This window comes from Magnetococcales bacterium, from assembly GCA_015232395.1.
GTDB lineage: Bacteria > Pseudomonadota > Magnetococcia > Magnetococcales > JADFZT01 > JADFZT01.
Map to the genome: position 1 here is coordinate 1 of JADFZT010000040.1, position 40,895 is coordinate 40,895.

Genomic DNA, 40,895 nt, shown 5'->3' on the forward strand with positions numbered 1-40,895 from the left:
GTCACCACCACCTGAAGTGCCAGATCGGGGGCTTGGGCGATCTCCTTCATCACCCAATAGAGGTGGCCATATTCGGCGCGAGTACCGGTGACGACGCAGATTTTAGGGGGGGGAGTGCTCATAATAGGAGGATTGTGGCATCCTGCCCGGAAAATTTATAGAGCCCGAATGGCTTTTAGAAGAGTTGGCAGTTGGGTGGAGGGATTTTTTGGTTGAATGAGGTTGCTGGAAACTCCTACTTGTAAAGCACGTTCTTCAGCCTTTTCCCAACCATCGGAACAGGACTCAAGAAGATCAAAGATTTGCTTGTTTCCCTTTCCATAATCATCCATCTTGGACTTCATGCGAAGTTCATTATCAATCAATCCATCACAATCGTTATACGGCGGTTCAAAAAAACCAAAATGCAGTAAAAACCAATACTCTAGACAGGGTGTCGTAACGATGGAACTACATGAAATTTTTTCACCAAACAGGTTACCCTGGAGTCGACTGATCGCTTTTTGAAAAGACTCCTTTCGAGAAAAACTTATGGCCGAATCTCCATCAAAAAGACAATAGACTGCTTCATATGGTGTCCCGCCTTTCTTTTCAGATCTTTGCTCTGCATTAAAAATCGCCACCGCACTATTTACCACATTATTTGGGTCAGTTCCAAAATGGCTTTTAACAACATTTATCTGATGTTGCTTTTTAAAGAATTTGTCTCGAATCAAATCAGTCAGATAATTTACTGCACTTTCACTATCCTCACAGACGACAAGAATCCGCTTGGGAGTGGCACGTTTTTTCCGATGACTCCTTCCGAGGCGGACTTCTTTACGTTTGGTGTGTTCCCGTGCCGAACTTTTGCCAGTACCCGGAACTGTCTTTCCCCGGCTCATTCCTCTGGACCTTTCCGTTTTTTCCGGCCCGAGTCAAGCCCACTTTTTCCCACCAGGCGGGGCAAAATCGGCAGAGCACCATATCGACCGTTTAAATAGCGTTTTTGAAAGGCATACTCTTCTCTGACATCAAAATCAGAGATGGGATAGAGTTCACTTCCCAGATCATTCCCCTTTTCAATCATCCATATTTGATCCCGCCGAAGCAGGTCACTATCGAGTAAAGCAACATCGTGGGTGGTGGCGATCAACTGGGCACCCTGAGGATTGGTCCTTGTATCGTGGACCAAATCGAACAGGGCGCGGACCAGTTTGTGGTGGAGACTGTTGTCCAGCTCATCGATAAATAACACCAACCCCTGGTTTAGCAACTCCAACCAGTACCCTGCCAACAAAAACATTTTGTGTGTTCCGACCGACTCTGCATCCCAGGGCCGTTTTATCAGAGAGGATGTCTCTCCTTCTACGATTTTGGACGATGCGGCCATATAACTCCCGATCGTAGCGCCATCCAAAACTTTTTGATTCATCATCACCCTACCGCCCTCAAACCGACCAAGAAGCTCTTTCATAGACGGTGCCCCCCAATTGGTCCTTGGAATAATTTCCACATCAATGTCCAAATGAGAAATACTGGCATCGGCAAGCTTTAAAAAGACCAATGCCCACTCACGCCCTCTTTCCTCGCGGCAAGCCTCCCATGTTTTAACGGGCAATACGCTCTCTTCTTCACCTGGAGTATCAATTCGAATCCTCAATTTATCCCGAAACCACCCAAACACTGGCTCCATGGAGGGGCTGTTGAGCTGAATGGCGGTAGAAAGAAACAAAGCATTATTGCGGGTTTTTTCCTGATAAAGCGTGAGATTCCGTTTACCTTCCATCTTTTGTATGGCAGGACAGTTCCAAATTTCCTCACCACTTTCAACATCCCGGCCACGCTCGATCCAAGTGCGTTTAGCCTCTCGCTCCCCTGCCTTCCCGAAGCTATAGAGCCACTCTTCCTCCACTCGCTCCTTGGTGGCGGTAAAACCATACTGATAGCGCACCTTATTCGAGATAAACACCACCTCAAAGAGACTCGGCTCCCCTTCATCCTCTGGATCAAACAAAAAAGGATCCACTGGAATAGGATCCCCGGATTGCCATTTGGCCGACTCCACCACGATCTTTTTCATCACCCCCATCGCCTGGATCCAGTTGCTCTTGCCAGCAGCGTTGGGGCCGTAGATGACTGATGATTTGAGAAGCTTGGGGGCATCCCGACGCCCGGTTTCAATACAGTGCTCCGGATGCTCTTTGAAGGGAGTCACGGCCACCATGTCCAAGGTCTGGGGTTCCTGGAAGGAGCGAAAGTGGCCAACGGTCAACTGGATCAGCATGTCAGATTCCAAACAAGAGGTGAATTTCACCTTATAATGGAAATTTTGCAGAAAATTTGCAAAATTTTTCCTCCTAGGAAAAAATCAATCCACTGAAAGCAATGAAGGAAATTTATTCTCCCCTTTTAATACCCCTTTTTTTCATAGCCAGCACTACCGCCAAAAATAACCAGAGAAGCTAAAAAAACAATCATGTTATCATGGCAGCTCCAATCAAACAGGAGCCAAGTGATGGAAGATATCGACCGGCTTAAATCACGCAAACTGCTCTGCCAGGCACTGAATAATCCTGAGGCTAATTTTCGGGAGGGGCAGTGGCAGGCGATCACTCAGCTGGTGCATCAAAAATCCCGGCTGCTCATGGTGCAACGCACCGGCTGGGGCAAGAGCCTGGTTTACTTCCTTGCTACCAAGCTCCTACGGGATCGCGGGGCAGGCCCTACCCTGTTGATCTCTCCCCTGCTGGCACTCATGCGCAATCAGCTGGAAGCTGCCAAACGCCTCGGTGTAATGGCGGCTACCCTCAATTCAGCCAACAAGGATGAGTGGGAGCCCATTCAACAAGCTCTCTTGAACGATTCGTTGGATCTCCTGCTCATCTCCCCGGAGCGACTGGCCAATGAATCGTTCCGGGAAAATATTCTCATGGAAATCGCCCAAACCATCGGCCTTTTCGTGGTAGATGAGGCCCACTGTATCTCCGACTGGGGCCACGATTTTCGACCGGACTATCGACGCATCACCCGTATCCTTCAAGCACTTCCCTCCAACCTCCCGATGCTGGCCACTACCGCCACTGCCAATGACCGGGTCGTGGGAGATGTGACCGAACAGTTGGGGCCAAACCTGCAACTGATCCGTGGTCCCCTGCGCCGAAACTCTCTCTATCTACAAAACATTGATATGCCAGAAGCGGCTGATCGGTTGGCCCTTCTGGCTGAAAAAATCCCCAAAATCCCTGGCTGTGGCATCGTCTACACCCTCACCGTCCAGGATGCCCGGCAAGTAGCCGACTGGCTGCAACAAAACCAAATTGACGCCGAAGCCTATTGGGGGGGATTGGATACCCCTATCCGATTGGAACTGGAAGAGCGCCTGCTGAAAAATCAGATCAAGGTTTTAGTGGCGACCAGTGCATTGGGCATGGGATTCGACAAACCGGATCTGGGGTTTGTCATCCACTATCAACGCCCCCAATCAGTCATCCACTACTATCAGCAGGTGGGGCGTGCCGGACGTGCCATGGAGCAGGCCTTTGGGTTTTTGTTGAGTGGTGACGATGACGATGAAATCATCGACTATTTCATCCATAACGCCTACCCCAAAAAACGACTCATACAGGAAATTCTCGCAGCCCTGGAAGAGTCTCCAGAGGGACTCAACATACGAGAGCTTGAAAGATGCACCAATTATTCCTTCGGTGAAATCAATAAAACCATCAAAATTTTAGCCACCGAATCCCCCGCCCTGATCGCACCACATAAACACAGCTGGTATAGAACAACAGCTCCCTATCAACCAGATATGGCCAAAACAAACACGTTGATCTCTCTGCGCATGCAGGAAAAGCAGCGCATGATCGACTATCTTCACCATGACAAATGCCTGGCGGTTTTTCTCGCCGCTGAACTGGATGATCCCGATACAACCCCCTGTGGCAAATGTGCTCCCTGTCGCGGCAAACCCCTCATGAGGGAAAATCAATCAGAAGCCAAGGTGATCGAAGCCCAGCAATTTTTGGAACTGACGGCCCTTCCCATTCAGCCGATCAAGCAGTGGCCAAAGAGTGCCTTTCCCAAGTATGGCTGGCAGGGAAATATTGCCAAGGAACTACACATGGAGGAAGGGCGAGCATTGTGCCGCTGGGGAGATCCCGGGTGGGGCAGAATGGTCCGGGATGGCAAACAAAAACAGGGACGCTTTGATGATCAGCTGGTGGTGGCTATGGCCGAGATGATCCGGGAGCGCTGGCAGCCAGAACCCATGCCCACCTGGATCTGCCCCATTCCCTCCACCAACCACCCCCGGCTGGTATTGGAGTTTTCCGAAAGGTTAGGCCAAGCTCTGGCGCTGCCAGTGATCGCCTGTGTGGAAAAAACCAAACCCACCCAGCCCCAAAAGGAGATGCAAAACCGCTATCAGCAAGCCCACAATCTGGATGGTGCATTTCATATTGAGGCGCTGGTGATGCGTGATGAGCCGGTTTTGTTGGTAGATGACATGGTCCATTCCCGTTGGACCTTGACGGTGGTGGCTGCATTGTTGCGCAATAGAGGTTCGGGGCCGGTTTTTCCGGTCACCCTGGCCCAGGTCATATCCCGTTGAATGGATCCCTCAGGAGTGGAATTCAGTGGCAATCCCATCCCATATATTGAGCCCGGACGCCCAGGTAACCCTGCTGTTGTGTGGGGTGTTCGGTGCCAAAAATGAAGCTGTCAAACCCCTCCCCCCCAAAGGATTCAACGAAGTAGCCGCCTGGTTGCGGGAGGAAAAACTCCGGCCCGGGGATCTCCTGACAAAAAAAGGGGAAAAGCGGCTCTCCAAAGCAGCTGGGGATTCAGTAATTCTGGAAACCGCTCTGAAACTCCTCAAGCGGGGGGCGGCCCTGGCGTTGGCTGTGGAAGCGTGGAGCCAGCAGGGGGTGTGGGTGCTCTGCCGGGGCGACAAAGCCTATCCCAAACGCCTGCGGGAGCGCCTGGCTGCTGCGGCCCCTCCCCTCCTCTATGGCGCTGGTAATCCTGAAAATCTCTCCAAAGGGGGCATCTCCGTGGTGGGCTCCAGGGCAGCCTCTGCCCAATCCTTGGCCTTCACCCGACAACTCGCCATGCGGGCTGCCGGAGAACGTGTTCAGATTATTTCCGGGGGGGCCAAGGGGGTGGACCAGGAAGCGATGCTCACCGCGCTCAACCAGGGGGGGAGCTGCGTGGGGATTCTCGCCGACAGCCTCACCCGGGAAGCCCTCTCCAAAAAATATCGCACAGGCCTTCAGGAAGGTCGCCTCACCCTCATCTCCCCAGTCAATCCCGAAGCGGGTTTCAATACCGGGGTGGCCATGGGGCGCAATCGTTTTATCTATTGCCTGGGGGATGCCGGGGTGGTGATCCATGCCACCCCCAAAAAGGGGGGTACCTGGCAAGGAGCCCAGGACAACCTGAAAAAAAGCTGGGTGCCCCTGTTGGTGTGGGACGGCTATGCCCTTCCCGATGGCAACCGGGCGTTGATCAAGCAAGGGGGAACGCCCCTGGGTGAAAAAATATTTGATCCCGATTTTAAGCTCCATCAGCTCTATAAACCCAACGATGATAAGGAAGAATCCAGCCAACCAGCCGCTGACGCCATCCCTGAACCTGCCACCCAAAACAAAACAATCGAATCAAACCCCCAAGCCGCCCCTCCCGATGCACCGCCCCCCACTCAGGAGAGCACCAAAACATCCCCCCCGGATTTTTGGCATGATCACGTCTGGCCCACCCTGGAGCCTCTACTCACCACGCCACTCACCAGCGCTGAAGTGGCTGGAAATCTGGATGTGGCCATCGGTCAGGTGAACAAATGGCTCAAGCGGGGAGTGGATGAAGGCAAACTCCACAAGATCAACAGCCCCGTTCGCTACCACCTGGCCTCCCTGGCCGGGAAGCAGGGGACATTGGGTTTTGATGAGCCATAGCCTTGGCTTATGGAGCGATTTTTGTGGTTTCAGATGGAGCGACCGGATAAGGTACTGTTATTCGACTCATCCGAGGAGTTCCCTGTGGCCCAAGATGATATCCACACAGCCAAAAACCTTATAAAAGGACGCCCATTCGGCATTTTGAAAAGAAATAGTCGCGTGGATAAGGTTTTTCCTGCTCCCCTTCTCGAAAAGGAGCCTTCTGCCTGGGGAAGCAGCTGATTAGGGCTATTTTTTCCAAATACCCATGCCCTGTTTTGAATACAGCAAAACCATTTTTCCATCTCATTGTCCAAAAATTCATTCAACCCTGCACACCATAAAAAAATTTTGCACTTTGGCAGCTACCCTGCAGGTCAAACAGCCGCTGCCTGGATGAAGCAAAAGTCCTGAGTGAGAGCCATCCCACCAGGATCACCCTGAAACAACGCCACCCCTATCGGGAAACCACCTATGGATACCATCTTGGACTATTCCGGCCCCATCGAGCTTGCCCCCGGGGTCTATTGGGTGGGCTATTCAGATACCTTTGCCGGACTCAACTGCAACCCCTATCTGATTGTAGATAACGGGGAGGCGGTGCTGATTGATGGGGGAAGCCGACCCGACTTCAGCACGGTGATGCGCAAAATTTTGCAAACCGGCATCTCTCCGGAAAACATCCACACCCTCATCTATCAACATTTTGATCCGGATCTGTGTGGCTCCATCCCCAATTTTGTCGATATTATCGGGCGTGACGATCTGAAGATCATCTCCAAGAAGGAAAACAACCCCTTCATCCGCCACTATTCGGACGCGACCACTCCTCTGTGCATCGACACCCTGGGTAGGGAGCTGGTTTTTGGTTCGGGCCGCAAGCTGCGTTTTATTCCCACCCCTTACGCCCACTCTCCTGGCAGCTTCATGACCCTGGATGAGCGTTCCGGCACTCTTTTCACCAGCGATCTTTTGGGTTCCATCAACCTGGGAGCCAATTGGCAACTGGTGCAACAAACCCACGAAATGTGCCGCCATTGTGAGGAGCCCTATCCCAGCAATCCCACCGAAAAGTGTGAACGCGCTGAACAGCTCTGCATCTGGTCCGGTCTTTTCTCCTTCCACCGCACGGTGATGCCCTCCAACGCCGCCCTGCGACATGCCATCGCCCAAATCCGCGCGGCTAATCCCACAATGGTCGCTCCACAACATGGCTCCGCCTTCGACCAAAAATCGGATATCGAAAAGATTTTAAATCGCCTGGAGCGGTTGGAGGAGGTGGGCATTGATGGGGTGATTGATCGTGAAAGGAGAGGTTGATTCCATGGCGACCCAAAACCTCCTGCACCAGGCCATGGCGCGACTGGGGCCCGATGATCCCCTCTATATCGATATCGCCGACCTGTGGATTTCCAATAAGGCCGACGCCACCGACAAGGCGATCAATGATCGGCTGCTGCGGGAGCTGGTGGTGGAGTGCGCCCGGGCGGAACGCAAACTCAAGTCACTGCTGGAAGAGAATGAATTCCAACGGGAGCTGATTCGTTACAACGCCGAGCAGCTGAAAGAAACGGTCAAGGAGCGCACCCGGGATCTGGTGTTTTCCCAAAAAAAGCTCAAATCCCTGGTGGAGCTGGGTATTGCCCTCTCCGCTGAGCAGGATATGGATGTGTTGCTGCAAAAAGCGCTTTTCGGGGGCAAGGAGTTAAGCCACGCCGATGCCGCCACCCTCTACATGCGTACGGATGACGACCAATTGCGCTTTGCCATACGCTCCAAATCAGACGATCTTCCCAGCTTCACCGTACCCCTGAAAAACCCCCAAACCGGCCAGCCCAACTATCACCATGTATCCGCTTATGTGGCCCTCACAGGCAAATCGGTGATCATCGACGACATCTATGCCGAAAAACGCTTTGATCTGACCGGCACCCACGCCTTCGATAAAGAGAGCGGCTACCGCTCCATCTCCATGCTTACGGTGCCTCTTCTCCCCCGGGGCGGCAGGCCGATCGGTGTTTTGCAGTTGATCAACGCCATAGACCCTGAAACCGGGGAGGTGATTCCCTTTGATGCCACCATCCTGGGATTTGTCGAAGCGATGGCGGCTCAGGCGGCGGTAGCCCTGGATAATCTCCGTCTGGCCAAGGCCCAGGAAACCCTCCTCACCTCCGTCACAGAGATGGTTGCCAGCGCCATTGACACCAAGAGCCCCTATACCGGGGGCCACTGTGAACGGGTACCGGAAGTGGGGCGCATGCTGGCTGAAGCCGCCTGTAACGCCACCCAAGGCCCCTTTGCTGATTTCAAGATGAACAAATGGGAGTGGCGGGAGTTTCACCTGGCAGGGTGGCTCCACGACTGCGGCAAGGTTTCCACCCCGGAATATGTGGTGGACAAAGCCACCAAGCTCGAAACCATCTACAACCGCATCCACGAGGTACGCACCCGTTTTGAGGTGTTGCTGCGGGATCGAATCATCGACTATCAAAAAGGATTGTTGGCGGGGGGAGATCCCCAACAGCTGAAGGAAAAGTTGGAGCATGAGAGCGCTGCACTCAAGGATGACTTTGACTTTTTGGCGGAGTGCAACGTGGGGGGGGAATATATGGCTCCAGCCAAAATCGAACGACTCAAGCAGATCGCCACCACCCCCTGGCAGCGTCATTTCAGTGATCGCATCGGGCTTTCCGACATCGAATCCCGGCGTCTGCGAAACACCCCTGTTCCGGAGCTGCCGGTTACTGAAAACCTACTGGCCGACCACCCCCATCACATCGTCTCCCGGGAGGAAATCCCCCTCTCCTTCGATACGGAAAAATTGGGATTAAAGCTCACCATACCCAAACATCTCTATAACTATGGGGAGCTTTACAACATGGCCATCCCCAAAGGAACCTTGACCCCGGAAGAGCGTTTCAAGATCAACGAACATGTCATCCTCTCCCTGAAGATGCTCAATCAGCTCCCCTTCCCGGAAGAGATGTCCCGGGTGGCTGACATTGCCGCTTCCCATCATGAAACCATGAACGGTACCGGCTATCCCCGAAAGCTCTCCAAAGCGGAGATGCCCCTCCAGTCCCGCATCATGGCTATTGCCGATATTTTTGAAGCCCTGACCGCTCGGGACCGCCCCTACAAAAAGCCCAAAAAGATGAGTGAGGCGCTCAAAATTCTCAACATCATGTGTCGGGAGCAACATATCGACGAAGAGCTGTTCGATCTATTTATCGAAAGCGGCGTGTGGCAGGAGTATGGGGAGACTTTCCTCCATTCGGAACAGCTGGATGTAGCGGATGCCAGCGCCTTTCTCAGCCGCTAACGGGGGCTGGCAAATCGGATTCCCATGGAGGCGCTTGGGGTCAGGCTCTTTTTTTTCTACAATGGTGCCTTCCCGTTCCATTCATCCTTCCACCTTCCGGACCCGTACATGACCATCCACAGCCCAGCCCACCCGACCATTTTTTGGCCTTCCCAGCTCCTGCCCCTGATCGAGCAAGCCCCCTCCACGGCTGACCTGGCCACTCCAGAGCAGCTGGCACTGGTGCAACAAATGGCCGATGGGTTGCTGGAGCATCGGCCAGAAGCGTCCGCCATCGAAGCGTTGGAAAAAAAAATGGCCGACCATCGCCCGGACTATCCCCTGGCAGCACATCTGGCCATCAAGCTCGCCCGCTCCAGGCAAGCTTTGGAATCTCTGGAAACGCCCCTGCACCTTTCCGTCATTTTTGCCATCTACAAGGAACACACCCGGATTTTGACCCGGGAGGAGCATCCCCACGGCGAAAATTTTTTGCGCACCAAAATCGATCAGCTCAACTGGCTTTGCCAGGGATTGGCGGGAGTCACCTGGGAGATGGTGCTGGTGGATGATGGCTGCCCGGAAGGAAGCGGCGAGCTGGCGCAAAAAATTCTCTTGGAAAAACAGGATCAGGAGAACGTCCGGGTACTGTTCCTGGCTGAAGCGATCCGGATGGGACTACCGGTCACCGATCCGATGGTCACCACCGACGATAGCCGCAAGGGAGGCTCCATCGCTTATGGTTTGTGGGAAGCGACCCGTGAGCCCAAGCCCAATCAGGTGGTGATCTATACCGATGCCGACCTCTCCACCCATCTGGGGCAGTGTGGGCTGATTGCCGAGGGGATCGTCAAGCAAGGGGCGGATGCGGCGATTGGCTCCAGGCGGGAACCCCTCTCCATTGTGGTGAAGGGGGGCAGTCGCAACGAGCGGGGGAAACTGTTTATCTATCTCTGGAAACGGATGTTGCCGAACTTGGCGGAAATCATCGATACCCAGTGCGGTTTCAAGGGGTTTCGTGCAGACGTCGCCAGAAAAATCGTACAGGGGTTGACCGAAAAAAAATTCGCCTTCGATATCGAGCTACTGCTTAAAGTACAGCTCAACCGCCCAGGTGCCATCGTCAAAATTCCCGTCGCCTGGATCGACAGCGAAGCGGCCTCCACCACCACCGAGTTTCAACCCTATCTGAAAATGCTGAAGAGTATCACCGGCTTCTACCGCACCTATCTCCCCCCCACCCCCCACGCCGAACCCTATGCGGAGTTGATCGAACAGATGGATAGCGAAGGGTGGAAGCGGCTGCTCGATCCAGTACCGGAAGGCATCGTCCAGCGTGAACCCATCGCCTTCAAGGATTACCACGGCGTCTCCGCCCAAATGCTGGCCCGCATCGCTGGGGTCAATCTCTCAGGATAGCCATCCACACTGCCTTCCAACTCTGTCAGCTTAAAAATCGTCTGCCGATTTTTTCCAGGACAGAGACGATCCAGACGTTCAGGGATTGCTGGTTGCGTGCGGCGCTAATCGCTGTGTGGGTTCAGCGGGAAATGGACTGGCCTCCGTTCACTTCCAAGCTCACGATCTTTCGGAGTGCTTTTAATCTCGATCAACCTCACTTGGATTTCATCCTGCTCCTGGGTACTCATGGAACATCCTCTTTTGCTACCTGGATATTTCTGATCGCCTTCATCAACCCAGGCACACGTTTTTCAACAACCTGCCAAATGATCTCCAAATCGATACCAAGGTAATCGTGAGCGAGAACATTCCGGAATCCGGATAAAGTTCGCCAGTCGACTAAAGGGTTGGCCTGCTTAAGATCCGAGGAGAGTTTCTGACTCGATTCTGCCATGATCTGGAGATTTCGAAGCACTGCATCCTGAATGAGGCTTGATCGGAAAAAATCTGCTCTGCCCCCAGCCACATATTCCGAAATCTTCTGAAGGCAGATCACCATATGCTCCAGATAAACGCTATCCTTATTCATAAGGGAATCGCCATGGAGACCACCTCCTCACGGATGGCACGATGCAATCCCTTCTCCGTGACCAGATCGACTTTGCGCTGCAACAGATCCTGCAAATCCATCAACAGCGCCCCCATATCGAAATAATCCCGCCCTTCCCCCAAAGCCACGAGAAAATCCACATCGCTCCCATCACCAGCATCCCCCCGAGCCATGGAGCCGAACACACGGACATGGTAAACCCCGTGCTTTTCGGCCAGCTCCAGGATGGTTTTCCGATGTTTGGCGATCAGGGGGTGCATTTTATTTCGACTCAGCCTCCCAGCACCCCATAGCGCCCCACCCGGGCCTCCTTGCGGGCGGCTTTGAGGAGGGTGGCGGGGGTATCGCCATTTCGGGGATAGGTGGCAGCACCGATGGCTAGTTGGGGGGTGACCGGGCCTGCGTCAAGAGGCATATCCTCCCCCAACACCTCCCGGAATTTTTTCAGAGTCAGCTCCAGCTCCTCATCACCGGCAAATCCCGGAAAAAGCACCCCAAACTCGGAGCCGGTCAAACGTGCTGCGGTGTCGGTGTTGCGGATCAAGGATTCCAAACGTTTGGCCAGCTCCCGCGCAGCACCTGTCCCCGCCCGGTTGGCGAAGGTGTGGTTGATGAAGGGGAGGTTGTCAAACTTGACCACCAATATCGCCAGGGTCTCCCCACTGCGGCTGTGGCGACCGATTTCCACCTCCAGGCGATCCCGAAACAGCCTCGCCCCCGGCAGCCCGGTTCTAGGATCGGTCAGGTTGGTCGCAGCAGCGGGATGATCGCTGGGCAAGGTTCCCTTCAAACCGGTGAGGGTTTCACACAGACGCAGAAAAAACAGCTCGTTGGGAAACTGCCGGAAGGGAAGCAGCAGCAAATCCTCTTCCCCCTCTGCGGTCACCCCCTCCTTCAACCCCAGCACCAAATCCGGATCTTCATGATAAAAACCCTCGACGCTCTCCCAGGAGACAAACTGGGTCGACTCCTTGGATTTGATGGCGACGCCGTCCATCCCCATGCGCACCTCTCCTCGGCGAGGGAGAGGAAAAATCACCGGCTCCTTTTCTGCCAAAGGAGCGGTGGCCTGTTTCATCAGATAATTACACCAGCTCTCTTCCGCCGCCCGGGCAAAGAGATAGTTGACCATGGGCTCGCTCAAGGAATCCGCATGATAATTCGTCCCACTCATCTCAAACAGAATCCCCCCTCGCTCATCCTTCCAGGTAAAGGTGACATTGTCCTGGTCTACCTTCTGATAGAGAAAGTGCTCCCCCTCCACATGGTTGCGGTGGGTTTTAACCAGTTGCACGGCATTGGCAAAGCGAAAGGAGCGAACCCGAATCGGTCCATCCATATCCGAACGGCTCATAAAAACCATTCCCTCCTCCCCCACATAGGTGCAGGTGGAGCGGGAGTGGGTCTCGGTCCAGCCATAAATCACCGCCACCACTGTCGCCACCACTGCCAGGCTCATCACCAAAGGGGAATAAGGGAGGGACATGGTTTGGATCACCACCCCGGCCAAAACCACCATTCCCACCCCAGCTCCCCCGGCAATCATCTGCCGTTTGGCTCGGGGCATGCCGGGGTCGTTGTCATATTGCAGGGAGCTGTAGGCGCTCAGGATCGGGCCGATATCCGAAGGGGGTTTGCCAAACAGATGGGGATAGCTGGGTTCGGGTTCGATTTCGGTTTCGTCAGCGAGGTTTGCGTCTGGGGTGAGTGGGTTGGAACGATCAGGGGTAGTCATGACTTTTCCTTTGCCATCGCCAATGCCGGGGCTAAAAAAAGCATCTGAAATCAGAACACTTCAAGCCCCACCTATCCAAAACACCAACAGAAGGCCAGAGATCGAACCACGGCGGCAAAAGTGGCGCATCCGCCAGAAGCCCAAGGAAGCCCGCATCAGCCCCCATCCAGGCCTTCAATCTGGCCGTCATTATAGCCTGATTCAAACCCAACCCGTTATCTTTTTCGACGCTTTCTCAGCTGTTTTTTCAAGCTGTTTCAAAAAAAACCCTCCCTTCGATCCCAGCGCTCAGGCCATCAAACATTCCCCACGGACCCAGCCCCGAAAAAACGCCCGGTTTCGAACGCCTGATCCGGCAATCGACGCCCCTGCCAACGCAGGGTACGCTTGAGAACAAAATCGAAGAGCAAGGGGTTGTAAGGGCGTATTTTTCCCAACACGGCACTCTGCTCACCGGTCAACAACCCAAACCTTTCCAGCTTGCCCAGGCTCAACAAAAACGGCACCCCCGGCAGGGGATAGTCAGAGCCGTTGAGCAGGCTTGGAAAATGCGCCTCCCGCTCAAACAGGGATTTCATGAATGCTTCGCTGCGATTGACATTCAAGGTGGCCGCCAGATCCCCAAAAATCCGCCCCCGATAGTCCGGTGTATTGAGCAAACGATAGAAGAGTTCATAGCCGGGACGCTCCGGGCCATGATCCCCCTGATCGACATCCACATATTCCCCCAGGGAACTACAATGAGCCGCAATCACCCGAACCCCCTGATCCAATGCCCGCCTGAGAAGCAACGGATTGGCCCAGGATTGGGGGGCTGGGCCGTGGAGGGCGTGTTCGGCACCGGTATGGCTCAACAAGGGCAGATCCAGGCGCGCCATGGCCCGGTAAAATCGATCACAGAGGGGAGAGGCGGGATTGATCCCCATGGCCTGGGGCAGCCACTTCACCCCCCGAGCCCCCTTGGCTGATACTTCTTCCAGCACCTCCACACAATCCGGACGATAGGGGTGAACCGAGGCCAACCACTGAAAACGATCCGGGTGGGCACTGACCAGCCTTTCAGCATAGGCGTTGGGGGTAAAGATCGGACTCGCCTCAGAATCCCGCTCCCCTTTTTCGCTATATACCGCATCAAAAGCCAGGAGCATCAGCCGAGCCCCCGCTGGAAAATCCGCCATCAGAGCCAGCATGTGATCCACGTAGGCGCGATCTTCTCCCGCACCCGGGGTGACACACGCCCCGTTCAAAAACACCTTGCGCCCCACATATTGAACCGGATGTAAAATGCTCTTCATGTTGGGGTTGACCCAGGCCCCGCTGCCACTGCCGCCGGAACCTGCCAGATGGACATGACAATCCCACACCAACCCGGGATCGAGCCCCTCCCAGGCCTGATGGACGACAGCATGATCCTCCAGTTTTTGTGGCAGCGGCCCCGGCAGGCAGGGATTGATCACCCCGTTCATCAGATCATCCGAAAGACACCCCCCAAGCCCCAAGCCCCCCAAAGCAGCCAGGGATTTTAAAAAAGCCCGCCGTTTCATCTGTTCTCCCCCAAAACCCAGGCATTCACCGCTGGATAGTCGGTCTTGCCGGTTCCAAGCAAGGGCATCTTGTCGATGGGGCGGATATCCCGGGGCACCATCAATTCCGCCGCACCACTGGCCTTGGCGTGGGCCATCAAAGCCCGCCTGGCCGCATCAACCTGAGTAGTGACCAGCACCAGCGCCTCTCCTTTGGCTCCCCCATCCCGGGTTACCACCGCATGCATCGCCTTGGGCCATAATTCAGCGGCCAAGCTCTCCACTGCCGTGAGAGAGACCATCTCCCCGGCAATCTTGGCAAACCGCTTGGCCCGCCCCCGGATCGCCATATACCCCTCTGCATCGATCTCGACGATGTCGCCAGTGTCATACTCTCCCTGCTCCGGCGGCTCCAACACGCCGGGATTGTCCGCCCGAAGATAGCCCAACATGATGTTAGGCCCCTTCACCACCAGCCGCCCCCCGGCATCGATCCCCGGCACCGGATCCAGGCGGTGTTCAATACTGGGAAGCAAGCGACCCACGGTGCCGGGTTTATAGTGCATGGGGGTGTTGAGGGAGAGGGCCGGTCCGGTTTCAGTCGCGCCATACCCTTCCAAAATCCGCAAGCCAAATTTTTCTCCCCACACCTTTCGGGTCTGATCCCGAAGCTTTTCCGCCCCGGCAAAAACATGGCGCAGGGAATAAAAATCGTACGGATGAGCCATGCGGGCATAGCCGGAAAGAAAGGTGTCGGTGCCAAACAGAATGGTCGCGTTGGTGTCATAAACCGCTTCCGGCACGATGCGATAATGGAGCGGTGAGGGATAGAGAAAGGTGCGAATGCCTGAAACAATCGGCAGCAAAGTACCACCCGTCAAACCAAACGAATGAAACACCGGCAAGGCGTTAAAGACAATATCAGTGGCGTTATAATCCACCCGGGAAGAGAGCTGGCAGCAGTTGGCCAGGAGATTTTTGTGGCTCAACACAACCCCTTTGGGCGCCCCTTCCGAGCCGGACGTAAACAGAATCACAGCCCGCTCCTCAGCCCGCCGATAGCCATCCAAACGCAGCCAGCCGGAAAGCCCGCTCTGCACAAGCCCCATTAATTTATCAGCGACCCCAATCTCTTCCTTAAGATCCTCCAGCCACACCAACTCCACCTCTTGGGCCAAGGCCTCGGCCACTTTTTCCAGTTTGGCCATGGTCACAAAACGGCGGGAGGTGATGACCCGTTTGAGTTTTGCCGTGCGGCAGGCCGAAACCAGGTTTTTTTCCCCGGCGGAATAGTTGAGCATGGCGGGCACCAACCCTCGGCTCTGAAGGGCAAAAAAGGTCACCACCACGGCGTTGGAGTTGGGCAACATCACCCCGACAGCCTCCCCCGCCCGGCTGCCTCGGGATAGTTTTTTGCCCAACACCAGGCTGCCGGTGATAAGCCGACCATAACCCATGGGCTCCCGGGCGACATCCTCCAAGATGGGACGTTTGCCACCATGGATCGCCCGGGCGTCCTGAATCGCCTGAAACAGGGTCCGATCCGAGTTGCAGGTATCGCTCATCATTTCCGTGAGCAGGTCATAGAGCCGCTGCCCCAAAAACTGCCTGCGCCGCCGACCTTTCAACTCTTCGGGAATAGCGAATTTACGAGGCGGCAAAATCGTCAGGGTGATCTTGGGAAACCACCGCTGACGCACCTTGCCCTTGAGCCGGGAGAGAGGGGTATATTGCGCCCCTTCGATGCGGATGGGGAGCAGGGGGGCATCGGCCTTGTCAGCGATGAGCCCCGGACCCTCGTAGATTTTCATCAGCGAGCCCGTCACCGTAATCCGCCCCTCGGGAAAGATCACCAACCGCCGCCCCTCTCCCACCTTCCGGGCAAGGGTTCGGGTCGCAAAAGGGTTGCCCGGATCCATGGCGAAGGCTTCCACCACCTTCAAAAATGGCTTCACCCACCAAAGCCCCGCTATCTGGGTATTGATGGCAAAGAGGGGGCGTCCCGGGAGAAAGGCTGCGAGAAGCGCTGCATCCAGAAAGGAGACGTGGTTGACCACAATAACCGCCCGCCCCCCACAAGCGTCCAAATGTTCCTGCCCTCGCACCTCCACCCGATAGAACAAAGCAAAAAAACGTACCAGCAGGGCTTTTAAAATGGCTTCAGGCAGCAGTCCGCAGATATAGATCGCCACCAGCAGGTTAACCAACCCCATGGTGAGAAATATTTCCGGCACCGAAAAGCCCCGGGAGAGCATCTCCACCCCGGCTACGGCAGAAACCACCATAAAAAGGGCATTCATGATGTTGTTGGCAGCAATAATCCGCGCCCGATGGCCTTCTTCCACCCGATCCTGAAGAAGCGCATAGAGGGGCACGATATAAACCCCACCACTGATGGCGATCATGAAAAGATCAAACCCGATCCGCCAGTTGGCCCCATGGGCTAAAAATGCCCCTGCCCCACCCAGCTCTGTACCCGTCACCACCGCCGCGTTGGAAGCAAAATAGAGATCGACCGAAAAGAGGGTGATCCCCAAAGCACCGAAGGGGACGTGGCGCGCATCCACCTTGCCCTGCAACAGGCGATTGCTCAGCAACGAACCCAAACCAATCCCCACCGAAAAGAGGGTCAAAAGCAGGGTCACCACCTGCTGATCCCCATGAAGCACATCCCGGGAAAAGGTGGGAAATTGTGCCAGAAAGGTGGCCCCAACCAACCAAAACCACGAAATACCGAGAATCGCCAGAAAGAGATCCCGCCTGGCAGCGGCATAGGTGATCAGCCGCCAGGACTCCCGCAAAAAATGGGGATCCACCACAAGCCCCGGTTCGGCAGGCGGCTGCACAGGGATCGACCGACTCACCCACCAGCCTGAAACCGCAATGATAAAAACACCTACAGAAACAAGCCCAACCCCACCGTCAGCCAGAATCAACAATCCCCCGGCGATGGTGCCGATCAGAATGGCCAAAAAGGTGCCCGCCTCCACCAGGGCATTCCCCGCCACCAACTCTTCCCGACTGAGCAACTCCGGCAGGATGCCATATTTTAAAGGACCAAAAAGAGCAGACTGGCTTCCCATCAAGAAAAGCACCGTCAGCAAAAAATAGGGATTTCCCAAGGCAAACCCTATTCCCGCCAGAATCATGATGGCGATCTCCCCCAGCTTAACCAGCTGAATGATGCGGGATTTTTCATATTTATCGGATAGTTGACCAGCCAATGCGGAAAAAAGAAAAAAGGGTAGAATGAAAACACCCGCAGCCACCGTCACCAAAACACGCCCATCCACCCCCGACTCCGCCGCCACCCGATAGGTGATGAGGATGACCAGCGCATTTTTAAAAATATTGTCGTTCAATGCCCCTAAAAACTGGGTGACGAAAAGGGGCCAAAAACGGCGTCCTTTGAAAAGCTCCATGATCGATTGACTCATCACACATTCCCCTTATTGAAAGCGGCTGGTTGTTCCGCCTCTTGATGACGCATTCCAGCCAAAAAATAGCGTGTCAACGATTGGGCCAAATCGGCCACAGTATGGTGTGTAACGGCATCAAGCCGCCCACTGCCACCGAGCGCCCATATGCCATGGAGGCCACACCAAAAAACCCGCGCCGCTTCCCGGCATTCGGCCTTTTTTTCCGGGCCAAAGAAGGGATCCAACACCCTTTCCAAAACCGCCATGGTGCGCTCCACCTTATCCCAATACCAATCCGGCAAAACCATCTCATCAGGCCGTTTCTGCTCCAACAGAAGCTGCCACAGGTGACGGTTTTGCGTGGTAAACGTCAGATAAGCCCCCACCAACTCCGGCAACACCTCCTCTGGCAAGCCAGGCCTGGAAGCCTTGATCAACGCCCTGCGCAGTTGATCCAGAGTCACACCGTTGACCCGCAGGATCAGATCGTCCAGATTTTTAAATAAATTATAGAGAGTCCCCGGAGAATAACCGATCTGGGAGGCCACCCGCCGGGCTGACAAAGCCTCTGCTCCCTCCAGGGTGACGATCTCCCTGGCAGCAGCCAAGGCCATAACCAAAATCTCTTCCCGATTGTGATTTCTGCGCCTAGCCATATTATTCTCACATAACCCTTTGAAGTTCCATCAATCATTTCATTTTGAACACTGTTCACTCATATAGTGCCACATTATTGAACAGCGTTCAACACAAAAACAGGCATTTTATTTCCCAATCCTCTCTGGCGTTTTCATACCAAAATTGTTTACATGTCGAAGCGGCATCCCTTTTGGATCCTGAGCCACCCAGCTCTTTCACCAGACTCCAGGCCCCCTTTTCGAAGGATCCACCGCCTCAATCTTTCTGCCAAACCCTCGGGATTTGCTTGTTTATGCGCTTTGATACGACCCTCAAAGAGATTTTTCAAACGCCACCCCAGCGGCTCCTCACCATCCTGGTAGGTCAAGAGGCGACTGAACTTTTGACCGTGGAATATCCTTCCGTCAAAAAACGTCTGCCAGACTTGGTAGCCCGTCTGAAGGATGGCAGCCTCTTCCATCTTGAACTGCAAAGCCACATGGAAGCAGATATGAACTGGCGTATGTTGGAATATTATCTGCTGATCCGCAGACAATATCCCCAAGCCCCACTTCACCAACTGGTTCTTTTTGTCGGCAGAGACAAACCAACCTTTGAGACGAATATTGCAGAAAAAATGCTGCAATTCAGATATGATCTGAAGGACATACGCTATGTGGACTGCCAAATGATGCTGACCAGTCCCCGGATAGAGGAAAACCTGCTGGCTATTCTCTGCCACCTGAAAAATCCTCAGGGGACTGTTCGGGAAATCCTAACCCGTATTGCACGCCTTTCACCAAAAGTGCGAGCTGATCAGCTGGAACGACTGATGATTTTGGCAGGACTCCGTAAGCTTGAAACGGTTGTCCAGAAGGAGGTTAAAGAGATGCCTATTTCGATAGAATTGATGGACAATGACTTTTGGCGGGATGCCTTTTTAAAGGGAGAGGCTGAGGGGAAAATCAAAGGAGTCCAGGAAGGGAGGCAAGAAGGGAGGCAGGAAGGTGCAGCATCTGTGTTTGTACGCCAAGTGGAGTATCGCTTTGGGCCTCTTCCAAATGAAATTCAGGAACTAATCGACCGAGCTGACAAAGCCACCCTGGAGGAGTGGAGCTTACAGGTTTTGGAGGCCAAATCCCTGGCCGACCTTTTTGACCGGGTGGGCATCAAAAAAGAATAACTTCCTCCCCGAAGCAATCGGCCACTCGTTTAAAAACGCTTTTTTTGGTTAGCTTGATCACACCACCCCCTGCACGTTCAAAAAAAGGCCGAACTGCTTGTCTTCGATCATGATGTGTTGATAAAGCCACTCAAACAGAAAAGTCTCTACCTCCTTGGGTAGCTTGGGATCGGAGAGGCTCTCCATCTCTCGCTTGATAATGCTGAGACGCTTGATGAAAAATTGGTGCTCAACGATGTGTTCCTCCACCCTGGGATAGCCCGCTTTTTCCAACAGCTTGCGTTCCCGATTAAAATGGGTTGCAGTGTAAGCGATGAGGGCTGGCAAAAGTTGACGAACCATTGTGGTCTTCATCTGGGCATCTCTCAAACGATTGATAATGCCGATCAATCGTTTGTGATCTTCGTCGATCACTCCAATTCCCACGTTCCAGGCTGGATTCCACTGATCCCGCTTGTCGTCCCAATAGTTGCGTGATTCCAGATCATCCCGGCCCCACCCCTCCTCCTCAGTTCTGATAATGGCGGTGGTACGACCCATGCGGATCAGAGCCAGGTTGCTGATGGCAGCATCTGGATTTTGACTATACTTTTCAAGAATATTCGGGTCAGTGACCGAGCGAATATTTTTTTCCAGACAGAGCCACTGAATAAAACGGTCAGAGGTCTGCTCGAAGGCAATTTTCAGATATTTCCCCCCATAAAGCCCCCTCGCCGCCTCAAACCGATCCGCCAGAGAGTCGCCATTCAATGCGGTCTCCAACAGTTGTTCCTGTTGTGCATCCTCGGGGTTTTGGCTGGCGGCTTCCTCTGGTTCGTTCAACCTCTGTATCAAAAGCTCCCGCTGTTGCGGGTTCAGCCGACTCAAACCGGAAAGCCAGGTTTTAAAATCAGTATCCAGCATGGGTTAATACCCTTTCATGACAGAAAGAACCGGAAGATAAAGCAAGAACTGGCCTCCCTAATGGGTTTGAAAGCACAGATTAACCCAAACCGGCTCTTTTCGGAAACCGACAGTTCGAAAAACCGCCATGAATCAGAACGCTGTTCTCATCCAATGGGAGAAGACCCCCTCTCATCCGGAGCTGTTTTTCAGTACATAGCGCTGGTAAAGGCCGGAAATGGATTCAAAATGGTCCCTCTGCACTTGATGCAGACGGATATCACATTGAAAGGTTTTATCCAGCATGGCAATCAGCTCGACGATTCCCAAAGAGTCCAACACACCCTTGGAAACCAGACGATCCGGATCTGGCTGGGAAATCAGAGGATTGAGTTCCCGAACTCGGGCCAAAACCAGCTCTTTGAAGTGTTGTTCCGTCCCGTCCCAAACCGCTTCAGCCGGTGAGGGATCAGCGGGACGGGTATCGATGTAGCCAAACCCGGATTCAAACTGAAGAAGATAGAGATCCAGATATTTGGGTTGCAAGTGGGCCATATCGACTAAAAGCCGGGGATCCATCAGGCCATCTTTGCCCAATAGCGGTGTGACGACATCCACATAATGGATCATCATGTTTTGACAGAGGGCGTGCATTTTTTGGTAAAAAATTTTCTGGTATCGATAGCGCTCTTCAGGGGTACCCCGAATGGGCCACTGGGGATCCTTGTTGTTGATATTCAAAGGGTGGGTGGGAATGCCGGTGAGGTAGGCCAAGCGCCCCCGCCAAATTTTTCGGATGGCCTGAAAAAAGGCCTGATACTGTTCTACCGCTTGGTTAATGCGTTTTTCAGGCTCTTGGGCAGCCGGAAAAATGGATCGACATTCCGGCTCTCCCGCCTCAATCACCAGCACATCCCGGGGCCCCATTTTTTCAACCAGTGAGAGAAAAAAGGGCAAGGCCCGCTGCCAGTTTTCCCCCCACATCAGCCCCACCCAGTGTGCTTCGATATTTTTAAAGCGATTGCGGTGGCTGGTTTTTCCGGTCCAAAAAATACGTACATGGCTATCCCCCACCACATACAACCGCTGGCCTTTGACCGCTAAAAATCGATCCAGGTTGGCCCGCCGGGTCATTTTGCCGCTGGAAGTTTTTTGCAGCCATTTTCGGGGGACCGCCACCATATGGCTATGGATATCAAAAAGGGTGTTGATCATCTCCTGCAAGGTGTGGCTTACACTGTTTTTTTTGGCCAGTGGCATAAATCGTTTGGGCTCATAAAGAACAAGCACCCGTTCACTGCCCAAATCCTGATCCTCCCAACCCATGGCCATCACGCGCCCCTCATGGACCTCCGGGTGATTTTCCACCGCCCGCTCCAAATCCTGAGGATAGAGATTTTTACCATTATGGATGATGAGATCCTTGATTCGGCCACACAGATAAAGCTCGCCTTCATGAACAAAACCCAAATCCCCCGTGGGAAACCAGCCATCCAGTCGGGGAGGATCCTGGCCGTAATAATTTTCCACCTGAGACTCCCCAGCCAGCATCACCTCCCCCACCTCTTCCCCTGGCTGGCGATCAATACGCACCGAGACCCCATCGATCACCCCGCCACAGCTGACGACCCGAGTGCCAAGATCGGCTTCCTCGGGGGAATGATCTGTGGATTGTCCCAAGGACTCTGCTGACGGCTCTGCGAGTGGCCCTCCTGCAGAATGATCCCCAAAGCCTCCAACCCCCACGCGACCCAAAATACGGACTTGGTGGCGTTGCAAAGCCTTCTGATCCAGCACCAATGCACCAGGCGCTTGGCCGATCTTTGTTTGGGTGGCGGCAAAAACGTTTTCAGCCAGGGCATAACAGACCGAAAGCTGTCCGGCTTCCACACCATGTTGCTTGGAAAAACGCTGGAATCCATCGAGGGAGACCGGTTCCGAACAGTTGATGAAGGAGCGGACAGTTGCCAAATCGAAGTTTTCCTTAACCCGAGCCATAAAGGCAAAAGCGAAATTGGGCAACCAACACAAACTCCCCTTTTGCCTCTCCAGGGTCTGCAATAAAAGCCCGGGATTGGCCGCCCACTCAAATGGATCGATGAAGGTGACCGGGGTGCGCGTGAGAAGGGGCAACAAAAAAGCCGCCACCAGCCCCATGTCGTGATAGAGCGGCAGCCAGGTAACGATGTGGTCCCTCGGTGTCAGCTCAATGGCCTGGGAATAGGCAGCCAACTGGGCTTCCAGGTGGCGGGTGGTGATGGCGACCGCTTTTTGCAATCCCGTGGTGCCGGAGGAGCATTGTAGGAAAAGGGGGGCATCCCTGTCGGGCAAAATGGCGGGGTCGAATTCTCCCTCCACTTGTTGAACACCGTTCAAATCTTCAGGCGTCAACACCTGGGCAGCGACGTTACGGTCGGGCACTTCGCCTACAAATATCCGGTTTTTAAAATGGTGTTGATAATTGGCCAAGCGCACCCCATAGGCTTCTGGGGTGATCTTACGGCTGGGATGGGCGATAAAAGAGGGCAGTTTGCCGGATAGGAGGCAGCCCAGCCAGGCAGCCATCATGGCGGGCGTTTGGCGACCAAAGATGGGTATGATGGGATCTGGATGGCGGGCCAAGAGTTGCGACCAGGCGCTTATCTGGCCCCACAGTTCCCCTGAGGAGACCGCCTGAATCTCCCCATCCACCCCGACCACTGAAAACACCGTGTAGGACGTTTGGGTCAACCCCGGAAAAAAATCCTGCACACGCCGTTTGGAGCCTTTTTTATCAACCATGAGCCCTAGTCCATCATCGTGGCCATCTGCCATCTTGGCCTGATCAAAAGGCAGATGCGAAACTTTTGACATTTTATTTTTTTTATATCTGGAAAATGCAGAATCTCACCAAGTTTCATCTAAAACAGACTACATTTCAAAAACTTGCCAAAACTGGTCTCCATATTGCTTTTTAAGCTTGCTCCACCCATTCATGGAGAACCAAGGCGATGATTTCCTGGCTGGACAGACAGATCAAAACCCAAAAACAAGCCCCAAGCGTGATCACTTGGTTGGACAAACATATCAATGCCCGCAAGCAAGCCCCAAGTGGCCTGGCTCTGCACATTCAGGAGCCCAACTCCGAGGGTTACGACTTTTACTACCGTACTCCGGACAGCTCAGAATATTTTTTGGGCCGCTCCACAGCAGAATGCAGTTTTCAGCAGCTTCAGATTCAACTTCACGATCCCCACGTCTCCCGCCTCCACTGCCGATTTTTCCGGCTGCCCCACGGACTCTGGATGGTTGAGGATCTCAACAGCAGCAACGGTACCTTTCTGGGCCGCCAGGAGAAAGGGTTCATCCCTGCAGGCCGGGTGCGTCGCCCCATGCCCATCCGTCCAGGCGTAACGATTTTCGTGGGCAAAACCATCCTCACCGTCCGCTCCACAGAAGCCGTCCGTACCCCATTCTGGAAATTCCGCGCTGCGTGATAACAGGGTATCTTGCCCCATTTTCCCCAGCGTCATAACATGGGGGTTGTTTCATCCGGAAGCAATCCCCTTCCCCATCCGGACCCAATACCCCGGAAAGGGTCAATCCGATGTCCGACGAAATCATCGTCCACGAATTCCGCCCCCTCTTCCTCACTGTGGAAAACATCGGCCCCTTCCAGGGGAAACCCTACACGGTAGATTTCACCACATCGGACAACGAACCCTGCAATTTTTTTCTCCTCATTTCCGAAAATGGCCGTGGCAAGACCACCCTGCTTGAAACGATGGTAGATTTGGTATCGCTGCTTTCCACTTCTAATGGTCTACCCCTGAAAATGCTCAGAGAAGAACTCAAAAAGGATACTGGCCGCGCCCAAATTGATTTCTTTTTTAAATACAACTTTTCCGGATCATCAACAAAGGCTATGATTTTCAGCATTGAGGCCGGAAAACGGAAACACAATCCTCTCAAAGACTGGGCTGAGGACGAGGTTCAAATTTTTTCTGCCAGAAACCAGGAAACACATATATGGCTCAACAGATCCACAAAACAAGAAAAATGGCATAGAAGGAATAAAGTAAATATAGGCCCTCAATCCGGACGACTAGAAATGTTTGCCGATTTTGCCCAGAAGGCACGGGGACAATCACCTGGTCAAACTGAAAACAATCCACCAACCATCCTCTTTTTTCCAGATAATCGCGGTATCCCACCTGCTGATTCTTTTGGTAACCGCTCTATCAGCCAACCTTCAAATTGGAGATATCAACTCGTTCATCAGTTTGGTCTTGAACGAGGTTGGAACCGCTCCCTGGACAACATGCTGGTCTGGCTCTCCTGGCTGGATGATGGGCGCCTTGAAAAAGCCAAGCAGATGGTCAACGATTGGGCCTTCAAGGATACCAATAAAGTTCTGGAAGGGATCCGCAAGGAACCTCCAGAAGCGGTGGTCAACAATAACGGCGTTAAACACCGGTTGGATCTCTTGAGTGGTGGAGAGAGAAACCTGGTGCAGCTCTGTTTGAGGCTGGGCGCTCACATGACCCAAAACACCATCGTTTTGATTGATGAGCTGGATCTACACCTGCATATCAAATGGCAACACCGACTACTCAACCGGTTGAAAGGAATGGTGAAGGAAAATCCCGGTCTCACGGTGATCGCCACAACCCACTCAAAAGAGATCATCGAAGCCTTTGCCAGCGACCTGAAAGAAGAGGGGCTGCGCAAGGGGGGGCAGATCATCGATCTGGACACAGACCGGTAATTCCTCATTATGGCCACTTTCAAAAGCCTGCCCGATGCTCACACCATTGCCAGCCGCTATGATGGCCGTCTACCGGTCTATCTGGAATCTAAAGAGGATGCTCAGGTTTTTGCAGAACGCTGGTTCAATGGCTCCCGGGATACGCTGAGGTTTATCGCAGCGGATCAAGTTGGTACCGGCGGCTGCCAAGGGGTCATTCAGCAAGTCGCCCAGGATCGGGATGCTGGATTGGCTGCCTACGGTATCGTTGATCGGGATGTACTTTTGGGTATTTCCTGCCCGGACCTCTTTTTTTTCCCGGAAGAAAACACCCCGCACATTCCCTGGCCCCTCCCCCCCGAGATCATCGTTCTCGACTGCTGGGAGATGGAAAACTATCTGCTCGACTCCGAGGCTGTGGAAACCTTTCAAGCTGATGAGCAAGGCCGGAGCAAATGGGATAGTGGGGTCGTCCTGGAAACACTCTCTGATTTCGCTCAAAACCTATTGGGGCTGATGGCGGCCAATCTGGTACTTATGACCTATCGAAAGGAGAGCCTCTCCCCTCTTTTTGAAGCTGCTGTCCTCGAACCATCCCGAGAAAAACTCACCAGCCACCTTTCAACAAAAATTTCCATCCCCGACATCAACACCGAGGGACTATTCGATCAATATGCAGAATTGATTGGGGAAACCGTCCCTACAACCTCAGCTGATTTCCACAATAATTGGGAACAGCTGCGCTGCCGGGTGGATGGAAAAATGTTCCTGACCCGATTTTTCCATAAGCCTGGCCATAAAAACAATCTACCCCGTTTCCACTTGGCGACCCGCATCAAGGAGCAAAACCGGGTAAGCCCTGAACTTACTCGTCATATCGAACGGTTGGTCGATATTGCCAATGGCCGTTCTCCCGCTTCACCCCAAATCAGCCCTCATCAATCCCCATAAATCCGTGCGCCCAACACATCATCCAAAAGCCTTACCTCACGACTACCCCGAACGGCATTGCCCATGACGATTTTTTCAGCCCTTGCCAGGTCACCCAGGGTGAGGCTTTGTTCGATGGCATTCAGTTGTTTCATCTGCTTTTTTCGCCATAAGCTTGGCAACAATCCATCCGTCAGGGGGGGGGCTCGCCAAAGACTATCCAACAACACCAAAATTCCCTGAATCGCTCCTTCCGTCACCTGCCCCAGGTTATTCAGAAACAACGCCTCGTCATAGCCTGCCTCTTGGGCCTCCCGCAATCCCCGATTGAACAGCTCCCGTCGGCTGGTTTTGTGCCCCAGCAAGGGATCCATTCGGTCTACCCGGGTGGGATCGATCCGAACTTTGAGGGGCTGATTATCTTGGGAAACCGACCGCTGAGAGAGGGAAAAAGTGCCATCCGGTGCCAATAGCAGGCGAAGGGCATCCAGAATGGAACCCGCCTCAAGCCACTCTTGCACCTGAGCCAGGACTTCCCGTTCCAACGGATCCCTCTCCCAGGCAAACCCCAATGAGCGGGCGGAATATTCCAGACGATTCAGATGCTCTCTCAACCATGGAATCTCCCCCCGCTCATTCATCCCCATGGTTTCAATCAACTGGAACGGTTCCGGAATTTTTTCCAAAAAACACCCTTTCTCACCAATTTCCAACCACTCCCGGTCGATTCGGGAATCAGCCACCACCCCCCCTCCCAAACCGATTCGGCAAATCCCCTGCCCCTGGCGCTCCCTTCCCCCCCTCCCCTCAGTCTTGCCCCCACTCCGACCACTTGTTTGCCCACTGCCAACGGTCTGGGTCACCGTGCGGATAGCCACGTTGAAGATAAAATCCCCACCGGGCTTGATCACCCCAATGGAACCGGTATAAAGCCCCCGGGGACGCTGTTCCAACTCCCGGATAATCTCCATGGTGCGGTGCTTGGGAGCGCCGGTGATGGAAGCCGCCGGGAAAAGAGCCGAAAATATTTTTTCCAATCCAATCCCAGCCCCAATCCGTCCCTGTACCCGGGTTTCCAGGTGGCGAACAGTGGGATAGATGCGGGGCTCAAACAGATGCGGGGCTCTCACTGAACCGACTTCACACACCCGCCCCAGATCGTTGCGCACCATATCGACAATCATCAAATGTTCTGCCCGCTCCTTTTGGGAAGCCAGCAATTCTTGGGAAAGAAACCGGTCCTGTTCCGGGGTCCCCCCCCGAGGCCGGGTGCCTTTGATGGGCGCAGAGGTGAGATGCTCTCCCTCTCGCAGCAAAAACAGCTCCGGGGAAAAAGAGGCTGCACGCATCTCTCCGGTATCCAGATAAGCGGCAAAGGGGTGACGATGGCGTGGTTGCAGTTTCAAAAAAAGGGCTGCAGGATCAAGCTTTTCCAGGGAGGCCTCCAGGGTATAGTTCACCTGATAGCTATCCCCGGCCTGGATATAGTCGAGAATTTTTTCCAAATCCCCGAGATAGCGGCTGCGGGAAATTTCCGGGGTCGGCGGGTGATGTGCCGAGAGAACAGAAAGCGGCACATCGGCTGGATAAACCGCCTCACAAACCCGGGAAAAAACCCCAAACCAAACCAGGGGAAAAGCCTCATCACCAGGAGAGACAGGCAGATCAAAAGCCGCTGCCGCCTCATAGCGAATTCCACCCCCGACCCAAAAACCCCGCTTGGCAGCCGCTTCGGCCCCAGCCAATACAGCGCTTACTTCAGACGGTTTTCGGGCAATGAGAATTTCGACCGGTGAACCCAGCCAGAGGGGATGCTTGAGGGGAGCAAAGTCGAGGAGGAGTTGGGGAGAACCATCCCCCAGCCCCTCCCAAGTCAGCTTGAGCCGCTTGGGAGAGGTGGGTGACAAGGTCAAATCAGAACGCAGATAGGCGTTTGTGTTAAAGCACGCCGCGAGCGGAAAGAGTGGGTCTGGGGCTGATGTGGAGGCGGTTCAGACCCAGTTTTTTCTCGTCGATTTCCATGGCAGCCCCCAAAAGCTGGGCAAAGTTCATCTCAGGCAGGCCGATAAATTTTCCAACGCTTTTTTCGGCAACACCTTGATAAGCACCCATGGCCATGTCACAGAGGGTACAGGGGGAGATCATCACTTCGGCCCCGGCATTCTTGGCGCTCAGGCAGTTTTTGGCCACCATTCCCTTCATCTCTTCCTGGTCGGAGAGCATGACGTGGAAGCCGCAGCATTTGTCCTGGCCATCGTAGGAGACCGGGTCGCCGCCCAAAGTCGCAATCAAGCGATGGAGATGATCGGCTTTTTCCCCCGCTTCGCCATCGTAGATATGTTCGGGACGCAGGTTGTGGCAGCCATAAAAAGGGGCCACCCGCAGGCCGTTCAAGGGGCGTTTGATCCGACTTTTCAGCATGGTCTGGTCCACCAGATCGGTCATCACCCATAGCAGATGATGGACTTTGATGGTGGCTTCAAAAGGACGCACGCCTGCTTCGGAGAGAACCTTGTTGATCTTTTCCAGAATTTCCGGCTCGGTCTTGAAGCGATAATTGGCATAGGAGAGGGTCTGGAGGCAGGTGTTGCAGATGGTGACCAGATCCCGGCCTTGGGCTTCGGCCTCGGATAGAATCCGGGCAGCCACAGCCAGGGAAAAGGCGGGCTTGGTCTCTCTCAGGCTCACCGCACCACAGCAGGTGGCGTTGGGCATATCAAAGAGACCTATATCCAACTCCTGGCAAACGGCTCGGGCCGCTTCATCGGCCTCTTTTTGAACCTGTTTGGCACCACAGCCGGGATAATAAGCAAATTCCAGGGACATTTCCGACTCCTTATAACCGCTGATTCGATTCGCCGAACCGCTGTTGCTCTTCCTAAAGACCAGATTATAACCGTCCGCAATCAAGGAGGGCTGATCCAGTCCGGGTACCCTATGACTGGTCAGGGATACCCTTGGGTCCGTTCCCAAGCTGCACCCGACGTTCGGACCACAGCCTGTGCATCTTTGAGAGATGCCGCTTTCCCAATTTGGGAACCACCTCTTTACTCGGGAACCACCTCTTTGGCCTTGGTTTCCACGTCCGGCTTGTCCCGTTCGAGAATGTCGTAGATTTTACTCAACTCGTCGAGATTTCCAGATTTGTGTGGAAATGGCGAAGGCACTTTGCCCTTCTTCATGAAGTGCAACATGGTGCCCATTTCCTTCATGGCACCGATAACGCCGATGGTGCGGACCATGAGGGTAAATTCGTTGAGGTCGCCGGTTTTTTTGATATCCTCGTGGAAGGCCAGAGCATGTTTGGGGCCTGGACCATCCTTGAAGCCCTTTTCCAGGCCTCGGGTACGCAGCTTGACGATCGCCTCCATGGGGGCGACATCCTTGGGACACATTTCCACACACATGGCACAGCGGGAACAGGACCACATCATGTGGTTTTCGGAAAGATCCTTCAGCCGGGCGGTCTTCTGCCCCTCCCGGGGATCCGACACAAAGCGAAACGCCTTGGCCAGTGCAGCGGGGCCGATAAATTCCGGGCTCACCTCACTCATGGTGCAGTCGGAATAACAGCAGCCGCACATGATGCACTGGGTGACGTGGTTCACCTGATCGTAGGCGCTCTTGCCCACGTCGGTATTGGCCTCGGGCCCCTCTTCCAGGTAGGGTTTGATTTTGCGGATCCGTTTGAAAAACGGTCCGATATCCACCACCAAATCCTTGAGAATGGGCTGGTTGGCCATTGGGGCCACCTCAACGACGCCATCCCGGGAAACAGCTCCGATGTGGGTTTTGCAGGCGAGTCTTGTGCGACCACTGATTTTCATGGCACAAGAGCCACAGATGGCCGAACGGCAGGATTGACGGAAGGTCAGACCCCCATCCTGATGGCCTTTGATCTCCTCCAAGGCGGTCAGCACCGTGGTGGTTTCTTCCGCCTCCACCCGATATTCCTGCCAGCGGGACTCGATTCGCCCCTCCCGGCTTTTACGGTTACGTTGGATACGAAAGGTGTAAAACTTAACAGGCATCGACGCCTCCCATGGATCCGCTCGTCATCCGATCAGTAGGTACGCTCTTTGGGTTCGTATTTGGGATTGCCCACCGTACGAATATCTTCGTAGGAGAGCACTACCTCGCCCTTGTCGGGATCCCAACGGGTGATCGTGTGCTTGCGCCAGTTGGCGTCATCCCGTTCGGTATAATCGGTGCGTGAGTGCGCCCCTCGGGACTCGGTACGGGCCAGAGCCCCTTTGATGATACACTCCGCCAGGTCGATCAGGTTGCCCAACTCCATCGCCCGCAACAGATCGACATTAAACTCATCGGATTTGTCGTAGACGTTGATGATATTGTAATCCTTGCGCAGCTTGGGAATCTGGCCGGCAGCGGTTTCCAGACCTTCCGGGGTCCGGTAGACGCCGCAGTAGGCATTCATGGCACTGGCCATGCGGGCGTGCAGCTCTACTGGCTTCATACCCCAATCCTGGCGGCTTTTGAGCTCGTGGATTTGATCCCGAACGTGGTGGAGATCGGTCATGGGGAAATCCCGGAGGCTTTGCCCTTGAGCATAACGGGTGGCGGCCTTGCCGGTGATCTTGCCAAAAACAATGGCATCCAACAGGGAGTTACCCCCCAGACGGTTGGCACCATGAACCGAAGCACAGGCGGCTTCTCCTGCTGAAAAGAGCCCGGGCAGTGGCGAGGCCCCTTCCTTGTCGGTTCGGATACCCCCCATGGAATAGTGGGTCGTCGGTCGGATGGGGATGGGCTCCTTGATGGGATCCACCCCTTCCAGATCAATGGCCAACTGGCGCACCTGGGGCAGTCGCTCCAGAATTTTTTCAGCGCCCAGATGGGTCAGGTCCAAAAAGACCGCGCCATCCGTGCCCCGACCTTCGAGAATTTCAGTCTGCTCAGCGCGAGAGACCACATCCCGGGAGGCCAGTTCAAATTTGGTGGGGGCATATTTGCCCATAAACCGCTCGCCGGCGGAATTAATCAGATACCCTCCCTCACCCCGGGCACCCTCGGTGATCAAAATACCGGAGGTACGCAGACCTGTGGGATGGAACTGAACAAATTCCATATCTGCCAACGGCGCTCCCGCCCGCATCGCCAGGGCCATACCGTCACCGGTATTGGTGGTGGCGTTGGTGGAGGAGAGATAGACCCGGCCATAACCGCCCGTGGCCATCAATACCGCCTTGCCCCGGATGGGAAAAATCTTGCCGGTCTTGATGTCATAAGCAACCACACCCGCCACGTGCCCTTCGGCATCGGTGACCAGGCGCATCACCTGACACTCTTCATAGACCGGGACGTTGGCCTGGACCAACTTTTCCCAGAGTGTGTGGAGCAGCACCTGACCGGTGCGGTCAGCGGCATAGCAAGTTCGGTCGAAGCTGGCACCGCCAAAGGGGCGCTGGGCGATATCGCCATCATCAAGACGGGAGAATGGGGTGCCCATTCGGTCCATCTCACGGATTGCTTCGGGGGCCTCCTCACACATCAGCTCGATGGCATCTTCGTCGCCGATATAGTCAGAACCCTTTACCGTATCATAGGAGTGGGATTCAACCGAGTCTTGTGTGTTGATGGCGGCATTAATTCCCCCTTGTGCGGCACAGGAGTGACTCCTGAGGGGATGAATCTTGCTCACAATCGCCACATTGATACTCGCTTTGACCCCTTCCAAGGCAGCGCGCATCCCCGCCAAACCGGCGCCGACTATGATCAGGTCATGGATTTTCATGGCTCCTCCCAACGCTGATGTTCCACCGTAGGCTTCCATACCAAAATCGATACTGACAGATATAAAAAACTCTCAAACAAATTCTTGTGCAACCGCCCGATAATTCTTGTTTCAGCAGCTATTTATATAGTTAAAAAACCACTTCCCCCCTATCGAAGGCGACACTTTAAATGAGATGTTACGAAAAGTCAAAAAAAGCAATCACACCGGTATTAATTTTTTTTTGCGCGTCAAAGGCCCAGCCGGTTTGCCCCCCCCTTCGACCCTGTGATAGAAAACATAAAGAGATGAGGAACCTTCAGGAGATCAGCCACACACATGGACGCTACAGCACAATCCCGCAATAAATATAATCCCCAGGCCATCGAAGCCAAATGGCAGGGTATCTGGGCCGACGAAAAAACCTTTTGCGCCGTGGAACAGGGAGACCGGGATAAATTTTATCTCCTGGTGATGTTCCCCTACCCCTCCGGGCGGATACACATGGGCCATGTGCGCAACTATGCCATTGGCGATCTCATCGCCCGCTATCAGATGCGCCTGGGCAAAAATGTCCTCCACCCCATGGGCTGGGACGCGTTCGGCATGCCCGCTGAAAATGCCGCGATCAAACAGGGAGATCACCCCAAAGGGTGGACCTATCGCAACATCGAAGCGATGCGCAAAGAGATCCAATCCATGGGGATCTCCTATGATTGGGACCGGGAGTTGGCCACCTGTGATGCCGACTATGCCCATTGGGAGCAGCAGCTCTTTTTAAAGCTTTATGATAAAGGCTTGGTCTACCGCAAAAAATCCCTGGTCAACTGGGATCCCGTGGATCACACCGTGCTGGCCAACGAACAGGTCATTGACGGCAAGGGGTGGCGCAGCGGGGCCACGGTGGAGCGCCGGGAACTCTCCCAATGGTTTTTAAAAATCACCGACTATGCCGATGAACTGTTGGCGGATCTGGATCAACTCTCCGGCTGGCCGGAAACCGTCCGCACCATGCAGGCCAACTGGATCGGCAAAAGCCACGGGGTTGAATTTTCATTCAAGATCAAGGATTCAGAAGAAACCCTCCCGGTCTACACCACCCGCCCGGACACCATCATGGGGGTCACCTTTTGCTCCATCGCCGCCGAACACCCCCTGGCGCACAAGGTAGCCGAATCAAACCCCTCGGCCCTCACCTTCATCCGGGAGTGCCAAACCTCCGGCACCAGCGAAGAGGTGCTGGAGCGTCAGGAGAAAAAAGGCTTCGATACCGGTCTGAAGGCGATCCACCCCCTGACCGGCGAAGAGGTGCCCCTCTTTATCGCCAATTTTGTCCTTATGGGCTACGGTACCGGGGCGGTGATGGCTGTTCCCGCCCACGATCAACGGGATTTTGAGTTTGCCCGTAGCCACGACCTACCCATCCGGGTGGTGATTCAGCCCCCGGGGGAAGCTCTGGACCCCGACACCATGGCTGAAGCCCACGTAGGGGCCGGGGTGCTGGTCAACTCAGGGGAGTTTGACGGCCTCGACAACGAATCCGCCAAGGAAGCGGTCGCCAAAGCCTTCGAAGAGAAGGGCATCGGTCAATCCACGGTCAACTTCAGACTTCGGGATTGGGGCATCTCCCGACAGCGCTACTGGGGCAACCCCATTCCCATGGTCCACTGTGACGCTTGCGGCGTGGTGCCGGTGCCAACCCCACAACTACCGGTGGCCTTACCGGAAAATGTTTGGGAAGAGGCGGGTGCTGGCAAACAGGCGGGCAACCCCCTGGCGCTTCATCCGGAGTGGAAAAAAACCACCTGCCCCAAATGTGGTGCAGCGGCCCAGCGGGAAACCGACACCATGGACACCTTCATGGAGTCCTCCTGGTATTTTCTGCGCTACTGCTGCGCCGATCTCGACACCGCTCCCCTCGACCGCCAACGGGTCGATTACTGGATGCCGGTGGATCAATATGTCGGCGGTATTGAACACGCCGTGCTCCATCTCCTCTACGCCCGTTTTTTCCACAAGGCGATGCGGGATGTGGGGGAAGTCACCTGTGATGAGCCCTTCAGTCGGCTTTTGACCCAGGGGATGGTGCGCAAGGATACCCACAGCTGCCCGAATCACGGCTGGCGCTACCCCACTGAAGTCAAATCGGACGAGGGAAAGCTCCTCTGCGTTGAGTGCGATGGGGCCATCCAGGTAGGCCGCAACGAAAAGATGTCCAAATCCAAACACAACGTGGTGGATCCCACCGACCTGATTTCGGGGTATGGGGCGGATACCGCACGGCTGTTCATGCTGTTTGCAGCGCCACCGGAGCGGGATCTGGAGTGGAACGACAGTGGGGTGGATGGCGCTTGGCGCTTTATCAATCGGCTCTGGCGGCTGGTCAATGATGTGGTCCAGCGCACGCCTGGGATTGAGCCTGTCAAGGGCATGCCGAAAGCCGCTGATCTGCGCAAGCTGCGCTCCAAAACCCATCAGACCATTGCCAAGGTGACTGGAGATATCACCGATCAGCAGTTTAACACCGGGATTGCGGCGGTGATGGAGTTGGTCAACGAAGCCTCACCACACCTGGGCAAGGAGGAGAGTCTCCTCAAGGGTGAAAAGGCGGCTGTTTTGCGGGAAGTGGCAGAGATGGCCGTGATGCTGCTCAATCCATACATTCCCCACGTCACGGAAGAGTTGTGGATCCATCTGGGCCATACTGATCGCCTGAGCCACCATCCCTGGCCCCAAGCCGATCCCGAAGCCCTGGTCAAAGAAGTGATTACCCTGGTGGTCCAGGTCAACGGCAAGCTGCGCTCCCGACTTGAAGTTTCCCCGGAGACCGATAAAAAAGAGCTGGAAACCGCCGCCCTGGCCGATCCCAAAGTTCAATCGTTCCTCGACGGCAAAACCGTGCGCAAGGTGATCGTCGTACCGGGCCGTCTGGTCAACATTGTAGCCAAGTGAAAGAGATCATGGGGACTTTAAATTCAAGACCCGTACTGTTTTTTGCAACCCTGCTACTGGTGGCAACCCTATCCGCCTGCGGCTATCGCTTTCCAGGAGAGGCCCCTGTTTCCGGCATCTCCGGGGTGCAGGTGGGAGGGGCCGGATCCGATTCAGCCCCCCTGCTTGCACGGCAGTTAAAACGCAAACTGGAGCGACGCTTGCGCCTTTCAGCCACCCAGCCCGGGGATACGGAGGGCGCGATTTTGCATTTGAATCTGGAGATGCCGGATCAATCGGTCATCGTTCAGGAGCAGTCGGGTCGAGCTGACCAGTATCGAGTCACTCTGAGAGCCCAACCCCGCCTCGCCTCTGAAAAAAAGTCGGGTAAAAACCACTTTCCGGTGGTGAGCGGTACGGCCACCTTCTATGACCTCAGTGCGGGCACCACCAGTCGCGCCGCCCAAATCCAAGCCCAGTCCGAAGCCCTCGACCAGCTGGCCGATGCGGTGGTGGCGGTGGTTTCGGAAAACAACTGAGCTTAGGATTCAACCGCCTGTCAAAGCTCGGCTTTTTTGAAAAACCCGTAACCGGATTGGATCATGATCAAAGCGGATTGGGTGATCAAAGAACGGGTTGGACAGTCAACAAGCAGATCGATGGATGTCAGGCAGGATCCCACCTTGAGGGAAAAGGTAAAATTAAAAAAACGCGCCGAGGGTACCGGGGATAGAGGGAGGGGATGGTCCCCCGACGCGGGGTGGAGGAGAGAGAAGACGAACCCAGTCAGGAACGTGAATGGTGATCGTCACCACCCTATGCAGTCAGACAGGCCCCTCCCCCATTGGTTCCCATTCAATCTTGACGCTTCCGATATTTTTTTTGAGTTTGGTCAATTTCCCACCCGGAAAACGATCCGTTATTTCGTGAGCCATTCATGAAACTGAAAAGTCAGGATCTTCTCTTTCGCCTCAAAAACGAAGCCCCACCCATGGGGATATTGCTCTATGGCCAGGAGGCGGGCCTGGTGATGGAAAATGCTGGGGCCATTCGTCTCGCGGTGATGGGGGAGGATGAGGAAGAGGCGGAATTCGATGCGGAAACCTTTTATGCCGGAGACCTCAACGAAGAGCGTTTTCTCACCAGCTGCCAATCCCTCCCCTTCATGGCCAAGCGCCGTCTGGTCACCATCCGGGAAGCGGATCAACTCCCCCCCAAGGTGCGGGAAACGGTCCTGGCTTATCTTAAAAAACCCTCACCCACCACCGTATTGTTGATCACAGCGGGGCCCCTGGAAGCAGGAAATCCCCTACGAAAAAGGCTGGAATCCAACAAAAAAATGTGGTGCGTCCCCTTCTATCCCCTGGAAGGGGCGGCTCTCAACAACTGGCTGCGTGGCCGCCTGAAAGAAGCGGGCTTCCAGGTGGATCGGGACGCCCTGATGCATTTGGGGGAGCGCCTGGAAGGGGATACCCGGGTGGCGGGGCAGGAGTTGGAAAAGCTGGCACTTTTCATGGGTAAGGAGCGCTCCATCGGTCTGACTGATGTCATGGCGGTGGTGGGTGAGACCGCTAACGCAAGCCCTTTTGCCCTGGCCGCAGCGGTAACCGGAGGCCAAGGCAAGGAAGCCCTCACCATTTTGGACAAGCTGCTGGAATCAGGAGAGGAGCCCCTGATGCTGCTGGCCCTCATCACCCGCCGAATCCGACAACTGGTCAAGGGGCGGGCGCTTTTGGATCAAGGGGTGCATCCGGACAAGGCAGCCCGGGAGCTGAAGATATTTTGGAAGGAACAGAAGCCTTTTTTTGCCCAGTGTCGCACCCTGCCCGGAACGGCGGCTGCCAGTGCGCTTCTTTACTGTCTGGAGGCGGATGCCGGACTCAAGGGGGGCGGCCCCCCTGCCCGTCAAACGCTGGAACGGCTGGTCATTCGGATTGTGGCGCTGATTCCCGGGCGTCCCGAACCTTTCCGGCGCTCACTTTGAGTAAAAGCCAGATACCGACAATTCCCAGAGCCACGCCAATAAACAGCTTCCCCTGGATGATCTCGTAGAGCAGCCCCCCCACCACCGGCCCGATCACCCGCCCCAGAGCGCTCATGGATTGAAAGAGCCCCATCATCACCCCCTGTTTTTCAGCGGTGGTGTTGAGGCTGACCAAACTCGAAAAGCCCGGATGGACCAACCCTGCTCCCAAAGCCACCAGGGCCAACCCCCCCAGGGTACCAACCCAGCCACCAATCAGGCCCAAGATACCCAATCCAGCTGAAACCAGCACCAACCCCATCCGTGCCGTGCGTTTTTCCCCTACCCGGGGAGCCAATCGCCGCACCAGCCCCCCCTGGGAGATCGCCATCATCACCCCCACATAGGCAAACACCCAACCGGTGGTGGCCATGGTCCAACCCATCAATTCCTGCCCCCACAGGGGAAGCGTCACCTCAAAGGCGGAAAAGAGGGTGATAAATCCCCCCATGAGAAAACAGACCGCAAGGGCTCCCGGATAGGCCCGGGCCTCGCGCCAGGGTTGCAGGGAGAGGGGGTGGTAGCGGGGAGCGGGTTTGCTGTTGGCAGCGGTTTGCAGATTTTTGGTTTCCGCCAAAAAGAAAATGGCCGCCAAGCCGTTCAGGCCGGTGATGGCAGCCGCCGCAAGGGGAGCGGCTTCCAGGCCATATTGGGAGAGCAGCCCGCCCATCGCAGGCCCCAGCACAAAGCCCAAACTAAAGGCAGCCCCGATCAGCCCCATCGCTTGGGCGCGTTTTTCAGGGGGGGTGATGTCTGCCATGGCTGCTTGGGCTGCAGCAATGTTGGCCCCCATGATCCCTGCCACCCCCCGGGCGACAAAAAGCAGCCACAAAGAGCCTGCCATACCGTAAACAAGATAGGAGATGCATGAGCCGAACAGGCCGACGATCAGCACCGGTCGCCGCCCCCATCTGTCGGAGATTCGCCCCCAGAAGGGCGCGAAAAGAAATTGCATTAAGGAGTAGATCGCCATCAACCAGCCGATCTGCCAGGGTGCGGCCAAAAACCGGGGGTCGGAAGCGTAGAGAGGCATGAGGGGCAGCACCATGCCGAACCCCAAAAGGTCCGCAAACACGGTGATGAAGATAATACCGGTGGAGGCTTTACGTCTCATCAATTAAACCTCATCCCCCCCCGGGAATAAACAACTGGAAAATTCAGGAAACTTACAGACGCAGGAACCAGGCGGTCAGAACGGCCCCGGCATTAAAGATCAGCGGGACGGCAAAGGGACCTAGCTTGATACCCGCTGGCTGAAACTGAACGGCCCAGATCCAAGGAAGCGCCACCACGATGGAAGTGAGCAGTCCAGTCGTAGGCCCTACGTGGATAAAAACCGCCCAGGGCGCCACAGCCGTCGCCACATAGATCGCCAGCAGCCCCACAGCCCAGAGGGTCAGGATGGTCAGGCTGATTTTTTGGGGAGGTGTGGTCATCGATTCGGGTTCAGATGTTGGTGGCAGCAGAAAAACATCCTTTGATTCACAAGCCCAGTCAAAACAGAAGCCCTTCAATCGACAAAAAAACTTTCAAAACACAAAAAAAGGGGCGGCGGGTTTGCACCTCGCCGCCCCTTTTTAAGAGTCAAACAGTCAGCTCAGCTTAGGGAATGACAGCTGGGATGTTGTCAAAGTAGTCGCCGTTGACCAGGAAGTGGATCCAGATGCTGGCAGCATAGCCCAAGGCAATCGCGGGGGCCCATTTCAGGTGACCGAAGAAGGTGTACATGCCACGGGCTTGGCCCATGAGCGCCACACCAGCGGCGGAGCCGATGGAAAGCATGGAACCACCCACACCAGCGGTGAGGGTCACCAGCAACCACTGACCCATATCCATCTGGGGCCCCATGGTCAAAACGGCAAACATCACCGGGATATTATCGACGATGGCCGACAGGAAACCCACCATGACATTGGCGTAGGTTGGACCCCAATCGATATACATCACCTTGGAAGTTACGGCCAGATAGCCGATAAAGCCCAAGCCACCCACGCAGATGATGACCCCATAGAAGAACATCAGGGTGTCCCATTCAGCCCGACCCACCTGCTTGAAGATATCGAAACCCACATCGCCGATCTCCTGCTCCTGCTCGTAACGGCGGCGGCGATTGGGGTTGGAGCCCCTGTAGTCGCCGTAGGTCTTTTTGAGATAAAAACCAAACAGCTTGAGATAGGAGAGACCCAGCATCATACCCATCATCGGGGGCAGGTGCAGGAAGTTGTGGAAGCTGACAGCGGTAACGATGGTGGCAAGGAAGAGAAAGATGATCCGGATACCGCCCCGTTTGATATGCACCACCTCAGTGCTGGCTTCGGGTTTTTCGTTGGGGATGGCAAAGTGCATGATCACCGCAGGCACCAGCCAGTTAACGGCGGAGGGGATGAAGAGGACAAAGAAGGTCTGGAAGGCCACGATCCCTTTTTGCCAGACCATCAGGGTGGTGATATCGCCGAAGGGGCTGAAAGCACCACCAGCATTGGCAGCAATCACGATATTGATACAGGCCAAGCCGACAAATTTGGGATTGGAGCGACCCACGGCCAGCACCACGGCACACATCAGAAGAGCGGTGGTGAGGTTGTCGGCGATGGGGGAGATGAAGAAGGAGAGGACACCCGTCATCCAGAAGAGCTGACGATAGCCAAATCCCGAACGCACCAGCCAGGCGCGCAGTGACTCAAACACCAACCGCTCATCCATGGCGTTGATGTAGGTCATGGCCACCAGGAGGAACAGGAAAAGCTCGGCATACTCAAGGATGTTGTGCCGCACGGCCACTTCCGCCGCGTGGGGCATGCCGTGGCTGGCATAAACAGCGGCAATCATCGCCCAGATAATGCCCGCAGCCAGGAGCACCGGCTTCGATTTTCTGAGGTGGGTAAACTCCTCGGCCATCACAAAGATGTAGGCCACAATAAAAATCAGCAGGGACAGGTAGCCGACAGCGCTATTGGTGAGGTCGATCATCTCCCCACCACCACCTGACGCCCAAGCCGAACCCGGCAAACCGACGGCGAATGCCGCCAGGGCCAACAAAATGCTCCAAAACCTGGTCAACGTGATCTCTCCATTACCGTGAGATGTGAATCCCCATTCCCTCTCTCTCCAAAAAGCCGATATATATACGCAATTGGGAAGCTGCAAATTCGGCCATCCGGACCAAGAGCCCTCAGGGGAAAAAGTAGGTTACTATAGATGGAAATTTACAGGGCTGCAATGTCAACTTCACCAAGTGAAAATTCTCCTGCCCCACTTTAGCAGAAAACCATTTTCAATAATGGTAAAATCAGCCAAGATTCCAATGAGATTCAACACTCATGAAGGGCTATTCAAAAGACTAAATACGATGAAAACTTGCGGATTGGTGGCTTTGGGTCTATGGTTCCCGGCTTCATAAGGCAAAGTCTCTCGGCTATGGGAGGCTGGGAACCACTTTTGAGAGGACCCGATTTGAGTCCCCTTCAGCACTGAACGGAGGATGTCGTGTCACAGCTAAACTGCAACAAGATTCTGATATCCGTCGATTTTTCACCCGATAGCCTGGTGATGATCCTCGCAGAAAACAGCCCCTCCTCACCAGCCGACAATCACAACATCAAGCTGAACACCTCTTTTTCCAGAGGCCAGCCAGCCAGTCAGATCCTTAATCATCGCCAGATAGACGAAAACCGATGTGATCGTCTTGGGTATTATGGATACCAGCGGCCAAACAGGACTCTCCCACACGTTCACAGGCTCCACAGCCTAGCGGGTGGTGCGACAGGCTGACATTCCAGCGTTAACACCTGAAAAACCTTAAAAAAAGAACCGGATACACCATTAACAAGCAGCCTGTTCACCGGGAACATTTTCGGGCCATCAACCTTTCACCGGGGTGGTTTTCTTCTGAGATCCAGTAATTTCTGTGGCCGTCGGCTTTCAGCTGATAGCGGCGACCACAGATGTTGGTGGCTGTTCAGAT

At 54.7% G+C, this 40,895-nt stretch carries 30 protein-coding genes; 12 read left to right on the forward strand and 18 right to left on the reverse strand.

Annotated elements, in window-relative coordinates:
* The 3 genes from HQL52_11945 to HQL52_11955 form a co-directional block, all read right to left on the reverse strand.
* Positions 1-122: UDP-N-acetylglucosamine 2-epimerase (hydrolyzing) (locus tag HQL52_11945; protein ID MBF0370158.1), on the reverse strand; the 122-nt coding region annotated here is incomplete at its 3' end.
* Between the two features lie 33 nt (positions 123-155).
* A complete protein-coding gene (locus HQL52_11950; GenBank protein MBF0370159.1) occupies positions 156-884 on the reverse strand; it encodes an RloB domain-containing protein in 729 nt (242 codons plus the stop codon).
* Positions 881-2,266 carry an ATP-binding protein gene (locus HQL52_11955; protein MBF0370160.1) on the reverse strand — a complete coding sequence of 462 codons (1,386 nt, stop codon included), beginning with the start codon at positions 2,264-2,266 and terminating at the stop codon, positions 881-883. Before HQL52_11955 ends, HQL52_11950 begins: the two co-directional genes overlap by 4 nt.
* 231 nt (positions 2,267-2,497) lie before the next feature.
* Here HQL52_11955 and HQL52_11960 point away from each other — a divergent pair, with 231 nt between their 5' ends.
* The 5 genes from HQL52_11960 (at position 2,498) to HQL52_11980 (ending at position 10,635) form a co-directional block, all read left to right on the forward strand.
* Positions 2,498-4,591 carry an ATP-dependent DNA helicase RecQ gene (locus HQL52_11960; GenBank protein MBF0370161.1) on the forward strand — a complete coding sequence of 698 codons (2,094 nt, stop codon included), beginning with the start codon at positions 2,498-2,500 and terminating at the stop codon, positions 4,589-4,591.
* Positions 4,592-4,616: 25 nt separating this feature from the next.
* Positions 4,617-5,933, forward strand: a complete 1,317-nt coding sequence (locus tag HQL52_11965) for a DNA-protecting protein DprA (protein ID MBF0370162.1) — start codon at positions 4,617-4,619, stop codon at positions 5,931-5,933.
* A 456-nt stretch (positions 5,934-6,389) separates the two neighbouring features.
* Positions 6,390-7,235, forward strand: coding sequence for an MBL fold metallo-hydrolase (locus HQL52_11970; GenBank protein MBF0370163.1), 846 nt, complete (start codon positions 6,390-6,392; stop codon positions 7,233-7,235).
* 343 nt (positions 7,236-7,578) lie between these two features.
* The gene (locus HQL52_11975) at positions 7,579-9,237 is read left to right on the forward strand and encodes a GAF domain-containing protein (protein MBF0370164.1); all 1,659 of its coding nucleotides are present in this window, start codon (positions 7,579-7,581) and stop codon (positions 9,235-9,237) included.
* A 108-nt stretch (positions 9,238-9,345) separates the two neighbouring features.
* Positions 9,346-10,635: a hypothetical protein gene (locus HQL52_11980; protein MBF0370165.1), complete on the forward strand. Its 1,290-nt coding sequence runs from the start codon at positions 9,346-9,348 to the stop codon at positions 10,633-10,635.
* A gap of 226 nt (positions 10,636-10,861) precedes the next feature.
* Here HQL52_11980 and HQL52_11985 read toward each other — a convergent pair whose 3' ends face one another.
* From HQL52_11985 to HQL52_12010, 6 genes are all read right to left on the reverse strand, one after another.
* On the reverse strand, positions 10,862-11,206 hold the full coding sequence (locus tag HQL52_11985) for a DUF86 domain-containing protein (GenBank protein MBF0370166.1): 345 nt from the start codon (positions 11,204-11,206) through the stop codon (positions 10,862-10,864).
* Positions 11,203-11,487, reverse strand: coding sequence for a nucleotidyltransferase domain-containing protein (locus HQL52_11990; protein MBF0370167.1), 285 nt, complete (start codon positions 11,485-11,487; stop codon positions 11,203-11,205). Before HQL52_11990 ends, HQL52_11985 begins: the two co-directional genes overlap by 4 nt.
* Positions 11,488-11,498: 11 nt before the next feature.
* On the reverse strand, positions 11,499-12,962 hold the full coding sequence (locus tag HQL52_11995) for a diguanylate cyclase (GenBank protein MBF0370168.1): 1,464 nt from the start codon (positions 12,960-12,962) through the stop codon (positions 11,499-11,501).
* 296 nt (positions 12,963-13,258) lie between these two features.
* Complete coding sequence (locus tag HQL52_12000) at positions 13,259-14,506, reverse strand: amidohydrolase family protein (GenBank protein ID MBF0370169.1); 1,248 nt, start codon at positions 14,504-14,506, stop codon at positions 13,259-13,261.
* On the reverse strand, positions 14,503-17,922 hold the full coding sequence (locus tag HQL52_12005) for an acyl-[ACP]--phospholipid O-acyltransferase (GenBank protein MBF0370170.1): 3,420 nt from the start codon (positions 17,920-17,922) through the stop codon (positions 14,503-14,505). Before HQL52_12005 ends, HQL52_12000 begins: the two co-directional genes overlap by 4 nt.
* Complete coding sequence (locus tag HQL52_12010; protein ID MBF0370171.1) at positions 17,922-18,560, reverse strand: TetR/AcrR family transcriptional regulator; 639 nt, start codon at positions 18,558-18,560, stop codon at positions 17,922-17,924. Before HQL52_12010 ends, HQL52_12005 begins: the two co-directional genes overlap by 1 nt.
* 275 nt (positions 18,561-18,835) lie before the next feature.
* Here HQL52_12010 and HQL52_12015 point away from each other — a divergent pair, with 275 nt between their 5' ends.
* Complete coding sequence (locus HQL52_12015) at positions 18,836-19,705, forward strand: DUF4351 domain-containing protein (protein MBF0370172.1); 870 nt, start codon at positions 18,836-18,838, stop codon at positions 19,703-19,705.
* A gap of 57 nt (positions 19,706-19,762) precedes the next feature.
* Here HQL52_12015 and HQL52_12020 read toward each other — a convergent pair whose 3' ends face one another.
* A complete protein-coding gene (locus HQL52_12020) occupies positions 19,763-20,608 on the reverse strand; it encodes a hemerythrin family protein (GenBank protein MBF0370173.1) in 846 nt (281 codons plus the stop codon).
* A 171-nt stretch (positions 20,609-20,779) separates the two neighbouring features.
* A complete protein-coding gene (locus HQL52_12025; protein MBF0370174.1) occupies positions 20,780-23,440 on the reverse strand; it encodes an AMP-binding protein in 2,661 nt (886 codons plus the stop codon).
* A 137-nt stretch (positions 23,441-23,577) separates the two neighbouring features.
* On the opposite strand from HQL52_12025, the gene HQL52_12030 reads away from it, so the two are divergent.
* The 3 genes from HQL52_12030 to HQL52_12040 all read left to right on the forward strand — a co-directional run bounded on the left by HQL52_12030 (position 23,578) and on the right by HQL52_12040 (position 26,264).
* Complete coding sequence (locus HQL52_12030; protein MBF0370175.1) at positions 23,578-24,063, forward strand: FHA domain-containing protein; 486 nt, start codon at positions 23,578-23,580, stop codon at positions 24,061-24,063.
* A 110-nt stretch (positions 24,064-24,173) separates the two neighbouring features.
* Positions 24,174-25,334, forward strand: coding sequence for an AAA family ATPase (locus tag HQL52_12035; GenBank protein MBF0370176.1), 1,161 nt, complete (start codon positions 24,174-24,176; stop codon positions 25,332-25,334).
* A 9-nt stretch (positions 25,335-25,343) separates the two neighbouring features.
* On the forward strand, positions 25,344-26,264 hold the full coding sequence (locus tag HQL52_12040) for a DUF4435 domain-containing protein (protein MBF0370177.1): 921 nt from the start codon (positions 25,344-25,346) through the stop codon (positions 26,262-26,264).
* On the opposite strand, the gene HQL52_12045 is transcribed toward HQL52_12040, so the two are convergent.
* The 4 genes from HQL52_12045 to HQL52_12060 form a co-directional block, all read right to left on the reverse strand.
* The gene (locus tag HQL52_12045) at positions 26,252-28,150 is read right to left on the reverse strand and encodes a chorismate-binding protein (protein ID MBF0370178.1); all 1,899 of its coding nucleotides are present in this window, start codon (positions 28,148-28,150) and stop codon (positions 26,252-26,254) included. The genes HQL52_12040 and HQL52_12045 overlap by 13 nt on opposite strands.
* Positions 28,151-28,181: 31 nt before the next feature.
* Positions 28,182-29,153, reverse strand: a complete 972-nt coding sequence (locus HQL52_12050) for a CoB--CoM heterodisulfide reductase iron-sulfur subunit B family protein (protein MBF0370179.1) — start codon at positions 29,151-29,153, stop codon at positions 28,182-28,184.
* A gap of 137 nt (positions 29,154-29,290) precedes the next feature.
* The gene (gene sdhB, locus HQL52_12055) at positions 29,291-30,274 is read right to left on the reverse strand and encodes a succinate dehydrogenase iron-sulfur subunit (GenBank protein ID MBF0370180.1); all 984 of its coding nucleotides are present in this window, start codon (positions 30,272-30,274) and stop codon (positions 29,291-29,293) included.
* Positions 30,275-30,306: 32 nt separating this feature from the next.
* Positions 30,307-31,998, reverse strand: a complete 1,692-nt coding sequence (locus HQL52_12060) for an FAD-binding protein (GenBank protein ID MBF0370181.1) — start codon at positions 31,996-31,998, stop codon at positions 30,307-30,309.
* 318 nt (positions 31,999-32,316) lie between these two features.
* On the opposite strand from HQL52_12060, the gene HQL52_12065 reads away from it, so the two are divergent.
* From HQL52_12065 to holA, 3 genes are all read left to right on the forward strand, one after another.
* Positions 32,317-34,929, forward strand: coding sequence for a leucine--tRNA ligase (locus HQL52_12065; GenBank protein ID MBF0370182.1), 2,613 nt, complete (start codon positions 32,317-32,319; stop codon positions 34,927-34,929).
* Positions 34,930-34,937: 8 nt separating this feature from the next.
* The gene (locus HQL52_12070) at positions 34,938-35,447 is read left to right on the forward strand and encodes a hypothetical protein (GenBank protein ID MBF0370183.1); all 510 of its coding nucleotides are present in this window, start codon (positions 34,938-34,940) and stop codon (positions 35,445-35,447) included.
* 398 nt (positions 35,448-35,845) lie between these two features.
* Positions 35,846-36,892 (forward strand): DNA polymerase III subunit delta, encoded by a 1,047-nt coding sequence (gene holA / locus HQL52_12075; protein MBF0370184.1) that lies wholly within the window; start codon positions 35,846-35,848, stop codon positions 36,890-36,892.
* Here holA and HQL52_12080 read toward each other — a convergent pair.
* The 3 genes from HQL52_12080 to nhaD form a co-directional block, all read right to left on the reverse strand.
* Positions 36,834-38,045 (reverse strand): MFS transporter, encoded by a 1,212-nt coding sequence (locus HQL52_12080; protein ID MBF0370185.1) that lies wholly within the window; start codon positions 38,043-38,045, stop codon positions 36,834-36,836. The genes holA and HQL52_12080 overlap by 59 nt on opposite strands.
* 52 nt (positions 38,046-38,097) lie before the next feature.
* Entirely contained in the window at positions 38,098-38,367 is a 270-nt protein-coding gene (locus HQL52_12085; GenBank protein MBF0370186.1) for a hypothetical protein, read from the reverse strand.
* Positions 38,368-38,533: 166 nt separating this feature from the next.
* On the reverse strand, positions 38,534-39,901 hold the full coding sequence (gene nhaD / locus HQL52_12090; protein MBF0370187.1) for a sodium:proton antiporter NhaD: 1,368 nt from the start codon (positions 39,899-39,901) through the stop codon (positions 38,534-38,536).
* Between the last annotated feature and the right edge of the window lie 994 nt (positions 39,902-40,895).

Coding starts and splice junctions, on each gene's coding strand:
- HQL52_12030 (MBF0370175.1), top strand. CDS start 23,578: ATGATTTCCTGGCTGGACAGACAGATCAAAACCCAAAAACAAGCCCCA.
- HQL52_12060 (MBF0370181.1), bottom strand. CDS start 31,998: ATGAAAATCCATGACCTGATCATAGTCGGCGCCGGTTTGGCGGGGATG.
- holA (MBF0370184.1), top strand. CDS start 35,846: ATGAAACTGAAAAGTCAGGATCTTCTCTTTCGCCTCAAAAACGAAGCC.
- HQL52_11975 (MBF0370164.1), top strand. CDS start 7,579: ATGGATGTGTTGCTGCAAAAAGCGCTTTTCGGGGGCAAGGAGTTAAGC.
- HQL52_12025 (MBF0370174.1), bottom strand. CDS start 23,440: ATGTCAAAAGTTTCGCATCTGCCTTTTGATCAGGCCAAGATGGCAGAT.
- HQL52_12070 (MBF0370183.1), top strand. CDS start 34,938: ATGGGGACTTTAAATTCAAGACCCGTACTGTTTTTTGCAACCCTGCTA.
- HQL52_12085 (MBF0370186.1), bottom strand. CDS start 38,367: ATGACCACACCTCCCCAAAAAATCAGCCTGACCATCCTGACCCTCTGG.
- HQL52_11995 (MBF0370168.1), bottom strand. CDS start 12,962: ATGACTACCCCTGATCGTTCCAACCCACTCACCCCAGACGCAAACCTC.
- sdhB (MBF0370180.1), bottom strand. CDS start 30,274: ATGCCTGTTAAGTTTTACACCTTTCGTATCCAACGTAACCGTAAAAGC.
- nhaD (MBF0370187.1), bottom strand. CDS start 39,901: ATGATCGACCTCACCAATAGCGCTGTCGGCTACCTGTCCCTGCTGATT.
- HQL52_12005 (MBF0370170.1), bottom strand. CDS start 17,922: ATGAGTCAATCGATCATGGAGCTTTTCAAAGGACGCCGTTTTTGGCCC.
- HQL52_12040 (MBF0370177.1), top strand. CDS start 25,344: ATGGCCACTTTCAAAAGCCTGCCCGATGCTCACACCATTGCCAGCCGC.
- HQL52_11950 (MBF0370159.1), bottom strand. CDS start 884: ATGAGCCGGGGAAAGACAGTTCCGGGTACTGGCAAAAGTTCGGCACGG.
- HQL52_12080 (MBF0370185.1), bottom strand. CDS start 38,045: ATGAGACGTAAAGCCTCCACCGGTATTATCTTCATCACCGTGTTTGCG.
- HQL52_12035 (MBF0370176.1), top strand. CDS start 24,174: ATGTCCGACGAAATCATCGTCCACGAATTCCGCCCCCTCTTCCTCACT.
- HQL52_11955 (MBF0370160.1), bottom strand. CDS start 2,266: ATGCTGATCCAGTTGACCGTTGGCCACTTTCGCTCCTTCCAGGAACCC.
- HQL52_11960 (MBF0370161.1), top strand. CDS start 2,498: ATGGAAGATATCGACCGGCTTAAATCACGCAAACTGCTCTGCCAGGCA.
- HQL52_11990 (MBF0370167.1), bottom strand. CDS start 11,487: ATGCACCCCCTGATCGCCAAACATCGGAAAACCATCCTGGAGCTGGCC.
- HQL52_12000 (MBF0370169.1), bottom strand. CDS start 14,506: ATGAAACGGCGGGCTTTTTTAAAATCCCTGGCTGCTTTGGGGGGCTTG.
- HQL52_11970 (MBF0370163.1), top strand. CDS start 6,390: ATGGATACCATCTTGGACTATTCCGGCCCCATCGAGCTTGCCCCCGGG.
- HQL52_12010 (MBF0370171.1), bottom strand. CDS start 18,560: ATGGCTAGGCGCAGAAATCACAATCGGGAAGAGATTTTGGTTATGGCC.
- HQL52_12065 (MBF0370182.1), top strand. CDS start 32,317: ATGGACGCTACAGCACAATCCCGCAATAAATATAATCCCCAGGCCATC.
- HQL52_11985 (MBF0370166.1), bottom strand. CDS start 11,206: ATGAATAAGGATAGCGTTTATCTGGAGCATATGGTGATCTGCCTTCAG.
- HQL52_12015 (MBF0370172.1), top strand. CDS start 18,836: ATGCGCTTTGATACGACCCTCAAAGAGATTTTTCAAACGCCACCCCAG.
- HQL52_12020 (MBF0370173.1), bottom strand. CDS start 20,608: ATGCTGGATACTGATTTTAAAACCTGGCTTTCCGGTTTGAGTCGGCTG.
- HQL52_11980 (MBF0370165.1), top strand. CDS start 9,346: ATGACCATCCACAGCCCAGCCCACCCGACCATTTTTTGGCCTTCCCAG.